The following is a 57,671-nucleotide window of genomic DNA, read 5'->3' on the forward strand; positions in this document are numbered from 1 at the left end:
GGCTTTGATGTCAAATATGGCGTTTATATCCCGCTGGTCAACAGTGCAAGATTTTTGGCTTTGCAGCATGGGATCCAGGAATCATCAACATTAAAACGTATGGAGAGGCTGACTTCGCTTGAGGCCATTCCTTTTCAGTTAACGGACACATGCCAGCGTGCATTTACGTCTGCTTTGAAGCTACGTCGAAACACGCCGGTTGTTATACGTGAGGATTTACAGCAGAGCAGTGGTTTTCTGGATGAGAAACAGATGAAGCAGAAGCAAATTCATTATGAACTGAGGGAGACACTGGGATTGGTCAAGCGAGTGCATCGTGCTTTGCAAAGACAGTTGCGTTTTGCAGAAAGGAGACGTCCATGAGAGAGCCGGCAAGGGGCAGTACAGGGTTTTGGAATTCGCTGCGTCAGGGAGGGGTTCCTTCCGCCATCGCTTCCATTATGGGAGCCCCTACGGCGCAACATATGGCGTTTATCCGTTCTATGATGAGGGAGCAACGTAGACCTGAAGTGTTGCATACGCCTCTGGGCGAACTGGATGCTGTTGTATTTGATCTGGAAACAACAGGTTTTTCCCCCCAGCATGGAGATGAAATTTTGTCCTTTGGTGCAGTGCGTCTTCGAGGTGGCGTTGTGTTGGAAGAGGAACAGTTCTATACGCTGGTCCAGTCAAAAACGGCAGTGCCGAAGCATATTACCGAACTCACCGGGATTACGCAACAGATGACAGAGAAGGCGCCTACACTGCTTCAAGGATTGCATGATTTCATGTCCTTTGTGGGTGGGAACGTACTGGTAGCTCACGCGAGTGCGCATGACCGGGCTTTTCTCAATGCAGCGTTGTGGCGAACCTCCAAAGTTAGGTTGACTCATCGTTTAATTGATACGATGATGCTCGCCCGCTGGCTTGAACCTTCTAGACCCGGATATGGGCTTGATGAACTGCTTGAATCTAGAGGCATTCCAATCTATGGACGGCACCATGCGCTTGAAGATGCTAAAATGACGGCGCAGTTATGGTCTTGTTATCTTGAGGATATGCAACGCAAAAATATAGAGACCTTGGGTGACCTTTACACCCAATTAAGTCATGCGTAACGTTAATGGTATTAAGCTGTAGGGGTATAGTTGAAACGAAGCCTCACCACGTGGCCGTGCTTCATTCGATATAATTTGATAAGCGTTCAGGAGCATAGATGATCTGGAGTTCTCTGAAGCTGAAACCGAAAGATCGGGTGCACCAATCAGATATGTGTGCATCATTCCCGCGAAGTTCGGGAGGGCTTGCAGGTCCTCTTGCGAAGGAATCGGCAATGAACACGGATGGGTGTGGAAAATGCCAACGATCGTAACATCAGAGAAAAAACATTGAATCCATTCCGATTGATCCAGCGAGAAGTGATGCAGCGGGTCAGGCGCTACGTTACGAATGGGCTGAAACCGACTGATTCGTATGCCGCCCGCTGCGGATTCACCCAGCACAACCCCGCAGGCTTCTTGCGGCAGCGAAAGATGCATGTGCCTGGACATTTCTCGTTCCACCGAGCGAGGAAGGGTTAAGGTATTTTGCCGCCCGTGAAGTGCTGCCATTTGTATTCACCCCTCTCTCTTTTGGCTCCTGCTTAATGCAGGAGTCCTTTTTTATTTTATTTTGTTCGGTGCCGATTGTAAAATTTTAAGGGAAAAGGGTACAATATGAGAAAGGATTGATGTAATTCCATTGGATACACATTGAATGAACAAGAGGGTGGCGAGTGATGAAACGTAACATATACATACTGCTCGGAGCTGTCCTGCTTATTGGTATAGCTCTTGCTCAGAATACGGATAGTGGTATTGCCGCAGTTTTTAAACAGGAACAGCCTATGCCAACGGAGACGGGGCCGAAGGCAGGGTTGCTGGCACCGCCATTTTCGCTGACTGGACTCGATGGCAAGACGTATAGCGTAGGCGGAGCGAAAGAGAAAGCAACCTTTGTCAGTTTCTGGGCGTCATGGTGTGACCCTTGTAAACAAGAAGCACCTGAACTGAACCATCTGGCTGAAAAATACCAAGATAAGCTGGATCTTTACGGTGTAAATGTTACTTCATACGATAAATTGAAGGATGCCAAAGCGTTTGTGGACGAGTACAAGTTGACATTCCCGATTCCGCTTGATGAAAAGGGAACCGTCTATGCTCAGTATAATGGCGTTGCATTTCCAACGAACGTTCTTATTGACTCCCGGGGAGTAATCCAAGAGATCGTTCTTGGCATCCTGCCGGAAAAAGAACTGGAGAAAAAAATTAAAAAGCTGATCGCAAACTAAAAGAAAAGATTTTTTGCTTATCGTTTTGCATTGAAAAAGCTTCCGCCACCATCGTTAATGGTGACAGAAGCTTTGTTTATTTTCCGGGAAATAAGAAGCAGGATCATGTGTAGTGTTTGATTTAGACTTCTAGTGATTGATCAGACCTGGGGTTGGCATCGAAAAGGATTCCGGCTCATCCAAGATATTTTCCTGGAGTAGAGCATACCGGAAGCTGTGTACGAGCGCTTCCCAGCTGGCTTCAATGACGTTCTCGGATACACCGACCGTGTTCCAAGTATTCTCGGTATTTTTGGATTCGATCAATACACGAACCTTTGCGGCGGTAGCATCCTTTTCATCCAGTACACGAACTTTGTAGTCCGACAGGTGCATATGAGCAAGAGAAGGGAAGTACTGCACAAGAGCTTTCCGAAGTGCATTATCCAGTGCATTGACCGGGCCATTTCCTTCTGCTGCGGTATACAAACTTGTTCCGGCAACATTCAGTTTGACAAAAGCTTCGGATACCACGGATTTGCCTGCCGTTTTCTCCACAAGCATTTTGAATGATTCAAAGGTGAAAAGTTCTTTCATATCTCCGTTCGCTTCACGAATCAACAATTCCAGCGATGCATCGGCGCCTTCGAATTGATAACCTTGATGCTCCAGATCTTTGATTTTTTCAATGATTTGACGGGAGTTCGGGCTGCTTGGATCAAATTCCAATCCCATTTCTTGTGCTTTGGACACAATGTTGCTCTGTCCAGCCAGTTCGGAGACAAGCACACGTTGCTTGTTGCCGACAAGTTCAGGCACGATATGCTCATAAGTCCGGGAATCCCGCAAGATGGCAGATACATGGATCCCACCTTTATGAGCAAATGCGGCATTACCCACATAAGGCTGGTTGATTGGCATATTCACATTCGCAATCTCACTGATATAACGAGCAACATTCGTGAGTTGTTTCATGGAATCGTCAGAGACACATTCGTAACCCAGTTTGAGCTGCAAGTTCGGGATAATGGAAGCGAGGTTAGCGTTACCGCAGCGCTCTCCATAACCGTTCATTGTGCCTTGAACCTGTCGGGCTCCTGCTTGTACAGCACTAAGCGTGTTTGCAACCGCTAGCTCACAATCATTATGGGTGTGGATACCAAGATGTGCTTGCGGCAACATCCGATGCAGGGTGGATACGATCTCGTGAACTTCGTGAGGCATCGTTCCTCCATTAGTATCACACATGACGAGCCAGTCCGCCCCGGCTTCGTGGGCTTTGGTCATGACAGCTTGTGCATATTCTGGATTGTTTTTAAATCCATCAAAGAAATGCTCGGCATCAAAGATCACTTCCATGCCATTTTGTTTCAAATACGCGATGGAATCATAGATCATGGACAGATTTTCTTCAAGCGTAGTCTGCAAGGCGGTATGCACATGGAAGTCCCATGATTTTCCGACCAGGGTTGCGGCCTGTGCCCCGGATTCAATCATACGTTTCAGATTTGCGTCTTCGCTGGCGATGCTACCTTTGCGGCGAGTGCTTCCAAATGCAACAACTTTGGCGTTCAGCTTCAATTCCTTGACTCTTTTGAAAAACTCAATGTCTTTGGTATTGCTACCGGGAATTCCGCCTTCAATATAGTGAGCACCCAGGTCATCCAGCTTTTTGGCAATTTTGAGTTTGTCATCTGCTGATAAGCTGACACCCTCTCCTTGTGTGCCGTCGCGTAATGTTGTATCGAAGATGGAAATGGCCTTTGACATGAAGATCCTCCTTAAGGTAAAGCGCTTTTTTATAAGTTTTGATGGTATGGTTGAAAAAAGGTAAGAACGTTAATGGATAAATCCTTCGATGTAGCAACGCTACACTGTGTTAAACTGGTTAGATGGATTTGTCCCAAACTCGTGAATTTGTATAATTAATTATTATAGCATCATTATAGCCAAATGCTACATAGAATTCGCAGGTTGACGTAAACAATTTTGATTTAATTGTGAAAAAGGGTCCGGGGTATCAAAAGGCGACCTATGTTATAATTTTAACAACGAAAGGTAGGGAGTAATAGTGACCATACTATGGGAGAATGTAGTTGTTACAGTAGTACTTTTGATTGTGATTGGTCTGGTTGTGAGGGCCGTGTTCAAGAAACAAAAATAGACCTGGATGAAAATAAAGCGAACTCCCGGCCGGGAGGAGAGAAAGGGTGGGGGGCGTGAAGTCTTCAGACAACAATCCTCCAATGAATGTAAGCGAGTATTATCCAGCGGCTGGCAGAGTGATTCTGCATGTCGACATGAACGCCTTTTATTGCTCAGTACATGAAGCAGAAGAGCCGGAGTTATATAGAGGAAAAGCGACTGCTGTTGCGGGTAGCAGCGAGTTGCGTAAGGGTGTTATTGTCACTTGTTCTTATACAGCCCGAAGCAGAGGGATTTCAACCGGCATGGTTGTGCAACAGGCGATGAAAAAATGTCCTGATCTGATTGTCATTCGACCGGATTTCCACCTGTATCGTCAATACTCCAGAGCGTTTATGCAGATTGCGTATAGTTATACGCCTTTGCTGGAAGCAACCTCAATTGATGAGTGTTATCTGGATATTACGGGTTCGAAACAATTCGGTACACCTATTGAAATCGCTGAACAGATTCAGCAGAGAATCATGGAGGAACTTGGCCTGCCCTGTTCCATTGGGATTGCGCCGAACAAGCTGCTTGCCAAAATGGCTTCGGATCTGAAAAAACCGAACGGCATATCGATTTTGCGAATGAGGGACGTGCCGCGCATTTTATGGCATAGACCATGTAACGAGATGTTTGGTATCGGGAAAAAGACGGCCGAGAAACTTAAAAAGCTGGGCATTGATACGATTGGCCAACTGGCTAAGTCGGACGAAAAAATGCTGATAGACCTGTTTGGTGTAAATGGAACTTGGCTCAAAAATTCGGCTAATGGCATTCATCACTCGCCTGTCGTTGCGGAGCGGGAAGCGAATAAATCGATTGGGCATACAACAACACTGCCAGCCGATGTCTCTGAAATGGGGGATATCCACCGCGTCTTTCTCAACATCAGTGATCAGGTAGCCCGAAGATTACGCAAACACGAAATGCTCAGTCAAGGCATACAGATCACGATTCGTACACCTGATATGAAAACGATCACGAGGTCCCGCATGATGGATATACCTACAGAGGACGCGGCAGTCATCTATCGTGAGGCCTGTAAGCTTTTTGCAAAACACTGGGGAAATGGAAAACCTGTACGAATGCTTGGCATCACGTTGCAGACATTGATTCCGCGAGAAGAGTCAGCTGTGCAGATGGATTTGTTTGAATATGAACAAAAGCCGAAAAAGGAAAGTTTAATTCGAATTATGGATCAGCTCCGGGATAAATTCGGTGAGAATGCGGTAGTGACTGCAGGTATGCTGGGGGATGACCCTTCCGTATTGCTTCGTAACCACAAAGTAAGGGGGACGTCACTGCAAAAAGATAACTTGCAAAGTTTCGACTAAACAGGGATAATATAAAGTTGTGGTTGTTGCAATTTCATTTGTAATTATTCAAACTTTGGTTTAATATGTTTTTAGATAAAAACACGGTTCGTGGTGAACTCTAGGAGGAGAGATTGTACAATGAGTAAATATACTTGGGTTGAAAAAGACACATGTATTGCATGTGGTGCTTGCGGAGCAACAGCTCCAGATATCTATGATTATGATGATGAAGGTTTGGCAGAAGTGATCTTTGATGGCGATGCTAACAAAGGAATCAAGGCCATCCCTGATGATTTGTTCGATGATATGCAGGATGCATGCGATGGTTGCCCTACAGACTCCATTAAAGTAGCGGACGAGCCTTTTAATAAAGAAGGTTAAGTTTTTTCATTTCATGTACATCAAAGCACATTTTTTGTCGCAGAGACAGGAGGTGTGCTTTTTTATATGTTAAATTCAAATGGTTAGTACCAAGTACTGAAGTCCTATGCATATTTTGACGCTGGATGCCGATATATAACTCTATAAGCTTAAGCCGGAATAGTGGAGGATTAGATGCAAAATACGGATCTAAGGTCATATGTCAAGAAACATCCAGATAATAAAATGGCATGGTATTTGTTAGGCAAAGAGTACCTTGGCGAAGGACAGGAAGGAAAGGCCAATTATTGTTTTCAGCAAGCGGGCGAAGTGTATGAAGCTTTCGAGCGGAGTAAAGCCCCTGCTGACATATGGATGGACTATCAGGATAAGTTAGTAGAGATGTCTGAGCTTAAGGAGAAAAAGAAACGCAGACGCAAAATGTGGCTGACTCTGTTAATGGTACTACTTTTAGCGGGTTTACCGCCTGCAGATGCCCCTGGTGCCCATAAAGGGGCGACGGATGCCCTGTCTGAAGCCCTGGAGTCAGAGGACGACACACCTCCTGCAGAGCTTGCTAAAGAGCAACAAGGAGTGAGTCCAACGTCCACAGAGCAGAGCAATGTGTTCACAGCGGCCGGATTTGGCAATGGAAACGATGGGGGAGATGCTCTTGCTGCTGCCTGGTCTGGATCAGGTGCCGGAATGAATACGACGGCTGTTCTCGGAATGCAGACATCAGAGAAATGGTCTGTCTGGAAGCGGGATATGCCAGTCAAATACATTATGCAGACCAATGAAAAAGGCAAGCTCACGGCCCAGAGTTATGATGCAGAACAATGTAACTGTGAACCGCCTAAAGTATCCTCTAAGATCAAACGTATGGCCTCCGCGTGGACAGCTAAACAGGAGACAGCCGCAGCGTTGTCAAGTGCAATCCTTTCATATCATAAACAACACAAATCCTGGCCAAAGACTGTCACAGCACTGGCCCAGCCGTTTCCTAACAATATTTTGGGAGAAACTTCAGCTGAAATGAGTGAGATGTTTCCACAGCTGTTAGCCACTCATCAATCCAAGGCTCAAGAGGCAAGTTCTAACGGTAACGGGAAACAACAGGCTACCGGGTCATCCAAGACGAAAAAGGCACCGTTTGCTGATACGTTAGGGGGACAGCCTTTTTTTGAAGAGCCGCTTGAGATTGTAATCGACAAGAGTAACCACAGGTTGGCACTCATCAGCGGGGATACGATCATTCGGATGTATGAAGTGGGTCTGGGCGGAGAGCGGACGCCTGAGGGCTCTTATGTCATTACGGATAAAGTGGTTAATCCGAATGGCCACTCTAATGGAGAGTTCGGAACTCGAGGCATGCAGCTCTCGAATACGAATTATGCCATCCACGGGACTAATGAGCCTGATAGCATCGGCCTTGATGAGTCCCTTGGATGTGTGAGGATGAGCAAAGCGGATGTGGAAGAGTTGTTCGCTCTTGCTCCGCAAGGAACTCCGGTGCGCATTGGTAAAGATCTGCTCCCAGAGCTAACATCTGTGCCAAAAGCCGAACAGCGGTATAAGTACAAACTTGTTCCTCAGCAGAACAATCCAAACAAAACATATCACTGGCTAAATTGACCCTGCAGTTCTCTGATATAATTGTAAAGTTCCCTTTAAGCTCAGAGATTACTATATGTAAGTTCGGTTAGTGGATGCTGATTCAACTACATATTGGCAATAATAAGCAAAGCACCAATGATAACGATCAAACCGCCAACGCTGGCTGCTGTCCATATGATGGCTTTGCGATTGACCTCTTCTTTTTTTTGTTGCAATGCAGGTGGTTTACGTTTCTGAGCCATGGCTTTTTTCCTCCTTCATAGGTATCGAAATGGTCTAGAGTAACCATGCTTTCATTGTAAAGAATTCAGCCTGCTATTTCCAGTGGGTAGGTCGATTTCTTATGCTTAGATCATCTGATTTGAAATTTGTTTGTCTATGCGTAAATGACTTTCTTTTTGAAGGAGAAACGGCTAGACTTGTGTGTAGAGTTTTTTTACATATAAGAGACGGAGAGCGGCCATATGGCGTACCGAACCAGAACGGAGTGAGTGATTTGTTATACAAAAGTCTTGCTAAACCTTTATTGTTTAAAATGGACCCTGAACAGGCCCATCATCTGATTATTGGTGGCCTAAGCGGTGTGGGTAGTGTCCGTCCAGTTCCATCCGGACTACGTGTCATGTACGGCGTGCGTGAAACCCCGGATCTGGCGGTGGACATGTTCGGTTGTCATTTTCCTACACCGGTTGGTCTAGCCGCAGGTCTGGATAAAAACGGACAGGCTGTTACCGGCTTCTCTTCGATTGGGTTCGGATTTATGGAGGTTGGAACGGTGACACCGCTCGCACAGTCTGGCAACGATCAACCCCGCCTATTCCGTTTACCGCCAGATGAAGCGCTGGTGAACCGGATGGGCTTCAACAATCTCGGTGCAGAAGCGATGGCAGGAGAACTGGCGCGTCTGCAAGAACGTCGTATCCCTGTAGCGGTCAATATTGGGAAAAATAAAGTCACTCCAAATGAGGAAGCTCATCTGGATTATGCGAAATGTATACAAGCGTTATATACTTATGCCGATTTGTTTGTGGTCAATATCAGTTCACCAAATACACCGGATTTGCGTAATCTGCAACATGGGAATGAATTGAAAGAACTGCTGGCCGCAGTGATGGAAGAGATGAATCGCCAACAGGCTAAGGTTGGTGGAGCAGCCAAATCCGTGCTTGTCAAAATAGCTCCTGACGTGAATGAGCAAGAACTCGAATATATGGTTGGGACGATTGCGGCGAGTGGGGTGTCGGGTATCATTGCGACGAATACAACGATTAGTCGTGAAGGTCTCTCGCATCAGCACGCGAAGGAAACGGGCGGGCTCAGTGGAAAGCCGCTACGTGAACGTTCAACAGAAATCATTCGTCAGGTATACAGACAGACTGAAGGCAAGCTCCCCATCATCGGCTCCGGTGGCATTTTTACCAGTGAGGATGCTTATGAGAAAATTAAAGCCGGAGCAAGCCTGGTAGAAATCTATACTGCGTTAATCTATGAAGGACCAGAAGTAAACCGTAAAATCCATGCTGGATTGCGCGAATTACTGCGTAAGGACGGATATCATCATATTTCAGAGGCGGTTGGTGCAGACCACCGTTAAAGAGCGATATACCCCCAGAACACGGAATAATAGAAGCGTGGGAGAGTGTAGAATGGATCAGGACTCTTCCCCCCGGCAAACATCATGTATAATGGATAAGAACAGGGGATGCTATAGAGACAGGAGGCTTAACGATGGACGGTAGAGACTGGGGTACATTTTTACTTCCTTATGAACAAGCGGTAGAGGAATTGAAGGTCAAATTCAAAACGATGCGGGCCGAATTGAAGAAACGGGAAGAATATGCCCCGATAGAATTCGTTACAGGCCGTGTCAAAAAAATCTCCAGTATTCTGGAAAAATCAAGACGTCTGAATGTGGCACTGGATGATGTGGAGACGGGGATAGAGGATGTTGCGGGTATTCGGATTATGTGTCAATTCGTGGATGATATTAGGCGTGTTGCCGAGTACATCAGAGCACGGAAAGATTTAACCGTATTGATCGAAAAAGATTATATAACCAACTTCAAAGAAAGTGGTTATCGCAGTTTTCATATGATCATTGAGTATCCTGTACAGACGGCCTTGGGGCAGAAAAAAGTGCTTGCCGAAATTCAGATTCGGACACTTGCCATGAATTTTTGGGCAACGATTGAACATTCTTTGAGCTATAAATACCGGGAAAGTCTGCCGGAAGACATGCGAGCGAGACTTAAGAAAACAGCTGAGGCCGCTTTCGTCCTCGATAATGAGATGTCAGCGATCCGGCTGCAGATTCTGGAAGCGCAGAAGGCTTTCGAGGATGATTCCAATATTGTGTCAAGAACGCTCAGTATCATTCAACAGCTGTATTTCTATCATCTGGTTCATGAGGCAATTGAAGCACAGAGACGATTCAATGACTGCTGGGAACGGAATGATATGGAGGGGCTCAAAGTGCTGCTGGATGATGTAAAGGGACTTCTGAACAACGCCAGAAAGGGCGAAAATCCAGATGAGCAGTTATGAACCGCTCTACATTGATTATCTGATTTATTTTAATCGGGATCGGGATTATTTCGAGTGTCATGAGGTGCTTGAAGAATTGTGGTTGGAAAGAGATCGAGACCCGCTATACAAAGGCCTGCTGCAAATCGCGGTGGGACTGTATCACTATAGAAATCGTAATTTTCGCGGTGGACGAATGATGCTGCAAAGTTCTCTCGAACTGCTGAAATCGTATCCTGACAGTATTCTCGGTATCCATCTGGGCGATTTGAAAGCTGACGTTCACAGAATTGTAAACGAGTTACAAGACCATGATTCTGAAAAACTGGAGTATCGTGATCTGTCTATCCTTATTGAGGATAAGGCACTTGTACAGCATATACAGAAAAGGTCGCTGGAGCTGAAACCTAATGTTCCGCAGCGGCGAAGTCCAACCCGGGGACGAATTTACGAAGAGAAAATGAAGGCACTACAGCAGACGGAGTTACATGAGCATGACGAGAACGCTAATCATCAAGCAAATAATTAGGGTCCTACATCCTATGTTTGTATAACAAGACACCCCGACGATTCCTTTACAGGAATGATCGGGGTGTTTTTGGTTTATTGAATTTAATTTTACCAAAGTTCATTGAACTAGCTTTTACTTGGAGTTGCACTGCCTTTATACTTATCAAAAAATTGCTTGTAGTCGTCCAGAGTATAACCGTTGTCGCTTCCGTTCTCTTTCAAACCGCCAACCATGCGGTCTTTCTCAACGCCATCTTGGTAATAAACGAGTGTAGGTGTGAATTCAATGTTGTAATCTGTCCAGCCGGATTCGAACTCGCGCAGGTTAAACTGTGGAAGCTTAATTCCTTCACTGTCTACCAGCGGCATCAATTGTGGTGTCGTTGCACGGCAGTGTGAGCAGTCGGAAGCAAAGAAATAAACAAAGAAGCTATCCTTGTTATCGATTCTAGCTTTCAGATCAGCCGGCAGGATGATTTGTTGATAGTTAGGATCTTTGAGCAACTCTCTTGTAGCCGGATTAAGCTTGGAAGCTGCAATGCCATAAGCGTTTTCTACAGTGTCCATCTGTTTCTTGGATTGTTGGTTCACGAGAACCAGCGCAGCAATCATGACGACTAGTATGCCGAGGAAGATAAGGATTGTAGCGCTTTTCTTTTTCTTCTTGGAATTCATTGTTCATCCCCCATTTTTCATATCGAGATAAAATTTGCAACAAAAATGCAGACTGGGATAATATGCATAAACAACCGAATTTTTGCTGATAAAACAATCTATTAGCATTATACTACATTACACGCTGTAGTGGAATACACATGATAGGATAGGCAAGCAAAATCAGGATATGATAACATAGAGCAATATGTCATTTTAACAGGATAGGATGAGTGGAACTATGGCCGTACAGTTGCCTTTGGACTTCGCAGAGCGAATGAAACGTTTGCTTGGCGATGAATTTGAATCTTTTATACAATCGTATGAACAATCCCCGCATGCCGGGCTCCGCATAAATACGCTTAAAATATCAATGGAACAATTTAAAGAGATTGCCCCGTTTGACTTAAGACCTATTCCCTGGTGCGAAACGGGTTTTTACGTGCCTCATGGGGTGAAGCCTGGTTTGCATCCCTATTACCACGCGGGTCTCTATTATATTCAGGAACCGAGTGCAATGGCTCCCGTGGAGCAACTGAACGTCCAGCCTGGAGATCGCGTACTCGACTTGTGTGCTGCTCCTGGGGGGAAATCAACCCAGATTGCTGCCAAGTTGCAAGGTAAGGGCGTGCTTGTCACGAATGACATTCATTCAGAGCGTACCAAAGCACTTGCCAAAAACGTGGAGCTGTACGGCGTAAGAAATGCCGTTGTGCTGAATGAGTCACCTGAGCGCATCGCGGATGCGTTTCCTCATTATTTTGATAAAGTGTTGATCGATGCACCGTGCTCAGGCGAAGGCATGTTCCGTAAGGATGAAGACATGGTGAAATCCTGGGAACATCATTCTGTGGAGAAGTGTGTGTTGATGCAGCGAGATATTCTCGAAACGGCAGCGCGGTTATTGGCTCCAGGAGGAACGATTGTTTATTCGACCTGTACCTTTGCGCCGGAGGAAAACGAAGCGATGATTGCCGAGTTTTTGAAGTTAAATCGTGATTTTGCTGTAGTTAATATTGCTGATACCGCTGGATTTGCCCCAGGACGTCCGGATTGGGTGCGTGAGATGTTGCCAGATCAGGCGACGGAGACAGAAGAAGTGCTGGATCAAACGCGCGGTACAGCCCGATTGTGGCCTCACTTGTTAGAAGGAGAGGGACATTATGTTGCTGTGATCAAACACTCTGATGAATCTAATCTAGAGTTAGGTAAAGAGTTACATGAAGAAAAACGTGGTGCTGGACAACGTGTGCCTGAGTCCGGATTGTTGCATGAACCGAGTGAGGATCGTTCCTTTTTACGATCGGCTTCGCTTCCTATAACCAAAGCCGATCGTAAAAAGGAACGTTTGTTACGGGTTGAATCTAGAGCAAGCAACGACAAAAGTACACGCGGTGGTAAACACACCGCGAAACCAAGCAAAAAAGGGAAAGAGGCTGGTGGTCGCAAGTCTGAGCGAGGGCAAGGACGAGGTGCGGATTCCAGTTCAGCTGATCCATTAGCGGTCTATGCTCAGTTTGTAAATGAGAATCTGGTTATACCGCTTGAAGGTGAGACGGTATGTTACGGGGATCGTGTATACCAGTCAGCGGTAGGTGCTGCCCGTCTGGAAGGGTTGAAAGTGATTCGCCCCGGATGGTTTATGGGCACGGTTAAAAATGGGAGATTCGTTCCGTCCCATCCCCTTGCGTGCGCTTTGCGTGCATCCGAGGCACATCGAAGTGTGCATCTGTCTTCTGAAGATGGAGAAGCAGTGAGGTACTTGAAAGGGGAAACGCTGAATATAGAGCAAGAACGGCTTAACCTTCTGGAAGGAGCAGCGCCTAAGGGGTATGTGCTCGTATGCGTGGATGGATATGCGGCCGGCTGGGGCAAATGGCTGGATGGTGTATTGAAAAATGAATACCCTGCAGGATGGAGGTGGACATCGGTATGAGTGGGAAAGGCAAACAAACACAGCGATTGGATAAAATTTTGAGTCATATGGGTGTAGGTACACGCAGCGAGCTTAAAAAAATGGTGAAGCAGGGACGTATTCATGTGGATGGCAAAGCGGTAAAGGACAGCGGCATTCAGGTTGATCCGGCAATAAACATCATTGAAGCGGATGGTGAGCGGATTGTTTACCGTGAAATGATCTATCTGATGCTTCACAAACCGCCCGGTGTTGTATCTGCGACGGAAGATGCTCGGGATAAAACGGTGCTGGATCTGTTGCGCAAAGAAGATCGGATCTTTCAACCATTCCCGGTAGGGAGGCTGGACAAAGATACGGAGGGACTTCTTATTTTGACAAATGATGGCCCTCTTGCCCATGATCTGTTATCCCCTCGAAAACATGTACCCAAAACATACGAAGCACGGGTGCTCGGGAAAGTGGATGTGGATGACGTGCAGCGTTTCGCAGCTGGCGTTAGACTCGATGACGGGTATGAGGCCATGCCGGCGGAGCTGACTGTGCTGGGATATGAAGAAACAGATGAAGGCATCGTATCGCTTATTTCGCTTATTATCCATGAGGGGAAGTTTCATCAGGTTAAACGCATGTTCCAGGCTGTGGACAAACGTGTTATCTATTTGAAACGTGTAGCCATGGGAGAACTTAAGCTGGATTCCGATCTAGCAATCGGGAGTTACCGCGAGTTAACTGCAGAAGAGCTGGCTTGTTTGCGAAATAACAATGCAACCAACTAAACACAGATGGGATGAGAAGCATATGACGTACAAATTGATTGCACTGGATGTTGACGGAACTTTATTGAATGATGATCATGAATTGACTGAATGGACACAAGAAACACTGATTCAGGCCTCACGCCAAGGGGCGGAGATTGTGCTTTGTTCAGGCCGAGGCCCGGCCAACACGATTCCTTTTATGAAACAGATGGGTCTGGATGGTTATGTTATCACGCATAATGGTGCGGTTACTGCGCATGTGGAGACACGTGAAGTTATTCATCAGTTTGCTCTGGATACCCAGGGACTTGAACCTATTATGACGTACTGTCGTGAAAATGATGTGCATTTTGACATCAATACCGCCTTTGGTCTATATGTGGATCAACCCGAAGGTTTGGAATTACAGGTAAGGCAGATGTATTATAATTTCCTGGCTGAGCCGCTTAAGCTACCCCGTTGGGCAGATATGACTGAACCTCTGGCGAAGTTTACAGCTTTTGGCCCCATCGAGCAGATGGATATGGTCCAGCGCGAGTGGACGTCCTGGAATCTGCCGTATTACATAACACGTAGCGGTGACTTTTTCATTGATCTGATGCATCCCGAAGCTTCCAAAGGTACGGCGCTTAAAAGGCTGGCAGATTCCAAAGGCATTGTGCCATCCGAGATCATGGCCATTGGTAACTATTTCAATGATATTACGATGCTTACTTTTGCCGGTAAAGGGATTGCGATGGATAACTCTCCAGAAGAGGTGAAGGCCGCATCCGATGAAGTGACCTTGTCTAACAATGATGAAGGGGTTGCGCACGCGATCCACAAGTATATTTTGTCCGTATAAATCTTCCGCTGCTTCCTTACTTGATCTACGAAAAAGTCTCCATCATCGTTCGAAAATGTACAGTGCCTCATAAACTACTGTCTCTAGGGGCATCCTAAGAGAATACGTTAGGAATGAGGAGGACTGTCAATGGTACAGATTGATTTAACGGCGGATCTGCGCACAGCAAGTGGTGAAGTGCAGGATATTATGGTAGATGGCAGATATACAGGCTCGCTTTTACTGATCTACAGAGAAGGGGAGCGTCTGTCAGGCAGCCTTCAACTGGAACAGGAGTCTATAGAAGAGGAAGTAGAGCAGCTAATTATTGATAAGGTACATGCTTATGTTCGTGCGCTTGCAGATGCGGTGGCGGCATCCTACTATGAAGTTTTGGTGAGCTGTGGCACGTTGCATTCCGTCCTGCAACCAGCGGAACGAAGTGAGGAGACGTTATGGTCTTCTCGCGGAACAGTGACTACGGAAGACGACGAACCGAATGACGAAGAGAGCCGTTATGGTGATGATTTTCCAGGCGAGCTGAATATCATTCCCGCATCTCGGGATGAATCGTTTACATATGAAGACCAGGAACATCTGCTGGAAATGGAGATGATCAGCGCCGGTCGTAACTTATCTAGCTATGTATTCAATGATGTTGAAGGGGAAGAGGTAGCAGAGGCTACGCTCAAACAGTATGGAGCCGATGCACAGGGGGAGATTCACTGGTACGAAGAACCTGACGACATGGTACAGGAAGCTGCGGCAGAATTGCTTGTACGGGAACTGGATGAGGAGATCATTGATACGATTACCATTCGGATATGGCATCAGGGGAACGAGTTGCAGACGCTAGAATGGGTGCATCGTGATTTTTCCGAAGAGCTGGAGGAAGATGAAGAGCAAGATAACTCCATTGATGCGACCGGAGATATGATTGAGCCAGAAGAGGCGGAAGAAGCATGTTATGTAATGCTCAGGAACAAGGATCGGGAGTTCAGAATATATGATCTTTTCGTTCAGGAGCGCGGAGGTCTGCCCGTGGGCACAGCGACCATAGATACGTCACATTCCGATTTGACAGGTTATATGGATTACGATGTGCCAGGCACGAGTGTGCAGCGTAAAACGTTGGTAGAAGTGCTAATGAGGGAGCTAAATAAAGAGATTGAATTCGACTCACTACATCTCACGATGCTCTACCGTAATCAGATTATTGACGAAGCCAGAATGGAAGGGTAAGAGGCGGACGCCTTTTATCCTTTTTTTTGAGTATTTTAATTTGATTTTTTGACGAAAAAAACTTTTCTCGGTATATTACGACTAGTTCTTTAATTAATGCAGTTGCGATGGTATCGAATGGGAGCGACTTTTGGATTTGGACGTAGTCCAAACCAAGGGAAGCGAGCAGTCGAAACCGGAGCATATAGGAGGGACATGATGACACACACATTCACCATTCACAGCCAGTACATTAATGATGGCTTTCAAGCTGTTCAAGCACAGCCGGAGGACACGGAAGAGGTGCTCTCATTGCTTGCAGAGACGGCATCCTGGTTGAAAAGTAAAGGCTCTTCCCAATGGAATGCATTGTTACAAGGGGAAGATTCTCATGATACACCTTCGGCCATTCGCCGAGGGGACGTCTTTGTTTTCAAAAAAGAAGCGCAGATTGCTGGAATGGTCATTCTCATGCAGAAGCCAAGTCCATGGGATCTCAAGCTGTGGGGAGATCAGGCCCACGCGGAAGATGGGGCGCTCTATCTACATCGACTTGCCATACGAAGAAAATATGCTCGAACAGGTCTGGGGAAGTCCATATTGGAATGGTCGAGTCGTGGCATACAATTCGCAAATAAGTCTCTCGTACGATTGGATTGCGGGGCTGACAATGTCACGTTAAACACATTTTATGCAGGAAATGGATTCGGCTATGCAGGTAAGCATGATGGGTTCAGCATTTACGAGAAACCGGTTGAATTGTAGCAAGAATTCGTGACGAATTGTTGAGAACATCATGAGGAAGAACCTGGAAGCAGCTAAGCTTGTGCGTCTAGTTTTCTATACTCAGCTTAGTCCTTTGATGAAGAGACAAATGTAAAACATAAGCTTCTGCATGTGGAATTGACTGAATATGTTGTATATAAGACTCAATAATTAAGTTGTCAAAGCGGTGGATGTTCTTGCTTTTCTATGTCATAATAAACATTAATGGTATTCAATAAAATGCATGAAAATACATTTTCGTGTAAAGAACGGAGTTGGAGGCTCAAGAGCCGCTTTACTGAACATATGTTCTAATATATCATAAATGAATGTGGAAAAAGAGAAATGAAGTTGGAAAGGGGGATAATGACGTTGAAATTGCTACAGGCTCTATTCTTTCCTCCGGAGCAGCCCGGAGGTGTATCCTCTATGATTCCTTATATGCAGGAGAGGTTTGCAAGCCCAAGATGGGAGATGGACCTGTTTTCCTTGCCCAAACGTATTCGTAACAAAGGGAGAGAGGAAGTACAGTTTGATACGTTTGACTGGACCCTCTATCAGGATAGTCCTGTGGTACAAAAGTATATTCAGACATATCGTGACTATCTATGGTGGACCAAGCTTCGCATTCAGAAGCCCTATGATCTGATTCATGCGCATCATCCTATTGCAGGGCTTGCCATGAAGTCGGTGTTTCCTGAGGTTCCCCTCATTCAAACCATTCACTCCAGTTATGAGAGAGAGCTTATTTTGAATGGCCGTATAGAGCCTGACGGGCTGGAACATCAATTCCTGCAAGCCATCTATGGAGAGCTTGAGTATCGTGCCGAGCGTCTGCTAACGGTATCTGATTCATTCCGTCGATATTTGAGCCCGTATGTGAAACATCCAGAACGCATCGGCATTATTCCGAATGGTTTTGATGAGAAGCGGTTCAAACCGATTCCCCATGATAATGCGGTCCCGCAACTGGTAACGGTCTGCCGGCTTGTTCCCGCCAAGGGATTAGATATTTTGTTTAAAGCTTGTGCGGAGTTAAAGGATAGGGGACATGATTATGTACTTCATATTATTGGAGATGGACCAATTCGTCCCGATCTGGAAGAGCTCGCACAGCGTCTGGGAATTTATAATGAAACGATTTTTTATGGATATACGCTACATCCTGAAGAGTTTATGCCATTCTTTGATGTGTTTGTACTGCCATCGCGTGCAGAAGCCTTCGGTTCAGTGTTCGCCGAAGCGGCGCTTAGCTGTCTGGCGCTTGTAGGCACCGATGTGGGGGGAATCCCTGAACAGATTGAGGATGGTGTAAATGGACTGCTCGTACCACCTGAAGATCCAACTGCGCTGGCTGATGCCTTGGAAAAGGTCATGCTGGACCCGGCATATCGCTATGAACTGGCTCGTTCCGCTTGTGAAAAAGCCAAAACATTTTACTCGCTGGGAAGATCGGTGAATGATTTGAAAAAAATGTACTTGCAATTTCAGGCGTAAAACTGGGAGAGCAAATATATGAAACAAGCCGCTGTAGTGTGATACAGCGGCCTTTTTGTATATAACGGATTTTACAACAGCCAATCCTCTGGATTGTTTGCTAATTCCTGAACAGCATTCATGAACAATCCGGCATGGTAACCATCACAAACTGAGTGATGAACCTGTAGTGATAATGGTAAAAATATCGAATTACCTTTGTGGATGAATCCCCCTGCCGTAATTATGGGAAGAAGGTAACGGTTATTATTGTTGATATTTAAGTTAAATCCAGTAAAAGATGTCCAAGGAATCATCGAAAGGGAAAACACATTTTCAGGTATAGGTGTCTTGGGAAACAGCTTGCCTGAACGTTTATATTTTTCTACATCGATAATGTAGGCATCTTGAAACGTGTTGAAATCATCGGTAACACGAGTCCAAATGGCAGAGAACGACTCAGATGAGTGATCAAAGATGGTATAGAGCGGTTCTAGCATATCCCAATATCCCAGATCTCCATCCTTGTTGTAACCCGTTCTAAAAGCACGATTTGAGTTAACCACACTTGAAATTAAAAAGATAAATGCAGGATAGAATCGATATTCTTTTTGTTTGATGAGTTGATATACAGCAGTTACATCCATTTCATTGGTTAGGCTGAATGAAGTATTTTGATTCATATAGTGATGGAATGTGTCTGTTCTATTCCAAGTGTTAAAATCAATTTTGTTAAAATTCATTAGATGAGCCTCCTAAATTTTATCTAGAACGAATTTAGGAGGCCAAGTTGTCTGCTTTTTTCATCAGAACCCATCCTTAACTAAGATTTACTTTAAATTGTACCATAACTTTATCCATTTAAACGGCTTCAACCTCATATCTCCATCTTCAATTCATATTATTCCGACCACGAAATGTACCCCAACGATCCCTAATGAGCTTACCCGCCCAAAAGAGTGCCATGCATCCGAAAATGGGATAAAGAACGGATAAAAGGGAGCTGAATCCAAATTGGCTAAACGAGTAACATAGCATCATGATGACTAGTGTAATCAACCGGGGATGAACATCGATATGTTGTCTAAGTTGCAAAGTCATGCCGTAGATGTCGGCAACAAACGTTGTAAATATTTCCATAAAAATCAATGAGACATATACAGATTGCACTATCCATCCCAGTTGAAAAGCGATACTTCCCATAGGGATTTCAAACTGTACGATGCCTGGCATCTGGGCCGACATTGCAAAATGGGCTGCCATCAGCATAAAACCTACGCCAATCCCGCCTAGAATTCCGCCCCATTTTAATGTATTGCGATGACGAATCTGATTGCCTACAGGTACAAGTACCGCTTGAGCGAGCGCAAGGTTAAATGCGGTGTAAAGTAATGGGGAAATCCATACCTGAAACGGATTGCTATCTGTTGTCAGTGTGACAAAACGAAAGACACCCGGATGATGTAGCGTACTGAAAATCATAAGCAGGGACAACAGAAGCATCATGGGCACCACAATACTGTTCATTTGCAGAATAGCTTGCATTCCGCGTCCCAGAAGAAGATATGTACCGATCAAAGTGATGATCAAACCAGTTTGGTAGTGCAAACCCAGATGTTCCATAAAGACAGAACCCGCCCCGGCGAGCATGACGCTGTTTACACCGATCAGAACAATAAGAGTAATCCATGTGATCCATTTGCCAGCTTTGTGACCAAACAGATGTTTGTTAAGATCCTCATAGGAACGCGAACGGGTATCATGAGCAATAAGCATCATTTTGGTTCCGAGCCAGACAAAGAGCATGGTGGACAAAGTGATGGTGATTGTGGCCCACTTGCCATATTGGGTAAAAAACTGCAATATTTCCTGTCCTGTGGCAAAGCCGGCCCCGACAACAGTTCCGATGTATGTGAATGCAATCTGTAGCACCCGGAATACCTGTTTCATGTGTTTCCCCTTTCAGGTCCCGGGATTGTTGGACATGCGGGTACCATAGTACAAGTTATGCTTGACCAATGAAAGTCATGACTGCAGGATCGGATAACGGCTCTGAATGTTCAGGTTCTGTGGACTTAGGGTTGATTTCGCTTGAACTTGTAGCCGGATATATGATACTTTATACCTCATAGGATAGGCTTGGGAGGTCAAATCATGGACGTATTAAAACAACGAATTTTACAAGAGGGTGTCGTCATCTCGGATCAGGTATTGAAACTGGATGGTCTTCTGAACCATCAGATTGATCCTGCATTAACGATGGAGATGGGACGGGAGTTTGCTGCTCGTTTTCGCGAGAGTGGAGTTACTCGGGTGATTACGGTGGAATCATCAGGGATTCCGGTTGCTTTTGCCGCAGCACATGAACTGGGGGTACCTTTGGTATTTGCCCGCCGCAAAAAAACGCTTCTGGCCGATCCTGATGCCTACTGCGAACGTGTACCATCCTTTACGAAAGGAATCGTAACGGATATTATGGTGTCTCGCGAATACATTCACGAAAATGACCGCATTTTGTTCATTGATGACATTATTGCAAACGGAGATGCCGCCCGCGGCGTAATTAAAATTATTGAGCGTTCCGGCGCAGAACTTGTGGGATTTGGTGTTGTGGTGGAGAAGTGCTTCCAGGCTGGTGCTCGCACCATCCGTGAACAAGGGATTCCAGTAGAAGCTCTTGTACGCATTCGTTCACTGAATAATGGCACCGTGCAATTCGACGATAATGAAATGTGACTTTTTGAAGGAAATTGGGCCTAATTTTTGAAGTATGACTTTGCATGGCCTTAGATTTCCTTTATAATGGGGTTATGTTAGGGAGAGGAGGCAACACCATGGGGAACCAACCGGCAACAGAACAATTCTTTATTGATAAGCTGGCGGAATCGAAAGTTCATTTTGAACGTGCCCTGGATTGTAAACATACGGAATTCGATGACCTTTATCCCTATATGATTGAACATCCTCAATTTTTCTGGTACAAACGCTATGTTGCCTGGTCAGAATTACTGACGATTGTAGGCTTGTGTGAAGAGTTGTCCTTCTCTTGGAAAGAACAATTTACACCGCACCAAGTAGAGTACCTTGAAGAACGTGTGATGTCCGCCAAAGTGCTTGATTTTTGGTTCGAGAAGAACGACAGCAAAGAGCACGCGCAGCGGTAACTCTCAGTCGGGACATTTTTTTCGAATGACATGACAGTCCAATACAGTCACGTGAGACCTAAATGACTTTTCATTTAGGTCTCTTTTTGTAAAGAAATTTGAGTATAGGAGTTATGACATGATTAGTGATACAGAATTGGATGCCCTGCGTTTGTCAGGGGAGAAGGTAAGAGTAGTGCGGGATGAACTGGAGTCTAATGATGTAACGGGCATCGTGGTAGCCTGGGATGATGAGCAAGTACTTATTCGCAGGCAAAATCGCCGTGTTGTGAAGCTGGATCGGTCTTACCGTTATCAGCTGTTCAGTGAGCCTCGTCAAAGTGTTTTAAGTGAATAAATGACATGAGTGCTTAGCTTAACGGATTCACGTTACCGGAGCTCCTTCTAAGAGAATGTCTGCTACACTAAATGTTTGGAATTACCATCAGGATCAGGCATATTTGCGACGCACGCGAGAGAAGATAGGTACAGTGGAACAATTCGCTGTATTTACAGCCGAAAGGGTGTGTTGCAAGTCATGACATTGATGAATGATAAAGTTCATGCGTATAAGGATCAGATTGGCGCATTAAGCGACGTTCTCCCGGATGTGGTGAAATCATATCATGAGTTTACGGGAGAGTGCTTCCAGCCGGGTGTGCTTGACGCCAAAACCAAGCAGTTAATTGCGCTAGGTATCGGTTTGTTTGCTAATAACGAAGTGTGCACGTTCTATCATGTGGAGGAAGCCCGGTCCAAGGGAGCGACCGATCAGGAGATCATGGAGACGGTAGCTGTTGCTGGTGCAGTGGGCGGCGGACATGCTCTGTCACAGGGAGCAATGAGGGTGCAGAAGGCGCTCCATTAGTGGATGAAGCAAAAGGTCATACCGCTCTTTTATAGAGCGGTATGACCTTTTTTTAAAGTTCATCATTACTTTCTTTACTGTTTGATTTCTTGTTGTACTTGTCTACATCTGCAAATTGCTCCATGATGGAGTATTTTGCACTATACATTATTCTGGATCTTCCTGTGTCATATTCGATGTTTGAGCGATCATTTTCCCAAAGATAAATAAGGGAGTTAGCAAAGGTTTCGATCTTCGGCTCACCATATTTCTGAGTAAGCTCTGCGAGGATTTCATCGGATTCTTGGCTGCTTAACGTGTCAAAATGATAAAATGCCTGTCGCAGTAAGAAGTCATCCAATGGATATGAACTTGCTGCAGTTTTCATTTCTTCTATTCTCTGATCCATAAGCTTGTAAATTTCTTCTTTCCTTGATTCTGTCGTTTCTGGATTTTCCAATTCCTTAAGCAATGTATTACTTTCGTTCATTAGATCCTGGCGGCTTGTATTATCTAAAAGATCAATAAAAACGTATGTAGCGTCAGCTTTTTTACCAAGAACAATTAGATTAGAGTATGTAATGCTTTTTTCATGTTCATAAAAGTTGTCCTCTTCATAAGTAGCGTTCCCATTCTTTTTTTCAGTTGAAATGACCTTGTCGATCTTGGTGCCCCAAGAAAAATCTCGAAAATCGTTTGCATTCCCGTTACTGCAACCTAGGATTGTGAATACTAAAGCAGCAAAACTTAAAACGAACATCATCTTCTTCATTTTTTGTCTGTTCTCCTTTCATGTCCTTAAATATTTTACAGGATTTGAGGGAAGCAATTGAAGACAAAAAATGGATATAAAAAAGAAGCACCTTTGTGGCTGCTTCTTTCTTTAACATGTAGCATTAAAGTTTACCCAACATTTTGTTGTACATAAATTGACCTGTCACCCGTCTTGCGGTTACATAACGATCATTGAAATACGGATTGGACAACTTGGTGATGCTGACACCTTTGCTGCTGGAGGCATGTGCGAATTGACCTCCACCGATGTATACTCCTGTATGTGAGATGCCTCTACCTGTTGTGTTGAAGAAGACCAGATCTCCTGTACGAATGCTTGCTTTGGAGACAGGTGTTCCGGCTTTCGCTTGTTGTTGCGACGTGCGAGGGAGCTCAATGCTATATTTGTTGAAAAGATATCTCATAAACCCGGAACAATCGAAGCCGGCCATGGTTGTGCCGCCCCATTTGTACGGGATGCCTGTCATATTGTTAACCATCGTATTAATTGTGCTTGCCTCTGTGCTTGTTGCCCCGGATGTAAATAGTACAGCAGCCCCAAAAATGGAAATAATCAGTTTTTTCAAAATCAATGTTCTCCCTTCGATGCCTACGGAGTTAGCTAAGGGTTCGGTAGAAGGTTCCCTATATTTCCTATGTATAAGAATAATTCACCCAAAATGGTTCCCCCGTTTTCAATCCTGAAACTCGGCAAATGAATAATTAAGTTTTTGTAACTATTTGAAACTATATTGCATAAATGCGTAATTGTCAAACCTGTTTAAAGGTGTTCATTTAGCCTCAATGTTAGCGGAATTATCGATTTTAGTTATCATTTTGTTGAAATTAGGGAGTTAAAGATTACAAAAAAGTCATTTGTGTTTCATATGAGAGAACTTGGATAATAAACAAGATTGTTATGAGCTAAAAAGGAAACCATTCTGTTTAACAAATTTTTTTGGTTTGTTGCATATATTGACAAAAATATATTTATTGCATATTATAACCATATTAAATACATAATTTGTATTTAAATTGTTTTCATTGGAATATATGTGATATAAGTAATCAAATTTGTAAATGGGGAGAGTGTTGTCGAGTGAAAGCAAAAAAATTAGTAACATTTGTACTGGCGTGTTCTATGGTATTCTCCGTAGCGGGAATGGCTATCCTTCCTGTACCGACCGTATCGGCTGCTGATGCTTCCGGTACAACGGCGAGTATGTCTGATATCTTAAAGAATCAGCGCCCCGATGGAGGCTGGAGAAAAGATTACAGTCAGACGTCAGGTGAATGGGCCAAATCAACGATCGATAACAAAGCTACATACTCAGAAATCAGAAGGCTAGCAAGTGAATTCAAAAAAACAAATGATCCGCGATACTCTGCTGCAGCGGTCAAGGGCATCAACTTTTTGCTTAATATGCAGTACTCCAATGGGGGTTGGCCTCAAGTCTATCAAAGTTCCGGCTATCATAAACATATTACCTATAATGATGATGCGATGATTAATGTGCTGTACATGCTTGATGAAGTCGCAGGACGTAAGGGGAACTTCTCCTTTATCGACAGTTCTCTTGCAAATCGTAGTAAAAATGCAGTTTCCAAAGGAGTCGATGCTATCCTGAATACCCAGGTGGTATCGGGTGGGAAGTTAACGGCTTGGGGACAACAGCATGATTCCAGTTCACTTAGACCTGCGGGAGCCAGAATCTATGAAGTGCCTTCATTAACTGCAGGTGAAAGCGTAAACATTGTGAAGTTTCTGAAAACGAGACCGGCTAATTCAAGAATTACTGCATCTATCAAAGGTGCCGAAGCCTGGTTTAATAAAGTGAAAATTACAGGATATCGGTATGAGAGAGCGAATGGGGATAGCCGAATTATTGCTGATTCCAGTGCATCACCGATTTGGGCACGTTTCTATGAACTCGGTACGGACAAACCGATCTTTGTGGGACGTGATGGCGTTGTGAAATATAAGCTGAGCGATATAGAAAAGGAAAGAAGAGGCGGTTATGCATGGTACGGCAACTGGCCGTCCAAGCTGTAGAAAATGGTTTATTTAACCGAATTTTCTAATAAGTCCACTACTTACGGATATATAAGTTTAATTTGAAGCAGGCCTGATAAGTGCGAATCGGATACATATCTGTTTCGCACTTATTTGGTGATGAATAGATGTGTTGACATGTTAAACTACGCGTGGTATATTATTTCTTGTCGCCGATAATGATTGGAAAGACACAATATATGCGGTCGTGGCGGAATTGGCAGACGCGCACGGTTCAGGTCCGTGTGGGCTAACCCCCCGTGGAGGTTCGAGTCCTCTCGACCGCATTAGATAGAAAAAGACCTCTTAGCAATAGCCTAAGGGGTCTTTTTCTATCTAATGATATAAAGAACAATCAACAGTCTTTAATTACAGTATTGTCTCAAAATAGACGAGTAGAGCAACTTAGGTCTATTCCATATGGGAGCTTGGCTACTTTTTGCCCAGCTAAAAAAGAAAAAGGTTTAGAATCAGATAACTTATGATGCTGCTGTCACCGTAATGTTATCAATGTTCGGTCCCTCTGTACCTGTTGTTACGATTCGGAGTGTATTCGTACCTGAATTCATAGGTACTTGAATTGTTTTTTCGCCCCAAGTAGACCAGCTTCCTGTTTGAGTAAAGGGCTCATTACTGAGTACTTTTGTGCCATTAACATAAATATCTAGAGTCCGCGTACCACTTTCCAAAGCGTAACGAAACTTTACATTTTTGGTGCCTGTGATTGTGTTATTGATATCATTCCATTGGATTGCGGAGCCTGTATAAGCGTTGAAGTTAACATATCCAGAACCGGTGAAGCCCGGATAAGCTGTTTCAATGACTGCATCCGTAAGTGTTGTTCCTGTTTCGGCCTCATATGTGGTGCCCGTGCCTACATTGCCGCCACCGTTGCCGCCAGTAATATTAGCAACAAATGTTGTTACACTCTGTGCTGGGAGTTGAGCTGTGAATGCGCCATTGGAAACGTTAATTGGTGCAAGACTTGCCAGATTACGACTGCTGTCTGTTACATATGAAGATACAGTGGACGCATTGCCATTTTGCAACACAAAGCGTTGACTTTTTGCCGAAGTGCTGCGGTTAATGGCTACGATGACGACCTTGTTATCACCTTTGTAAGCGGACACGTAAGTATTTGTATCCGGATTTTTGGAAGCATCTACTCTGACATAGCCTGGGCGAACAAATTTGGAGAAATGGGCCATATTGTATCCGCGCTTACTGATTGTACCGTCTTCCTTCATTGGTCCATATTGCCTGCGGATATACCACCATACATAGGCTTGGAAGTCGCCTTCAACCATGGCATTATGCATGTGGTAGGAGACGTCTAAGGCTTCCGGCCAGCGGTCAGCGGAATTGTTGTCACTGTTTGGATAGTACACTTCGGTCATCCAAAGCTCTTTGCCAGCTCCCTTTTGTTTGAAAAGAGGATAGGCAAAATTGTTGACCTGTGTTCCATACAAATGTGCTCCCAAAATGTCCATGTTAGCAAGTGCTTGTGGATCATTCAGGATTGGGTCGGATATGTTTTTCAGGTATTGGAAGGATTCTGGAGCCATGACTTTGGTACCTTGGATGCTACCTGCATTTTCTTTCATGAAACGCAGGATTTCCTGTGGAGTCCACCAGGTCCAGTCATGGGCATAATCCGGTTCATTTTGAACGGATATGGCATACAGATTCACGCCGTTATTTTTCATAAATGTTACAAAGTCATTCAGATGTTGTGCGTAAGCAGCGTATTTGTCATAACGTAACCGCTTAGCATTGGTATCACCATTTCGATTAAACGTCTCAACCATGCTGCTTGGAGGGTTCCAAGGCGAGGCAAAAACGATAGCTCCCTTTTCAATCGCACGTTTGGCTGTAGCAACTTCAAGAGCCCAATTATTGGGGTTCGGGTCTACCCAGATTCGGAGTACAGAGAATCCTAGCTGATTCTGATCATTTCCGAAAGCGGTTTCACGTTGTGCTGCAGTTAAGTCACCAACCCAGACCGGATGGTTGATACCACCAAAGCCACGGATTACTTGTTTTTCCGAGGATAAGTTGATGTTGGCGTCACTTGCTGCAGATACGTTGGTTGGAGTTAACATTAGGGGGAGGGCAGTTAAGCAGGCTAACAACAGGTTGACTGATTTTTTAAATTTAAACTTCATCTTCAATGTGTTCACTCTCCTCAATATAAGTGACTTGCGAAAGCCTGGACAAGAAAAATAAATTTCTCGGCATAACTTCGAAAAGGGAGGCATCACATCCTCTCAGAAATGATTGGGATAGATCTTTTGACAAAAAAAGGATTTGTTTTGTAAATTCTACTATATTATTCCTGTGAAAAATACCCGATATATTGCAGTTGTTTGTAATTTTTTATGTTTTTTTGACTCGAATGCTATTTTCATAGGATAACAGCGCTGTTTAAAATTTATGTCAACCGGTTGACATGTTGAATCATCAGCGTTTATGATAAAGCTGTATTCAAAATGTAAACGCATTCATAACAAACATCAGGGGGGAAGTTAAGAAATGAAAAAGACATGGGTACCGTTTGTTGGCGTATTGATACTGATGTTGGTCATTACCGCCTGTTCCTCGGGTAAAACAACGGATTCTTCAGCAAAGGATTCTGACAAACAGGCTGGAGGGGCTACAAAAGAGGTGAAATTGACCTTTTTTAATACCTCCGCAGAAGTCAACGGTGTTTTTGAGAAATTGTTCAAGACGTATCATGAGCTGCATCCTGAGGTAACCATTGAGCTTATTCCTACCCCGATTGGTGGAGCACAGCTGGAAAAGTTCCAATCCTTGCTTGCTTCAGGCAATCCGGCAACAATTGCCAATCTGGATGCAGGCACAATTTTGCAATATAAAGACAAATTCCTCAATCTGGATTCGGAAAAGTCAACGTATGAAGGGTTAACGAAGCCTGGTGCGGTAGATGGAGCGCTACTGGATGGTCAGTTTTTGGGTATCCCTTGGACAGCACAAGGGTATGGCCTTTTATACAATAAACGGGTTGTAGAAGAGGCGATGGGTGGCTCTTTTGATCCAAACAGCATTAAAACTCGTGACGATCTGGAAGCTGTTTTCAAAAAAGTAGAGGCGGCTGGCAAAGCACCTGTCATGCTTCATGGCGCAGATTGGTCACTTGGAGCGCATTATCTGGGACTGACCTATTCTCTTCAATCTAAGAACGTGGAAGACAATCGTAAGTTCGTAAAAGACTTGGAAAATGGAACTGCGAAGCTCACGGACAATGCTGCATTTAACGGATTGATCGATACCTTCGATCTGCTGAAAAAATACAACGCACGTAGTAAAGATCCACTCGTGGCAGATTACACCAAGGATAGTACGGATTTCGCCAAAGGAGATGCGGCTTTTTATTTCATGGGTGACTGGACATGGGCTGTTATAGGTAATCTGGAAGGCCGCGACAAAGAGTTTGGCATTATCCCTGTTCCGATTAGCAACAACCCTGAAGATTACGGAAATACTCAAGTAGCTTACAGTGAACCGAAACTCTTTGCTATTGATAATTCAGGTTCTACGGAAGAACAACAGACTGCAGCCAAAGCATTCATTCAGTGGATGGTGACGAGTGATGAGGGGCAGGATGCGATTGTAGCACAAATGGGGCTGGCACTGCCATACAAAGACGTCAAAGTGAAAAGCAGTAACATTTTATCTGAAGCAGTGGGTAGTTACGTAGACCAAGGTAAAGTGTTGAATATCAGTGTGATTAATTATTTACCACAGGATTATTGGGCGAAGACGGGTGCATCTATGCAAAAATATTTGGCAGGTGTAATTGATCGAAATGGACTGGCAGAGGAAGTGCAAGCTTACTGGGCTAGTCAGGCAGGAAAATAGAATTATAAACGTTCGAAAGGGGATGTGCATCCATACAGGGGGCGCATCCTCCATTGTTCCAATCGTTCATCAAATCTTTCGTCAAGCCGTTACCAAGGGAACCACAGGAGGTCAACATGGATAGAAAAATACGGATGAGAAACGCGGGAACTTTCTTACTGTTTGGAGCTCCTTCCGTTGTCGCTTTTCTCGCAGTGGTTGTGATCCCGTTTATCGTTGGATTGTACCTTACATTCACCAATTGGGATGTTCGTACCGGGGATAACACATTTATTGGTATATCCAATTATATCGCGGTTTGGCAGGATACCGTGTTCTGGACTCAATTATGGTTTACCCTTAAATATGTTTTTTTCACTGTCATTATCGCAAACGCTGCTGCTTTTTTTATTGCTCTTGTGCTGACGGGTGGTGGGAGAGGCGAGCAATGGCTTCGCACTGGTTTTTTTACACCCAATCTGATTGGGGGCATCATTCTCGGATATCTTTGGCAGACTTTGTTCTCACAAGTACTTCCTTACTTAGGGCAAAAGTATGGCTGGTCCTGGTTTGAAACATCCTGGTTAACCAATACAGACACAGCTTTCTGGGCGCTCGTCATCACAACGTCATGGCAGTTGATTGGTTATCTCATGATCATCTATATTGCCGGCTTTGCCGGGGTTCCGAATGATGTGCTCGAGGCTGCCAGCATCGATGGGGCAAGCCGCATGGCAACGATACGCCGGATCATGTTACCGCTCACTATTCCAGCCATTGTGATCTGTGTATTTATTTCGATTTCTCGATCGTTTCTGACCTATGATATCAACCTTGCGTTGACCAAAGGGGGGCCGTTTAACTCTACGGAGCTCGCGACTTATCATATCGTGCAAAAGGCATTTCTGTCTAACCAGTACGGGGTCGGCCAAGCGGAGGCTGTGGTGCTCTTCGCCGTAGTCGCCATTATTGCGTTGACGCAATCGTATCTGCTGAAGAGATTGGAGGTCGAGTCCTGATGTCGATCCGCCAATTCCTTCCTTCGTTGAAAAAAATACTGCTATATGTGTTGCTGTTTCTTTTTCTCACGCCGTTTTTGTTGATTATTATGAACTCATTCAAATCGACCCAGCAGTTCGTAGAAAATCCGTTATCGTTGCCAACGGGAATTCAACTGGACAACTATGTCAGTGCATTTGACAATATGAATTTTCTGGATGGATTTCTGAACTCGTTGCTGATTACCGTCGGCTCCGTGTTGCTGATTCTTTTTTTCTCATCGATGACCGGGTATCTGTTTGTTCGTTTCAAATGGCGTGTGAATGGCATTCTTTTCTATGCGATGCTGGCTTCACTTGCTCTACCGTTTCAAGTTTTAATGATCCCACTGGTGATGTTATACGGCAATATGAGTCTGCTCGACTCCAAAATAACCTTGCTGTTTATGTACCTGGGTTTCGGTGTACCTTTTGGCGTATTTACCTTCCATGGATTTATCAAGGGTATCCCTTATGAACTCGAGGAATCTGCTTTTATCGAAGGGAGTTCGCGAATGCGGACGTTCTTCCAGATTGTGCTTCCCTTGTTAAGGCCGGTATTTGTGACATTAATTGTGCTGGATGTGTTATGGATCTGGAATGACTACTTGCTACCAAGCCTGGTGCTGTTATCGCCGGAGCACAAAACATTACCACTATCTACGTACAATTTCTTCTCGTCCTATTCAGTGGATTATGCGCCGCTCATGGCTGGGTTGATTATGACGATTATTCCGGTACTGATCATGTATTTGCTTCTGCAAAAACAGATTATCAAGGGGATTACAGAGGGGGCGCTGAAATAGCACTGAAGTAACACTGAAGTACCAACAAGTGAACTGGAGTGAAATGGAAAACGATTAAGCTTATAATGGATTAAAAAGAGCAAGGTGGTTAACGGTTATGCCCAAGATTGATGATGTTGCCAAAAAAGCAGGAGTATCGGTTACAACCGTGTCCCGCGTATTAAATAATAGAGGATACATTAGCGAAGAAACGCGCGAAAAGGTCTATCGGGTAATGAAAGAGCTTGATTATCAACCCAACGAGATGGCCAGAGCTTTGTTTCGTAAAAAATCGAATATGATTGGTCTGATCATTCCAGATGTATCCCACCCTTTTTTCAGTGAGATGACTTATCATCTGGAGTATTATGCGGACAAGTCTGGATATAAGCTTTTATTGTGCAACTCCAATCGAGATGTCAGTAAAGAGAGCAAATATATTGATATGTTGAAAAAAAACAAGGTGGATGCCATCATTACAGGCAGTTCTGTTCTTGATGTACAGCATTACCTGAATCTGAATCTTCCGATTGTTTCATTGGATCGTGAAGTGGCCGACAACATTCCGGTCGTTTCTTCGGATAACGAGATGGGGGGCAGGCTGGCTACGCAGCTACTCCTTGATAAAAATTGCAGCCAGCCAGCCTTTCTCTATCGAGGGATTGGAGGGCCACACCATGTCGCTTTGCTGGCAAATGGCCGAGCACAAGGATATGAAGCCGTGATGCAGCAAGCAGGACTTGAACCGATTCATCTGCAACTGGATGCTTCAGCCGGGGATGAGCTGGAGATTCAAGAGGAGATCATAGGCTTCCTGGAGCAGCATCCAGCCGTTGATGGTATATTTGCGAGCAGTGATGTCATCGCTGCTGAAGCTGTGCAGGCTTCTCGCCAGGCGGGAAAACGTATCCCTGAGGATATGCGAATTATCGGTTATGATGATGTGAAAATCGCTTCTCTGCTGAGTCCACGTCTGAGTAGTATACGGCAGCCAATACAGGAGATGGCTGAACGAATCATCGGCTTGGTTCTACAACAGATTCAGGGAGAAGAAATTGCTTCGGGTACAAACCTGTTCCCAGTCCAGCTGATTGAGCGGGAAACGACATAGAAGGGGTGCTTTCAAGAAAGCACTCTTCTTGTTTGCTATATATGTCAACCGGTTGATATATAAGGTGTAAGCATATCTTTGTTCATTATATTTTTTGTAATAATGTTTTTGTATATATCGATTGTTCAACTTATATCGTTCATGACTATAGCTTCATTAATTAAACATTGGATCGAGACAGGGGGATACAGAATGGATTTTATTAATAGAGTTGCACCGGAGCTAAGGGCGGGTCTGTTAGGACTTGAAGTTATACAGCTGCCTGAAGACCTGATGAGAGCACGTACAAATGCAGATCCGAATGTATCACAAGTTGATCAAACTTCAGACGCAGTTCAAATCGTAAATGAGTATATTCAAGGATCGGATGGAAACGAACTGCAGCTGCGCATTTATTCACCTGTACATGAGAATACACAAGAGAGGCCGGCACTGCTATGGATTCATGGGGGAGGAATGATTCTGGGAAGTCCAGAAGGGGATGACCAGCTCTGTACGGATTTTGCGATTCGAGCTGATTGCATCGTTGTCTCTCCGAATTATCGATTGGCACCCGAACATCCTTATCCTGCAGGACTTGAGGACTGTTATAACACACTTCAATGGATGTCAGAAGAAGCCGAGGCACGAGGCATAGATCTGAAGCGTATAGCCGTTGGGGGAGCCAGTGCAGGAGGCGGGCTGGCGGTAGCCCTCACCCTTTTGACAAGAGATCGCAAAGGGCCTGAACTGTGCTTTCAGCTACCGCTATATCCGATGCTGGATCATCGGAATGGCACATCGTCCAGCTATGAGATGACACATCCTTCGATATGGAATCGGGCGCATAATGTAGCGGCCTGGAAGATGTATCTCGGACACCAATTTAACATTGAAGTTCCTGTATATGCTTCTCCCAGCCTAGCTACCGATCTTACAGGCCTGCCGCCTGCGTATATTTGCGTGGGTGAGCTGGATCTGTTCCGGGATGAGATCTTAGAGTATGTGTCTCGTCTGTCCAGAGCAGGAGTTAAGGTTGAATTTCACTTGTATCCCGGGTGTTATCATGCTTCAGAGCATGTTGCTCCCGAGGCAGAGAGTAGTCAGCTGATTCGAACGGAGTATATTGAGCGTTTAGCTCAGGCGTTAAAACGTGAACCGGAGAGGACAACCTCTGATTTTTGAAAAAAGTGATCGTCTTAATGAAAGTATTGTACAGCAGATAGCCCTACAATAAAGGAGTCATGTCAGTCAGGTGACAGCTTTTTGAATGAATACCGTGATTGGTTCAGGGAGGAATCAGGATGATTGAGCTGGATGAACGGATGAAACTGGAGGATCGCTTCAATGATCTCTTGGCCATAGGGGAACTGCTAGTAGACATGATATCGAATGAATATGGTGATCATCTGGGTTCTGACGGGTATACGCGTTTTGTTGGAGGCTCCCCCTCCAACATTGCCATTAATGTCAATCGGCTGGGTATCCGTTCGCATATCGTCTCAGCTGTAGGGGAGGACGGATTCGGCACTTTTCTGCTGAATCGTCTGGGTGAAGCGGGCATGGATACTGGCGGGGTTCGGCGCGTTAATGAAGCGACAAGCATGGTTGTTGTTAGCAAAAGCAAGGGTACACCTGTCCCGATTTTCTATCGGGCGGCTGATTTTCAACTATCATTTGAGGCAACTCTCGTGGAATGGCTTCGCAATTCCAAAATCGTTCATTTCTCTTGCTGGCCGTTATCTCGCCAACCTGCCAGAGAAACCATTGAAAAGGTTATTGTTGAAGCAAGGAAGCATGGTGTATTGATCGGTTTTGATCCCAACTTCCATAAGATGATCTGGCAACCGGGAGAAGATGGTGCGGCTTATGTGCAATCGATTATTCCGCAGGTGGATTTCATTAAACCTTCCAAGGATGATGCAGATCGTCTTTTTGGTGAAGCATCTGCCGAGGAACATCTGAAACATTTTCTAGCGTTAGGGGCACGATTGGTCATTCTGACGTTAGGTGAAGAGGGAGCACTGGTTTCGAATGGTCAAGAAACAGTGGAATTTGCGACCTGTGCAACGAAGGTTGTAGATACTACAGGAGCGGGTGACGCGTTCTGGTCAGGGTTCTATACAGGTCTGGTAAAAGGTTACACAGTTCAGGAAGCATTAAAATCGGGTTTTGCTGTAAGCGCGTACAAATTGAAGTATCACGGTGCAATTGTAGAACTGCCAGCTCTGGGGGCAATCAGAGAACAGTATGGACTGGAAGAGGGGGAGCATTTTGCTTAAAAATCAGGTTCAGTTAATTACCTATCCGGATTCGCTTGGTGGCAATCTGAGTACACTGAATCATTTGCTTCAGAACGAACTGGCTGGTCTGTTTACAGGAGGCGTGCACATTCTGCCGCCTTTTCCTTCATCAGGAGACCGTGGATTCGCTCCATTAACTTATCTGGAGATTGATCCTGCCTTCGGTACATGGGATGACATTCGATCAATAGGCGAACATACGGATATACTGGTTGATCTGATGGTTAACCATATTTCACAGCAGTCGCCTTATTTTCAGGATTTTCTGCTGAAAGGCCGATCATCCGAATATGCCGATCTCTTCTTGACTCTGGATAAGGTTTGGACGGATGGAGTGCCTGTGCAGAAGGATATTGACCAGATGTTTTTGCGTCGTGAGGTACCCTACTCTACGTTTAAAATCCATGAGAGCGGTGAAGAGGAGAAGGTATGGACAACGTTTGGCAAAACAGACCCCTCAGAGCAGATTGATCTGGATATACGTGCGGCGATCACACAGCAACTGCTGCGTTCATTTTTTGAGAACTTCAAAAGTAACAATGTCAAAATTGTGAGACTGGATGCCGTTGGTTATGTTATAAAGAAGCTGGGGACCAGTTGTTTCTTTGTTGAACCGGATATTTACGTTTTCCTTGACTGGGTGAAGTCACTAGCGGACGAACTGGAGATCGAGTTGTTGCCGGAGGTTCACGCCCATTACAGTGTACAGTACAAACTGGCCGATTTTGGCTGCTGGATTTATGATTTTATATTGCCATACCGGGTGCTGGAGACGTTAGTCAACCGCTCAAGCCGGGAATTACGTCATTATCTGGCGGACAGACCTGCCAATCAGTTCACCATGCTGGACTGTCATGACGGCATTCCGGTCAAGCCCGATCTTGATGGACTGATACGCACAGATGAAGCGCAGCGGCTGGTGGATATCTGTCTGGAGCGGGGAGCCAACCTTAGCTTGATTCTGTCAGATAAACATAAGTCAGAGGATGGTTTCAACGTGCATCAGATCAGGTGCACATATTACAGTGCTTTGAACGAGGATGATGATGCTTATCTGGCTGCGCGTGCCATTCAGTTTTTTGTACCAGGCATTCCCCAGGTCTATTATGTCGGACTGTTCGCCGGGAAGAATGATCTGGCACGGGTAGCCGAAACGGGTGAAGGTCGAGAGATTAATCGTCAGAATTACACAATGGATGATATCGAGCAGCAGTTGGACAAAAAAGTGGTGCAGCGTCTTATGGAGTTGATCCGTTTCCGCAACAGCCATCAGGCTTTTCAGGGCGAATTCAGCGTTCTGGATTCTCCGGATAATCAGCTCTGTCTGAACTGGAAGCTGGAAGGGCAACAGTGCAGTCTGACGGTTGACCTCCAAACGTATCAATCCATGATACACTACACGGACCCGTCAGGGCATATCGAAGCTTATCGGATCTAAACCATAATCAGGAAGGAAATTGCTAAAATGGCTACAGTACAGGTGAACTTTTTCTCAAAAAGCATGCGCAGAGAGGTATCGTTTAATGCTCTGCTACCTTTAGACTTGCCTGTCATTCCGGGTCAGTCCGAAGTAGCGAACGAACAGGAGCCGCTGAAGTCTATATACCTGCTGAATGGATACTCTGGCAGCCAGTGGGACTGGATCACCTTCTCGCGTATTCGCGAGCTTGCTGACCGGCACCGGTTCGCTGTGTTTATGCCGGCAGGTGAAAATCATTTTTATCTGGATGATGAAGATAAGGGGGATCTTTACGGACAATATGTAGGCAAGGAATTGGTAGAATTCACACGCGGGTTATTTCCTCTCTCTATGCGCCGTGAGGACACATATATCGGCGGATTGTCGATGGGAGGGTATGGTGCGATCCGGAATGGTCTGAAATATGCGGAGCATTTCGGTGGCATCATTGCACTCTCCTCGGCGATTCTACCTTACAAAATAGCGAATGCGCAGCCGGGTTACTCTGACGGAGTAGCGGATTATAAATACTTCAGCCGGGTTTTCGGGGATCTGAGCCAGCTGCAAGGTAGTGATAGAGATCCGGAAGCTTTGGTGATGCAGTTAAAGGAAAAGGGCGCGTCGATCCCTGACATTTATATGGCTTGCGGCACCGAGGACTTTTTATTGGATGTGAATCAACGTTTTCGGGATTTCCTGCAACGTGAGCATGTTCCTGTGACCTACACGGAGAGTCCGGGAGTGCATGACTGGGATTTTTGGAATGTCTATATCGCTCTTGCACTGGAATGGGCAGGACAGGGCAGACGGCCTAACGAATAAGCATTTATCATAGATCTGTACCAAGCCTCTGGGGGGTCGTGTGTCATCAGCGACTGTTCAGGGGCTGGTTGATTATCCGGTCAAGCACGGAAGACAAGAGAAGAGGGAACGCATGAAGAGAAAACACTTATTCCGTAACAGAAGCATCGTATTCAGACTGTACACCCAGATCACGGTTATTTTGGTTATTCTCTTCGCAGCTCTTCTTTTGAGCAACATTTATTCGCTCCAAGTGGTTCAGAATCACATCGTTAGCAATTCGGAACACACACTGGCGATCTACACGGAATCTATTCATAATAACCTGGATATCTACGCCAAAGACCTGATGGAGGTGTTCGAGAATCAAGCCGATTTCGCCAAGGACTATGGGGAGCAATATATACGTTCTGGTCACGAAGGGGACTACTTTAAAGAAATGCGGCTGATCAACGCGCTCAAGTCCAAAATGACGAATAATTATGCCAGCGATGGCATGTTTGTTCAAATTGCACGTGATGAAAGACTGCTGACCTTGTTTGGCAATCGGATCAATTCCTCGAATAAACTGGCTTTATCCGACTTTTTGAAGCACCAGAACTGGCGGGACATTCAGATACAGGATCATAAGGAAGGTCAGTGGAGTATTGTACAAGTGAACGACGTATTTTATTTGTTCAAATGTATCACGTACGGGGAAGTGAGCTTTGGGACGTTTGTTCAGGCTGATCATTTACTTTCACGCACAAGTCGGGAAGCAGATTCAGCCAGCCAATTTATGTTAAGTGGTCAAGATGGTCGTATTCTGACAACGGTCAGTGGAAATGTCATGACAATAACAAAGGATTTGGCAGCGACCGAGCAGGAGCTGGGTAGTCGTTACCTTTTTGTGAGCAAACCGATTGCCGAATTCGGTCATATGACCAATATCGTTGCGAAACAAAGTGTATTTTCCGGACTGAAATTAATTCAATGGCTGATCATCGTGCTAGGTGTCGCCTCCATGGTCGTCGTGCCGATTGTCATGAGATTTATCACCAAGGAGATGCTTCGTCCGATCCTGGAATTGGTCCGAGCTGCCAAAGAAGTTGAAAAAGGACAGACGTTATTCCCTCCTCCTTCCAGAGAGTATTCGCTTGAATTTATGAAACTGTTCCATGCATTCCAATCGATGGTTCATGAGATTACACATCTGAAGATTCAATCCTATGAAGAGAAAATTGAGAAGAGCCGCGCAGAGTTGAAAGTGTTACAGATGCAGATCAGACCTCATTTTTATCTGAATGCCATATCTACCATCTCCAGTCTCACCTATCAAAACCGGAATGAAGAAATTCGGCGTATGATCCAGATGTTATCCCAGCATCTCCGTTATATGTTCAAGGCGGAACAGATGCTTGTCAGCATTGATGAAGAGATGGGGCATGTTGAAAATTACATTCGTATGCAGGAAATTCGCTACCCGGATCAGATCTTTTATATGACGGACCTGGAAGCGGCAGCGGGTGATATTCGTATTCCGCAACTGTTGATTCAGACATTTGTGGAAAATTGCTTCAAACATGCCCTTACGTATGGAGAAATGTTATCTATTTTTATCCGGGTACACATGGAGCGGACAGCAGATGATGGGGCTTATGTTCAGATCGTGATTGAGGACAACGGTGAAGGGTTCCCGCAAGCGTGGCTTCAACAATTCCAAACATCCATAAGGGCAGGGGATGAAGGTGAGCACGTAGGCATCGCAAATATTCATAAAACGTTGCAGTTGTTATACAAACAGGATAATTTGCTGGTGCTGTCGAGCGGAGGGGAATCTTCAGGAGCCAAAATCGAAATACGGATACCTGTCTCCAACGAAACGAATCCGGTGTCCATTCCTGAATCTAGCATGAGAGTGGGGGGAGCTTAATGAGGTGCATGTTGATTGACGACGATATCCCTACGGTTCAGGTGTTAACAGAACTTATCCCTTGGACAGCATATGGTTTTAACGAAGTATCACAGGCTCACTGTGTTCAGGATGCACAGACGTTGTTTGCCGCAGGTATTCCCGATTTGGTCATTTGTGACATTGAGATGCCGAGAGGTTCCGGAATTGAGATGATTCAGTGGATCAGGGAACAAGGATATGACTGTGCATTTATATTTTTTACGTGTCACGAGAGTTTTGACTTTGCTTCCACTGCGATTTCATTTAATGCGGACTCTTATCTGCTCAAACCCTTGAATCAGGAGAAGCTCGAAGCGGCTGTCATGAAGGCGGTGGGTGGATTGAAGTGGAGAAGGCAGATGGGAGAGTATCAGAAATTCGGCATGGCGTGGCTGAAAAATAAAGGACTGGTCGAGGCCAGCTTCTGGACCGATATTCTGATGGCTACCATCTCGCCTCGGCTCGATCTGATTCAGGGGGAGATTCTTAAACGGGAGCTGACGATCAAGACAGAGCAGTCGTATGTGCTGGTGCTTGCAAGTGTATTTTTATCCGAGATCGATGAAAAATGGAATGAAAGTACGTTTCGATATGCATTTGCCAATCTCAGTTCCGAAATTATGCTGTTGCGACTTGAGTATGACCGGATTGTTTCTTATCAGAAAAATAGCATGTTGTATGTTGCTGTTATTTTGGACGAAGATGATACTAGCCAGTTTCAACTAGAAGAACGAGCTACATTGCTGATTCAATTGATGAATGAATACTTGAAATGTATGGGAACCTGTTATATTAGCGAGGCGAAACCGATTAACGAGCTGTCTGGTGTGAAGACAGATCTGGAACGCATGGATCATTCAAATGTGATGTTTCGAGGCAAAGTTCATGGACAGCATACCGTATTTCAACGAGAACAACCGGAACGATATGATCTGGATACAGAGATGTATACCAGCTTGTTTATCGAGCGGGAGAAAGCCCAGATTGTGAACCGGTTGAAAAAAGATTTGGAACAACTCGTTGCCAAAAACCAGCTGCATGCTGAAACGTTGCAAGTGATACGTGAGGATTTCCTTCAAGTGGTTTATGCGATTTTGGCTAAGAAAAACGTACAGGCACATCAGCTGTTTACGGATCAGCTTGCGCAGCAGTTGTATGTTAAATCGGAGCACAGCCTTTTTGATTTTATGAAATGGGCTCACCTTGTCACAGAACGTACAGTCGAAACGATTAAGGAAAGCCAACGTTCGGAAGGCATTGTCGATAAAGCGATGCGTTATATACACGACAACTACACCAAGGACCTAAATCGTGATGAAGTGGCTGCTAGTGTATTTATAACGCCGGACTATCTTGCGAAGGTATTCAAACAAGAAACGGGACTAACGATGAAGGAATATCTGAATGACTATCGAATTAAAGCGGCAAAACTTATGTTAATTGAAAGCCGCCTGAGTATCGGACAGATTGCGATGGAAACCGGATACGAAACGATTTCATACTTTTCTACCGTTTTCAAAAAGCTTACAGGAGAAACGCCCAACGCCTACAGATCCAGACAAAGTTATGACCGGGAGAAGAATGAAGTTTAACGTTTGGAATTTAGGGACATTTGCCCATAATGTACGACTCTGCTTCATTTTGAAGCAGGGTTTTTGTTTTAACTGAACTGATGCAAAATTTAAACCGTTTTTACGAAAAAACAGACCGTTTTTGTTAAAGCTGTAATCACTCCAATTTTATAAAATGAAAACGAATACAGGCACGACATAAGGAGGTCATGAAGCAAGATGAAAACAAAGAGATTATGGGGTTCACTGCTATCACTGGTACTTTGCGGTTCTCTTCTGGCGGGATGCGGAACGGAATCTTCATCTTCAAGTGCGCAAGAGGGGAACGGTTCACAGAAGGTGGACAAAGTGGTGTTCGCCATGCCTTCTTTTAACCGTATTCCCGATGATATCAGTAAAGTTACAGCCGCAATCAATGCCATTACCGTTCCGAAAATCGGGGTTGAAGTGGATTTCAGACTATATGGTCCGGCTGATTATGCTCAAAAAGTAAATCTTGCACTACAAAGTGGTGAGCAAATGGATGTGTTCACAACGTTGGGGCAATTCACGAACTATGCATCCAAAAACCAGTTATACCCACTGGAGGAACTATTGCCGCAATATGGTAAAGAGTTGACGCAGATTTTGGAGAAGGACTTTGGTCCGAATCTGCTTGAAGCAACCACGATGGACGGACATATTTACGGTGTTCCGGTAAATAAAGGCATGTCGCTGCCAACCAACATTGTATACAATGCCGACATGCTGAAGGAATCCGGTCTTACAGCGGATCAAATGACGTCACTGGATGATCTGCCGGCTGTATTTGAGGCAGTCAAACAAAAACATCCAGACGTGATTCCCTTCGGTCCAGTCAATGTGAATCCAAGTGATACCAATCTCGTTCTGGCGCTTAAAGGGATGCACAAGATCGATTTCCTGTCAGATACAACCGGTATTGGTGTGGTTGTAGGTAATGACGGAAAAGTTCAAAATTTCTATGACACAGATGCATTCAAACAGGGCACCAAGATGATGAGAAATTGGTTTGAACAAGGGTTTCTAGAGAAAGATGCCGCGACGACATCCATTTCTTTCTCCGATACGATTGCTTCAGGGCGCGGTTTTTCCTTCCTGGGCGGATACAGCGGGATGGAAGCAGCTAAAGCGCTGAGTGCACAAACAGGTAAAAATCTGGAAATGAAACGTCTGGTGCCATACTACTTTGATACCGGTGCAGTCAATCTGGTGAGCTGGATGGTATCCAGTACTACCAAGGTTCCCGAAGGCTCCGTCAAGTTTCTGAACATGTTGTATACCGATCAACAGTTGATTAATACGATTCTGTACGGTATTGAAGGAGAGGACTATGTCAAAGTAGATGAGCATCATGTGAAGTTTCCGGATGGCATGGATGCATCTACCGTTCCGTATACAGCGATGCTGAGCACGGGGATTGTAGGCTCGGAATCATTGCAATACCAGCTGGAGGGCGTTAATTGGTCGGATGTGGAGTTGAAACTGAAGGAGAACAAGGAGACAGAGCGCTCACCGTACTTCGGATTTATCTTTGATCCGAGTGAAGTGAAGACACAAATGAGTGCTGTTACCAATGTGGTCAATCAATTTTTACCTGCGCTTGTAACGGGTGTTCTTGATCCTGATGTGACGATTCCTCAATTCGTAAAAGCATTAAATGATGCGGGAGCTTCGGATATTATTGCGAGCAAACAGAAACAGCTGGATGAGTGGATCGCGCAGCAGAAGAAATAAAACGTGGATGAACGTTTAATGTGGGGCGCTGTATAGCTAAGAAGCATTGCAGCGCTTTGCATTAAGGATGAGAATGGAGCGATGACTGTGAAAACCAAATCCGGAGGGCTCAGAAAAACATTGCCGCTACTGCTGCTCGCTGCTCCTGGTCTGTTATATTTTCTAATCAACAATTATTTGCCAATGGCCGGTATCTTTATCGCGTTCAAGGATGTGAACTATGCCAAGGGCATATTCGGAAGTGATTGGGTAGGCTTTGATAATTTCAAATTTTTATTTCAGACGAGTGATGCCTGGATTATGACTCGCAACACCTTGTTATACAATTTGGCGTTTATCGTACTGGGGACGATGCTGTCGATCTTGATTGCAATTCTAATGTCGGAATTGTTAAAAAGCTTATGGTCTAAGCTGTTCCAGTCGGGACTTGTTTTACCTAACCTGATTTCGATGGTGGTTCTGTCCTATATCGTGTTTGCCTTCCTGAATGCAGACAGCGGTTTTATTAACAATTCAATATTGAAACCCCTTGGTATTCCAGAGATTAACTGGTATTCCGAGGCCAAGTATTGGCCCTATCTGCTCGTGTTTATACAATTATGGAAAACAGCCGGCTACGGTTCCATTGTGTATATCGCCTTTATCTCCGGGATTGACAAAAGTATCTATGAAGCGGCCAAGATCGACGGGGCAGGCAAACTCAAGCAGATTCGCATGATTACGCTACCTTTATTGAAGCCAACCATTATTATACTGACCCTGATGTCCATTGGGCGCATATTCAACTCCGACTTCGGCTTGTTCTATCAGGTGCCTATGAATGCCGGAGCGCTGTACAGCACAACGCAGACCATTGATACGTATGTGTACCGGGCGCTAATGCAGGTCAATGATATTGGGATGTCAGCGGCTGCTGGCTTGTATCAATCGGTTGTGGGATTCATTTTGGTCATGGCTGCGAATGCAATTGTCAAAAAGGTAAATCCTGAAAATGCATTATTTTAGGGGGAAACACGAGTGATACAAACTAAAGGTGAACGCGCTTTTCATGTGTTTTCCATCGTCGCTATGGTTATGTTTACGTTACTGGCATTTCTACCATTTATGCTGATCATCATGGCATCCTTTACGGAAGAGTCCTCGTTAATTCGTAACGGTTACAGTTTCTTTCCTGAAAAAATGAGCGTGGATGCTTATGTATACATGTGGTCTTCTGCTTCTACATTTGTGCGGGCGTACGGTGTATCTTTTCTTGTTACTACATTGGGAACGGCACTTGGGTTGTTAATTACCAGCATGCTGGCTTACCCGATGTCGCGCCAGGATTTCAAATATCGCAATGTGCTGGCGTTTATTGTATTTTTCACGATGCTGTTCAGCGGAGGAATTGTACCTTCCTACATTCTGTGGACGAAATACTTTCAGATCAAAGATACACTGGCCGCCCTGATTATCCCGAATCTATTAACGAATGGATTTTATGTACTGCTTATTCGAAATTTTTATAAAAATAATGTACCTGTTGAATTGATCGAATCGGCTCAGATTGATGGAGCTTCAGAGCTCCGTATTTTCTACCGTATGATGTTACCTCTGTCTGTGCCCGTACTGGCAACAGTCGGACTGTTTATGGGACTGGCGTATTGGAATGACTGGATTAACGCCCTTTATTTTATTACGAAGCCCCAGTACTATGGAATACAAAACATGCTGATTCGTCTGATGAATAACATTCAGTTTCTCAAGTCAGGTCAGGCCAGCAGTATGCTTGGGGCCAATGCTGCTGATCTGCCAAGTACGGCAGTCCGCATGGCGATGGCGATTATCGGTATATTGCCTATTCTGGTCGTATTTCCTTTCCTTCAGAAGTACCTGACCAAAGGTATCATTGTGGGTGCAGTTAAAGGTTGATAACCATTTTAAAATGTAGGGGGAATCCACGTGAATGTACAGCAAGTGATGGAGACGGTTATGCAGGATTCCTGTGGAGATCAGCGTCTATCACCAACGGGCGATGTTCTTGTTACAGGAGAAGCGGACACTGTAGTGACAGGCATTGTGACGACGTATATGGCAACGGTCGAGGTTATTCGGCAGGCTCATGCAGCAGGAGCTAATCTGATTATTACACATGAGCCTACCTTTTATACCGGGGCAGATCAGCTCGACTGGATACAGCAAGATCCGGTATATGAAGCCAAGCGCAAGCTTATTGAGGATTACGGCATGGCGATCTGGAGATATCACGATTATATGCACATGGCGAAGCCAGATCGAATCTACACAGGTCTAATTCGGGAGCTGGGCTGGGAGTCAAACCAGGTCGATTTTGATTATCCGTGGATCTACGAAGTTGAACCCGTGCGGCTTGTTGATCTGGCTCATGAGTTAAAGCAAAAGCTAAAGATGGATGTACTGCAAATAGTGGGAAGCCCGGATATGACATGTTCCCGCATTGGAATCCTTGTGGGAGGCGGAAGCCTCGGATTAGGCAAAGAATCGATGCCGATGGAACTCATGAAAGAGCAACAACTGGACGTCATGATCTGCGGCGAGATTACGGAATGGACGTTGTGTGCGTATGTTAATGATGCATCGATGCTTGGGCTAAATAAGTCTATGTTAGTCATTGGTCATGAACGAAGCGAAGAATGGGGAATGAAACATATGGCGGAATGGTTACAGCCGCTCGTTGGGGATATTCCGGTTCATTTTATCGATGCAAAAGAACCGTTCCTATATTTGTAACACAATCAACAACATTCAGATGTTCCTAGAATGAATTGGGAAAGGGAGCTTACATAGAACTGCGGCTGAAATCAAACAATGAGAACACCACGTTTGAAGGAGGCTGCAGGATATGATACGAAATCAAGCGAAACAAGGATATTCGGTTAAAATAAGGTTTCAAATGCGGATCTTCCTGTGTTTCATCATAGCTGTTATTGGAGCAGGAGGAACTGGGGTTTCTGCCAGGCCAGCCATGTTACTGGAGCCGGCTTCATCATCATCTCAGTTCAATCGAATGGCAATCATCATCGATGATGTGGGCAACGATATGAAGGGCACAGCAGAAATTCTCGATATGCCTGTGAAGCTGACTGTGGCTGTGATGCCTTTTTTGAAAACGACGAAGAAGGATGCGATCGCTGCACATGAGAAAGGCATGGATGTAATTGTGCATATGCCGATGGAACCCAAGAAAGGCAAGCCGGAGTGGCTTGGCCCAGGGGCAATTACATCCAATCTGACAGATGAGCAGGTTCGCCAGCGGGTTGAGAAGGCAATTGATGATGTGCCTTATGCCATCGGCATGAACAACCATATGGGTTCTAAAATCACATCGGATAAACGCATTATGTCCATTGTACTGGATGTATGCCTGGAACGCGGCCTCTTCTTTGTGGATAGCCGTACGAATTTTCGTTCCGTGGTTGGCGATCTTGCCATAGCCAAAAACATGCCGCCTGTGGGCAATGACATTTTTTTGGATGATCAAAATTCAAAGGCACATATTCGCAAGCAACTTGATTTGGCTGCTCAGCGAGCAGTTGAGAAGAAAAGCTGTGTTGTCATTGGTCATGTCGGTCATACAGGCATGAATACTTCGGCAGTGATACGGGAGTCGGTCTCCCGCCTGCAGAATCAAGTTCAGTTTGTAGGAATCGGTGATATGGTAAGGGATGTATGGCACTGGCAGGCCGCACCTACACTACCGACAGATAATAAATAATACCATCCGTAATCGACTGTGCAATTCGCTTTTGCTCTGTCGGGTCACTGATTCTGGCCCGGTCGGCTGGATTGCTTAAAAACCCGGTCTCCACAATGACTGCCGGATGTTTCACATAATTTAGCATGTAAAACGGTTTGCCCCAGACCACTTCACGGTGTGTACCGCACAATTGGTTCATGGCATCCTGGATCGATTGTGCCAGCAGATAACTGCGTCCCTCTTTCTGATGAAGCACTACCGGACCGTGCGTAGCTGAACGAGGGCTCCAGTTCGCATGAATGCTAACGACGATATCGGTGCTGACTTCCTCACTAAGGCTTTTGCGCTGTGCGAGATCCCTGATGTGACGTGAGCGACTGTTTAACCAACGGTTCTCATCACTAAGTGCGTAATCACCTAGACGGTTAATGATGACGGTGTAACCTTTGCCGCGAAGCAGTAAGTATATCTTTTGACTGATCGCTAAATTAATGTCTTTTTCCAGAACACCTGCTTCGGATGTTCCTCCGTCAATACCTCCGTGGCCAACATCCAGCAGGATAACGGGTGCCGCAAAAGCATGATGACTTGAATGATAGGAATCGCTATCGGTAATTGGCATGATCGACGGCCGATAGGCAGATGGATCGTGACGAGTCAGTGTAGAAGCAGAGGAGAAACCGGTCATAGAATAAACACTAATCAGCAGGGCTATAGAAGTTGTCAGAAGTAGCTTAAACATCGAATTATACACTCCTTCAAAATATAAGTGTTGAAGCGAAAAAGGCAGGATGGATACCTTTGGCATTAGACTGTGCATTTTAGATCATTTCATACGCTATTTGCACAAAAAAATGTTTAGTTCAATCACGTCTTGCGCACAATAGGGATAACGTTAGATCACGGATGTGCGGAAGAAGAGGAGGCTGCTTTATGGCTAAAAGTGATGAACTGGTTAAATATATTACGCAACGTGTTGTACATTACATCGACACGCCGAAGGATGAGCGAAAGGAACGGAGAGCACAAAGCAGAAGGAGAGAGCCCTGGTCCATGAAATGGTTTGGCATGATTCCATTTGCGGTATCCTTATGGGTAGACAAGAAGAAACGAAGATCAAAGAAGAGTTGAACCGCTTCCTTAAAAAAGATGAACACGAGTGCCAATTCAAGAAGACGCAATCCTGTATTAGGATGCGTCTTTTTATGAGTCATTTTGAGTTATAAAAAAGATTATGAGTGCATGTGCTAAGAATTAAACTTGTAGAAATGTCCATCATGCAAAAGCTTGTTCAAGGGAATGAAGCGTTGTGTGGAGTTGTAACCACCAAGACCAACGTAAAGATCAAACGTTGAACCTGCAATACTCCATATCTGGTATCCGCTTACTGGCAAAGGACCACCGTAGAACAGATTCCATTCTTCTGCTGAGAAGACAAGGGCTTCACTATGGTTCTGCTGAAGCTGTTGCTTCACTTGAGAGGGTTGCAGAGGTTCAGATATCAGCCAGGTTAGTTGAGATGAAGGGTCAAAAGCAGGCTGTAGAATAACAGGACTCGTATGAAATCTTGTTGGTTCAGGTATGGCTATCTGTTGTTGCAACTCCTTCAAGTTGAAAAATTTCGTTCCAGAGCCAGTCTCTACACGTTCTAACCGATTAGCCGGCAACAAGTCTCCATTGGATGCATCAATGTACATCGCGGGATGATTTACACGTTCCACTTTCCAATAAGCCAAAAGAGGAGCAGCATATCGACGTGTAATCTTATCACCAGCAGTTTGTAATATTTTCATATTCAAACCCTGTCGTTCCAGAGCCTGTCCTAGTAGCTCGTTATTATATAGTGCTTGTTCTCCCTGACCATACTCACTGAGAAGGAGCTCCCCTTGCGGAGTTGTGGAAATAATCATATATCCAACGGGCTTGTCCTGAATGCTGGCATGCACAAACCAGCCATGGTTACCTGGCCCTAATGGATAATATTCAAGCTTCGCTGCAAGCCAATCTGGATTGGAGGTACCAAGTGCGCTCACTTGCAGTTGCGCGAATTGCTCTACAGAAGCGGGTGCAAACCTGTTAGTTGTTGCCGCTGCATGAGCCGTCGGCCAGATGGAGAGAAGAGCAAAGCAGATGATCATGCTCAAGAAGATCGATAGGCAATGCCCGATATTTCGTCGTTTTGACCGGGGCCGTTTTTTCATCGTAAACACCTTCTTCCTGACTTCATTGTAGAGGATAGGGGGTGCAAAGGGTGCTGCAACCTGTCGGTTCAACGGTTATGAATAAACACTACTTTTGCCAGCATTTGCAGGAAAAGTAGTGTCTTCGTCTTATCTTAAGTGAAACATGCCGCTGCTTATGGCAGTGACCTTCACCTTCGGCTCATATTGCCAGATCATCTCGGTTCGTCTGTTCTCATACTGCAGTTTCATCGCTTCACGATCTATGACCGCCTGTTTTGCTTTTTCTTGCTCAGGGTCTACATCATCTTGCGTCTGTTGTATGGTAGATTCGGCGGCCATTTCCACGTCAGCTGGGACCGGTTCTAATATGCCACGAACCCGATTAATAACAGGACGAACCGTTTCATCTTCAGTAACCTCAGGCATGTCTTCTCGCAGTACGGCTTCATAGTAGGCGTCCACCACATCGAGTTCGAGTTGCAGGCGTTCTTTCGCTTTTTCCGCCCAGCTATAATCGAGCCTGCTTAAGTGAGCGGTGAGATGTGATTCGAGAGCAGCCCCTGCATCAGCGAGCGAAATTTTCGGTGACTGGGCATGCATATTTTCAGCCAGTCTTGGACTGAGATCACGCCGGCTCAGCTTGCTTCCGAACTTTTCGATGATTTCACCCGATCTTAGTGAAATGCCAAGGAAGTGTAATTCCTCCCGTTTCAGGTCACAAGCAAACTCGACTTTAAAACAAACCCCTAGCCAAGGTTCATACACAGCCGGAGATGTGGCCCTGATCTGGCGTTTGGCGGCTTGTTCAAACAGGTTTACGAAGGCGCCACCTTCGCGGGCTGCGGCAAATATCTGCTGTAATCTGCGGCTACCATACACAACATCTTCTCGCAGAATGCGTCCGGGACCAAGCTGCGGCATGGAAGGCGTGATGCCAAAATAACGTCCGAGTATCGTTTCTTTCGGAGCATCAGGCTTCGCTTCAGGTGGCGTTTGAACAGGCTGAGACGCTTTGGCCTTGGCTTCCGCCGCCTCAGTGATCTGTTGATAAGCTTCCGGGTCAAAAACAAAAGTAAATGACATGGTCTCAGGCTCCACCCCTACACGCTCCACAAATCCCCAGTAATACGGACGGTTCGTTAATGCCTTGTCTGCTTCAGGTGATAATTTAACCGTCACATGAGCAGGTGACCGCTCCATGATCTGGCAATCCAAAGCTTCCAGATAGGTTAGGACGTAAGCTTGGATCTCGTGCGGTGACATTGTCATGGATATCAGTTGCCCCCTTTGTGAAGATCAAGTTTGGTGATTAAAGGCACCTCGTCAGCAACTTCGCGCTGAATTGTGTTCAGCGACTGTCCGAGCGAGTTCATTTTACGGCGAATATCCTCTTCGTTCTGCGATTCCAGCATAATTTTGTACAGACTCTTTTCGATCGATTCCTTTTTTTCCAGCCGTTCGAGAATGACATCCAGTCCACCGATGACCATCTCGAACATATTAATTTTTTCATGCAACAGATGCAGGATATGTTCCTCAATCGTACCTTTCGTAGACAGGTTGAAAATGTTAACGTCATTCTGCTGACCGAGCCGATGAACCCGGCCAATCCGCTGTTCTACCCGCATCGGGTTCCACGGTAGATCAAAGTTAATCATATGGTGACAGAATTGCAGGTTGATGCCTTCACCACCAGCTTCCGTTGCAATCATCGCCTGAACACGGCCACGGAAAAGATCCATCATCCAGTCCTTTTTGCCTCGATTCATCCCGCCCCGATAGGGAACAGCCGTTAGTCCGTTGTTACGAAAATAATTCAGCAGGTATTCCTGCGTCGCTCGGTATTCCGTGAAAATAATGACTTTTTCATTCATATCTCGAATCAGTTCCATCGTTTTTTCGGCTTTTGTATTTTCTTTAATCGCCTTGATATGAGCCACCAGTTCCCAGATTTTATCCCGCAGTGGAGAATCCAGCGGTAGCTTTTTGGACAGATTGACGAGTGTTACAAACACAGCGTCCCGACTGCTACAGACTTCCCGTTGCAACGTAACGAGCGAAAGCATGCTGCTAAGGTTGCCGCCTGCTTCCTGGTATTGATCTTTGACAAACGAGGTTACCCCGTCATAGAGTGCTTGCTCTTCAGGCGAAAGTTGCAGATCCACGTTAGAGACGTTGCGTTTTGTAAATTGCACGGGGCCTTCGCCACGCCTGTTACGGATCATGACTTTGGACAGCTCATCTTTGAGCTGCTCCTGATTTTTGGGCACACGTTTATCGACGACAAAGTTGGCGGCAAAATCGCCTTGACGACCAAGCTGACCGGGCTTCAGCAGGTTAATGAGATTGAAAAGCTCGCTCATGTCGTTCTGCACAGGCGTAGCAGTGAGTAGCAGGCAGTATTTTTTGCGTAATTGCAGCATGAATTGATAATTGGTTGTTTTTTTATTTTTGAGTTTATGTGCTTCATCAATGATGATCATGTCATAGTCCATACTTAGTAACATATCTTTGTGCGGGTCTCTCTTGGCAGTGTCCATAGAAGCAACAACGACTTCATTTTGCCAGGAATAAGCCTTTTTCTGTGCAACTGCCGGGATGCCAAATTTGGAATTGAGTTCACGTACCCATTGCAATACCAGAGAAGCGGGGACAAGAATTAACACTTTAGATACAAGACCACGAACCATATATTCTTTCAAAATCAGGCCTGCTTCAATCGTTTTGCCCAGACCTACTTCGTCAGCGAGAATGGCTCGGCCTGACATTTCGAATAATACTTTGCGTGCCGTATCCATTTGGTGAGGAAGTGGGGTCAGATCTTGCAAATGTTTCAGACATTGAATTTCGTCAAAGTTCGGAATGAGATTCGTTTCTTCAGCCTGAATACCGAGTTGAAAGAGTCGGTAATCCCCCCAAGGACCGCCCTTGTCCAAACGAGATTCAAGCTGTTCCAGCCAGCTTCGATCAAACTCAAGAGGAACAGGTAAGTCAGCTACAGGTTGATTCATATGATGCGGATGTTTCCGGTTCATGATGCTTCCTCTCCGTTCTTGTGTTATTCGTAGGTAATAGTATGGACGAAGGAAGGCAAGTTCATAACCCGTTTCAGAGGATCTATGAACTAAATCACATAGAAAATCAACATATAGTGTAATATAATGGTTATAAATCACTATATGTAGTATCTAGGCATAAATTATTCTCAAAGACAGCACTTGATTTAAAATGAACGGTTTATTCGGGGAGGTTGATTGCAGAGATGGCATCCAACAATACAGGAACGAACCAACAAGTGAAGCATCATGAGAACAAACATAAGCTGGAAGGGCTCAGCGAGAAAATATTTCTGGATCGGTACGCATGGAAGGACGCCGATTCAAATCATGCAAAAGTCGGAGATATTGTACTTGTATTAACGAAAGATGATCCCAAGTTTCCGGTGAAGGAAGTTGGTGAGATTGTTGAACGGCAGGCACAACTAGTTAAAGTGCGGACACGTAGCGATACGATCATCGAGACCGATGTGGAAAAGTTGACACTTACGATAGAGAAAACACCTGAAGAGATGTGGGATCGTCTTGCCCGAGCGATGGCAGCTGTTGAATCGACACCTGAACAACAGGCTGTTTGGGAGAAGAAGTTTCGCTTGGTGCTGGATGACTGGAAACTGGTTCCTGGTGGACGTATTGCTGCTGGTGCAGGGGCCAGTGATGAGTTGACGCTATTTAACTGTTATGTCATTCCTTCTCCGCAAGACAGCCGGGGCGGCATCATGAAGACGTTGACCGAAATGACTGAAATTATGGCTCGCGGCGGTGGCGTGGGTATCAATCTGTCATCCCTTCGTCCGCGGCGGGCTGTGGTGAAAGGTGTGAACGGCTCGTCCAGCGGATCGGTATCCTGGGGCGGTTTGTTCAGTTATACGACGGGGCTTATCGAACAAGGCGGTAGCCGCAGGGGTGCGCTGATGCTGATGATGAACGATTGGCACCCGGACGTGCTGGATTTTATTACGGTTAAACAAACGATGGGGCAAGTGACCAATGCCAATCTGTCGGTCTGTGTAAGCAATGCGTTCATGGAGGCTGTGAAGCAGGAAGGTGATTGGGAGCTTGTTTTTCCCGATACGAGTGACCCGGACTATGATTCGGAGTGGGATGGGGATCTGACCAAATGGAAAGAGGCAGGCCATAACGTTATTCCATACCGGACAGTGAAGGCACGTGAAATATGGCATACGATTATTGAATCCGCCTGGAAATCAGCCGAACCCGGTGTTGTATTTATGGAGTATTACAATCAGATGTCGAACAGCTGGTATTTTAATCCGATCATCTGTACTAATCCTTGCTTCCATCCTAAAACAAGAATAGCTACCCAATATGGACTTATAACAATTGAAGATCTGTATAGAAGAAAAACAGGAGAGTTTTTTATGGTAGGTACGGATAATCGACTTATCGAAAAGGCCAAAGTTGTTGGCGGTCGTTCATACGAAATACCTGGATTACAGATGAGATCAGCAACAGTGTTTCCAACTGGAAAGAAAGAGACCATTAAAATACATCTACAAAATGGAATTGAAATTAGTGTGACTCCTGAGCATCAGTTGTACACTAATTTTGGGTGGAAACAAGCCAAGAACCTAGACTCTGAAGACTATGTTTATATTCAGTCAGCTGAAGGTGGATTTGCAGAAGAAGATCAACTTGGAGAGGAATGGGGATTATTTTTAGGGTGGTTAATTGGTGATGGATGGGTTTCTGTCCGTGGGGAAGTAGGCATGGTTTTTGGAGCTGATGATGAAGAGGTGATACCGCATCTTATAGATGTCGGTGAGAAAATATCAGGAATAAGGGCAAAGATCTATCAAAGAACAAATGGAACAAAACAAGTTTACTGGTGGAGGAAAAACTTAGTTTCACAACTAGGGAGTATTGGAGTAACTTCAGCAAAAGGACCGGAGAAAGTGGTTCCCGAGTTGATATTTACATCCTCGAAAAAAACAGTGACAGCTTTTTTACAAGCTTTGTTTAGCGCTGATGGTACTGTATATGAAAGAGATGAAATGCATCGAACAGCAAGATTAACTTCTAGCTCTAAAAAGTTGTTACAAGGTGTTCAGTTGCTGTTATTGAATTATGGAATCAATAGTTCAATTTATGCTCGACCTAAATCTTCACAATCTTTATTCAATTACACAACAAAAGGTGGAGAATTTAGGACTTACCAGAGTAAGGGTTTCTACGAGTTGATAATATCAGGTAACAATCTACTTTGCTTCAAAGAAAAAATAGGTTTTAAATATGTTACGAGGAAACAACAGGCTCTAGAGCGAATTGCAAGACCGTCAAGAAAGTCAGAAAAGTTTATGTCGAGAGTGAAGAAGTTGGAAAAAGGAGAATACGTCACTGTATATGATATAACAGAGCCAGTTACACATTCCTTGATTGCTGGTGGAGTTGTGGCTCATAATTGTGGGGAACAGGGCCTTCCAGGCTGGGGCGTATGTAACTTGTCAGCAATCAATCTGTCCAAATTCTATGATGAAACAAACCACGATGTGGCATGGGAAGAGCTGGCGGAAACGACGCGCATTTCGGCAAGATTTCTGGACAATGTGATTGACGCGACGCCGTATCATTTTGAAGAAAATCGATTAAATCAGCAGCGTGAACGCCGGGTGGGGCTAGGCACCATGGGACTTGCTGAGCTGATGATCAAACTGCGTATCCGTTATGGCAGTCTTGAATCGCTAGATTTTCTCAATAAACTGTATGGATTTATGGCAAAGGAAGCCTATCTCGCTTCAGCGGAGATTGCCGCGGAGAAGGGGGCGTTCCCGGCGTTTGAGGCAGAACCTTACTTACAAAGTGGATTTATGAAACAGATGATCGCGACGTACCCAGAGGTTGGAGAAGCGATCCGTGAAAAGGGAATTCGTAACGTGACGCTGATTACTCAGGCGCCTACAGGAAGTACTGGAACGATGGTGGGCACATCGACTGGCATTGAGCCGTATTTTGCTTTTAAGTATTTTCGCCAGAGCCGTCTTGGGTATGATGAACAGTTTGTGCCGATTGCTGAGGAGTGGCTGGAGCAACATCCTGGTGAGTCCCTACCGGATTATTATGTGACGGCGATGGATCTTTCGGCTGAAAATCATATTCGCGTGCAAGCTGCCATTCAGAAGTGGGTGGACAGTTCGATCTCAAAAACGGCAAACTGTCCGGCTGATTTTACGGTGCAGGATACGGCAGAGCTGTATCAGCTAGCTTTTGATCTAGGTTGTAAAGGGGTAACGATCTATCGGGACGGCAGTAGAGATGTTCAAGTACTTTCTACTTCGAAGAAAGAAGACACCTCAGCTATTGAAGAGCAGAATGCGGATAAAGAGGAATTCAACAGCCAGGTAGCTGAGTCCGTTTCGGTAGCAAATCAGGTGTATGCAGGGCGAGAGTCCAGCTTGCCAGACTTGGGAGAACAGACTACGGGTGTGGTGGATAAACAATATAAACGCCGTCCACAAGTATTGCGCGGAGCAACGTATAAGATGCATACGCCGTTTGGCATGGCTTACATTACGATTAATGATCTGGACGGAACACCGGGTGAGATTTTCCTCAACGTAGGCAAGGCAGGCTCGGACGTGTTTGCGATGGCGGAGGCACTGGGCCGGGTGTGCTCTCTATTCCTGCGATATGGCGATCATGGTCATAAGGTGGAGTTGCTTATCAAACATCTGAAAGGCATCGGAGGTTCAGGGGCTATTGGTTTTGGAGCTAACCGTGTGGAATCCATTGCGGATGCCGTCGCGAAAGCGTTGGAAAGCCATGTTCAGATGAATGAGGATATTGGAGTGAAGAATCCGAACAGTGCTAAGCGTATGAACAGCAGCAACAATACAAAGGAAGTTCTGCTGAACACGCAGACACCGACCTCACAACTGGACGATGCTGGAGGTGAGGGGCAAAAGACTTCTATGCAATCTATCGACTTATGTCCTTCATGCGGCTCGGCGTCCTTGATCAATGTGGAGGGCTGCAAAACATGCAGTAACTGCGGATACAGCAAGTGTAATTAAGCTATTCCAGAACAAATCTGGAGTAAATTGTTGCTCTAATGAGCCTGAACAGGGATGTTCAACCTAAAAAGTGTACAGACGAAGTGCTGACATACCAGCACTTCGTTTTTTTGTTGTTGCTAGACTTCAATTGAACTGCCTAGACGTCGATAGGTCTCTTTAGTCAACGGTGTACATTGAATCTAGTTTCATCTGAATTATTTATTCATTAGACATCCCTTTAATCTTAAATATGTTAAAATAAGGACGGCGTTCTTACAAATCCAGTTAAAAGAGGCACATATTCCGTTTAAATGAATGTTCATGTCAGGTTCTGGATGAAGGAAGGAGGTAGCATCTATCATGAATAAACATTGGAAAAAGTACTTGTTTTTGTTTGCTCTGATCGTGCCGATCTCAGTAGGTACCATTTTTACGCTCCCATATCACCATCGATATATTGCAGTAGCTCTATTTCCACCTCTATTTTGGATGCTCTACTATTCATGGATCACATTAGAAAGAAAACGGGATCGTTAGTAAAGGGTGGTGGAAAGGTGAGAATGAAGGCGTTATTAACATTAAAAGAAGCTTCTAAGAAATACGGCGGCCGAGAAATTTTAACAGATGTATCGCTTGTGATTAGCCAAGGAGATTGCATTATTATAAGAGGAAACAACGGTTCCGGGAAAAGTACGATGCTCCGAATGGTGAGTGGATTAATTCCATTAACGTCGGGTCAAAGGTTACTTGAGCATACGAATCTGGTGATTGGATATACCCCGGATCGATTATCGAAACTAAGGATGACTTCGACGGAGTATCTGACACACATGGGCAGAATATCAGGTATGACTAAGAAAGAATTGAAAGAACGTATCAAGGAGTTGCATGATTTGTTTCGTCTTGAACAGAGTGATCAGTTGAAGATGAGTCATTTCTCAAAAGGAATGTTGCAGAAAACAAATGTAATGCAAGCTATGATTAAGCCGCCAGACCTTCTGGTATTAGATGAGCCTTTCTCAGGATTGGATGAAGAGTCAACGGGGCATTTGCTTCATTCTCTGAACAAAATTAAGGAAGAAGGGACATCGATTTTGGCAGCCGTGCACGATCCGTTATTAGCAAGTCAATTGGAAAGTAACACATACTGGATTCATCAAGGAAGACTGAGTAAGGAGAGTATACATCCGTCTTCTGAGCAGAAGGTTGTATATTTTCAGCTGGAAGGCAGCATAGATTTAAGCGTTGTTGATCATCTTCTTGAATTTTTCCCCGATATTACATATAAAAGAAGTGAAAATGGTTATATGGTCATGACTTTTATGTATAAAGATTATCGTAGTTTTTTACCCGAATTTATAAATAAAGGTGGAGAGATTGTTAGTCTAACAAGAAAGGAGCTAGGCTAATGATTTCATTACTGTCATATTTACATACTTGTTTCATGCGTTCTTATCGCTATGGTCCGGCTACTTTTGTATTTTTTATGGGGATTATTTTCGTATACAGTGTCGTTCCGAATCCAGTAATGGCTAGTTATGCATTTTCAACAACATTTATTTTTATTATTTCTGTTGTCATTTGTTATACGTTGATTGATATGGAAACGACAAATCAGGAATCGGTTACGGTATTGCATAGTGGCGGTTTGGTAAAACTTTATGTTGCGAAATTGTTATATTGCTGGCTTTTTACGATTCCACTCGCTCTTTATGCCGTTTCGTTCCCAGCCATTTTTCAAAAGTTTGATCGAAATCCGAGTGTTGAAGAGCTAGGCATGGCCCTGATTTATCATTTGGTTTCATCTTGGCTTGGAATTGCTTTAGCCTGCTGGTTTAGTTCTAAGTTTGTTCGTTCCCGCGTCATGTCTTTTTTAATGCTGAGTGTGCTCATTGTTATTACACTTTCTGTGCAAGGTATAGAACAGGTGTTGCCAGACGGATTTGCACCAATGATTTATCTGTTGCCTCCTCTAAGTAGTACTATAGATGTGTTAATTAATTATGATGCACAAAGTCTATTTAAGAAGCTAATGGTAATAATTATACCGCTCGTATATGGTGCGATTACAGCAGGATTATTTGTTTTAATGATTTACAGACGCAAGTTGGATGCAATGCATTGATATTCTCGTTCCACCTCTAGAGTCCTAGGAAGGAAGAAGCAATTATAAGCAAAACTTTCAATCCGCTCTGAGTTAGGTTTATAATGGATAGTGGCTGCTGAGCAAGTCGGCGGCCTTTTTCTATTGAATAAGTTCAGGTAATTATGTCCAGTCGATGAAAAGCACTATATTAAACATTAAATATAGAGTATGATTTTACAGCTGATTATGCTGGCAGAAAAGGTTACATCGGTTAAACGGGTTTGTAACTATTCTTGTCAATTATGAAGTTGTTTTCAGGCGTATAATGCTAAACGTAATCGTGAAATCACGAGAAAATATAAGTTAGATTCACAATCAATACAACTAAATCTATAGGCAGTTCGTCTTCTTTATGTTGTAAATGAAAGATGGAAGGTGCAATACGTATGTTAATAACAACTAGAATGAGCCAGTGTAACAGGATGCCCCGATCTCGATGGATGTGGACTCGCAGTAACAAGGAGGGGCGCGCATGTCACAATCAGTGAAAAAAAAGAGGCATATGAACGGACTGGATGGCTTACGAGCCATCGCGGTACTTGGCGTGATTGCTTATCATTTAAATTTGGATTTCATTCCGGGCGGGCTGCTCGGTGTAGGTATATTTTTTGTTCTGTCAGGCTATTTGATTACCGATATTTTGTTATCCCAGTGGCGGGAACATGGGCGCATTGCGCTTGGAGATTTCTGGTTAAGGCGGTTTAGGCGCTTGTTGCCTGGTATGCTAACCA

The 57,671-nt window shown here is 44.8% G+C and carries 54 protein-coding genes, 1 tRNA gene and 1 riboswitch (2 of these 56 running past the window's edge); of the genes, 42 read left to right on the plus strand and 13 right to left on the minus strand.

The annotated features are described in order from the left end of the window. Together MKY23_RS10010 and MKY23_RS10015 are read left to right on the plus strand one after the other, a co-directional pair. Positions 1-363: the 3' portion of a DUF294 nucleotidyltransferase-like domain-containing protein gene (locus MKY23_RS10010; protein WP_339837629.1), read on the plus strand. It extends 726 nt beyond the left edge of the window; 363 of the gene's 1,089 nt are visible here — the last part of the coding sequence; the start codon falls outside the window, past its left edge; the stop codon is at positions 361-363. Continuing rightward, positions 360-1,097 carry an exonuclease domain-containing protein gene (locus MKY23_RS10015; protein ID WP_154960065.1) on the plus strand — a complete coding sequence of 246 codons (738 nt, stop codon included), beginning with the start codon at positions 360-362 and terminating at the stop codon, positions 1,095-1,097. Before MKY23_RS10010 ends, MKY23_RS10015 begins: the two co-directional genes overlap by 4 nt. Here MKY23_RS10015 and MKY23_RS10020 read toward each other — a convergent pair. After that, complete coding sequence (locus tag MKY23_RS10020; protein ID WP_339837632.1) at positions 1,083-1,589, minus strand: Mov34/MPN/PAD-1 family protein; 507 nt, start codon at positions 1,587-1,589, stop codon at positions 1,083-1,085. The genes MKY23_RS10015 and MKY23_RS10020 overlap by 15 nt on opposite strands. A 167-nt stretch (positions 1,590-1,756) precedes the next feature. On the opposite strand from MKY23_RS10020, the gene MKY23_RS10025 reads away from it, so the two are divergent. After that, a complete protein-coding gene (locus tag MKY23_RS10025; protein WP_090924739.1) occupies positions 1,757-2,308 on the plus strand; it encodes a TlpA disulfide reductase family protein in 552 nt (183 codons plus the stop codon). Between the two features lie 129 nt (positions 2,309-2,437). Here MKY23_RS10025 and cimA read toward each other — a convergent pair whose 3' ends face one another. Continuing rightward, positions 2,438-4,057, minus strand: a complete 1,620-nt coding sequence (cimA, locus tag MKY23_RS10030; protein WP_339837636.1) for a citramalate synthase — start codon at positions 4,055-4,057, stop codon at positions 2,438-2,440. 476 nt (positions 4,058-4,533) lie between these two features. Here cimA and MKY23_RS10035 point away from each other — a divergent pair, with 476 nt between their 5' ends. The 3 genes from MKY23_RS10035 to MKY23_RS10045 all read left to right on the plus strand — a co-directional run bounded on the left by MKY23_RS10035 (position 4,534) and on the right by MKY23_RS10045 (position 7,788). Continuing rightward, positions 4,534-5,811, plus strand: a complete 1,278-nt coding sequence (locus MKY23_RS10035; protein ID WP_090924760.1) for a DNA polymerase IV — start codon at positions 4,534-4,536, stop codon at positions 5,809-5,811. A 120-nt stretch (positions 5,812-5,931) separates the two neighbouring features. After that, complete coding sequence (locus MKY23_RS10040) at positions 5,932-6,174, plus strand: ferredoxin (protein WP_090924741.1); 243 nt, start codon at positions 5,932-5,934, stop codon at positions 6,172-6,174. Positions 6,175-6,399: 225 nt separating this feature from the next. Then, positions 6,400-7,788 (plus strand): L,D-transpeptidase, encoded by a 1,389-nt coding sequence (locus tag MKY23_RS10045; protein WP_339837639.1) that lies wholly within the window; start codon positions 6,400-6,402, stop codon positions 7,786-7,788. 86 nt (positions 7,789-7,874) lie between these two features. Here MKY23_RS10045 and MKY23_RS10050 read toward each other — a convergent pair whose 3' ends face one another. Beyond that, entirely contained in the window at positions 7,875-8,012 is a 138-nt protein-coding gene (locus tag MKY23_RS10050; RefSeq protein ID WP_167375854.1) for a hypothetical protein, read from the minus strand. 254 nt (positions 8,013-8,266) lie between these two features. On the opposite strand from MKY23_RS10050, the gene MKY23_RS10055 reads away from it, so the two are divergent. The 3 genes from MKY23_RS10055 (at position 8,267) to MKY23_RS10065 (ending at position 10,822) form a co-directional block, all read left to right on the plus strand. Continuing rightward, the gene (locus tag MKY23_RS10055) at positions 8,267-9,364 is read left to right on the plus strand and encodes a quinone-dependent dihydroorotate dehydrogenase (protein WP_154886558.1); all 1,098 of its coding nucleotides are present in this window, start codon (positions 8,267-8,269) and stop codon (positions 9,362-9,364) included. Positions 9,365-9,498: 134 nt separating this feature from the next. After that, entirely contained in the window at positions 9,499-10,314 is an 816-nt protein-coding gene (locus MKY23_RS10060; RefSeq protein ID WP_339837642.1) for a GTP pyrophosphokinase family protein, read from the plus strand. Next, complete coding sequence (locus tag MKY23_RS10065) at positions 10,301-10,822, plus strand: DUF309 domain-containing protein (protein WP_154983998.1); 522 nt, start codon at positions 10,301-10,303, stop codon at positions 10,820-10,822. The genes MKY23_RS10060 and MKY23_RS10065 overlap by 14 nt, the downstream gene beginning before the upstream one ends. A 107-nt stretch (positions 10,823-10,929) precedes the next feature. On the opposite strand, the gene MKY23_RS10070 is transcribed toward MKY23_RS10065, so the two are convergent. Beyond that, positions 10,930-11,478: a thioredoxin family protein gene (locus tag MKY23_RS10070; RefSeq protein WP_145412612.1), complete on the minus strand. Its 549-nt coding sequence runs from the start codon at positions 11,476-11,478 to the stop codon at positions 10,930-10,932. Between the two features lie 220 nt (positions 11,479-11,698). On the opposite strand from MKY23_RS10070, the gene MKY23_RS10075 reads away from it, so the two are divergent. The 6 genes from MKY23_RS10075 (at position 11,699) to MKY23_RS10100 (ending at position 18,439) form a co-directional block, all read left to right on the plus strand. Next, the gene (locus MKY23_RS10075) at positions 11,699-13,393 is read left to right on the plus strand and encodes an RsmB/NOP family class I SAM-dependent RNA methyltransferase (RefSeq protein ID WP_339837649.1); all 1,695 of its coding nucleotides are present in this window, start codon (positions 11,699-11,701) and stop codon (positions 13,391-13,393) included. Beyond that, positions 13,390-14,151 carry a pseudouridine synthase gene (locus MKY23_RS10080; protein WP_339837651.1) on the plus strand — a complete coding sequence of 254 codons (762 nt, stop codon included), beginning with the start codon at positions 13,390-13,392 and terminating at the stop codon, positions 14,149-14,151. Before MKY23_RS10075 ends, MKY23_RS10080 begins: the two co-directional genes overlap by 4 nt. A gap of 22 nt (positions 14,152-14,173) precedes the next feature. Then, the gene (locus tag MKY23_RS10085; RefSeq protein ID WP_339837654.1) at positions 14,174-14,977 is read left to right on the plus strand and encodes a Cof-type HAD-IIB family hydrolase; all 804 of its coding nucleotides are present in this window, start codon (positions 14,174-14,176) and stop codon (positions 14,975-14,977) included. A 129-nt stretch (positions 14,978-15,106) separates the two neighbouring features. Continuing rightward, complete coding sequence (locus MKY23_RS10090) at positions 15,107-16,198, plus strand: hypothetical protein (RefSeq protein ID WP_339837658.1); 1,092 nt, start codon at positions 15,107-15,109, stop codon at positions 16,196-16,198. A gap of 195 nt (positions 16,199-16,393) precedes the next feature. After that, positions 16,394-16,942: a GNAT family N-acetyltransferase gene (locus MKY23_RS10095; protein ID WP_339837661.1), complete on the plus strand. Its 549-nt coding sequence runs from the start codon at positions 16,394-16,396 to the stop codon at positions 16,940-16,942. A gap of 372 nt (positions 16,943-17,314) precedes the next feature. After that, positions 17,315-18,439, plus strand: coding sequence for a glycosyltransferase family 4 protein (locus tag MKY23_RS10100; RefSeq protein WP_339837664.1), 1,125 nt, complete (start codon positions 17,315-17,317; stop codon positions 18,437-18,439). A gap of 71 nt (positions 18,440-18,510) precedes the next feature. Here MKY23_RS10100 and catA read toward each other — a convergent pair whose 3' ends face one another. Both catA and MKY23_RS10110 read right to left on the minus strand, forming a co-directional pair. After that, a complete protein-coding gene (gene catA / locus MKY23_RS10105) occupies positions 18,511-19,161 on the minus strand; it encodes a type A chloramphenicol O-acetyltransferase (protein ID WP_339837667.1) in 651 nt (216 codons plus the stop codon). Positions 19,162-19,309: 148 nt separating this feature from the next. Next, the gene (locus MKY23_RS10110; RefSeq protein WP_339837670.1) at positions 19,310-20,368 is read right to left on the minus strand and encodes a hypothetical protein; all 1,059 of its coding nucleotides are present in this window, start codon (positions 20,366-20,368) and stop codon (positions 19,310-19,312) included. A 204-nt stretch (positions 20,369-20,572) separates the two neighbouring features. Here MKY23_RS10110 and MKY23_RS10115 point away from each other — a divergent pair, with 204 nt between their 5' ends. From MKY23_RS10115 to MKY23_RS10130, 4 genes are all read left to right on the plus strand, one after another. Beyond that, on the plus strand, positions 20,573-21,154 hold the full coding sequence (locus MKY23_RS10115) for a xanthine phosphoribosyltransferase (RefSeq protein WP_251502829.1): 582 nt from the start codon (positions 20,573-20,575) through the stop codon (positions 21,152-21,154). Between the two features lie 98 nt (positions 21,155-21,252). Then, positions 21,253-21,582, plus strand: coding sequence for a hypothetical protein (locus tag MKY23_RS10120; protein WP_024629266.1), 330 nt, complete (start codon positions 21,253-21,255; stop codon positions 21,580-21,582). Between the two features lie 118 nt (positions 21,583-21,700). Next, entirely contained in the window at positions 21,701-21,919 is a 219-nt protein-coding gene (locus MKY23_RS10125) for a hypothetical protein (RefSeq protein WP_090924754.1), read from the plus strand. Between the two features lie 180 nt (positions 21,920-22,099). After that, positions 22,100-22,429, plus strand: a complete 330-nt coding sequence (locus MKY23_RS10130; RefSeq protein WP_090924755.1) for a carboxymuconolactone decarboxylase family protein — start codon at positions 22,100-22,102, stop codon at positions 22,427-22,429. A 52-nt stretch (positions 22,430-22,481) separates the two neighbouring features. Here MKY23_RS10130 and MKY23_RS10135 read toward each other — a convergent pair whose 3' ends face one another. Further along, entirely contained in the window at positions 22,482-23,180 is a 699-nt protein-coding gene (locus MKY23_RS10135; RefSeq protein ID WP_339837674.1) for a hypothetical protein, read from the minus strand. 124 nt (positions 23,181-23,304) lie between these two features. Next, positions 23,305-23,769 (minus strand): C40 family peptidase, encoded by a 465-nt coding sequence (locus MKY23_RS10140; protein ID WP_090924366.1) that lies wholly within the window; start codon positions 23,767-23,769, stop codon positions 23,305-23,307. Positions 23,770-23,774: 5 nt separating this feature from the next. After that, positions 23,775-23,906, minus strand: a riboswitch (cyclic di-AMP (ydaO/yuaA leader). 375 nt (positions 23,907-24,281) lie between these two features. Here MKY23_RS10140 and pelA point away from each other — a divergent pair. After that, positions 24,282-25,235: a pectate lyase gene (pelA, locus tag MKY23_RS10145; RefSeq protein ID WP_339837677.1), complete on the plus strand. Its 954-nt coding sequence runs from the start codon at positions 24,282-24,284 to the stop codon at positions 25,233-25,235. A 202-nt stretch (positions 25,236-25,437) separates the two neighbouring features. Beyond that, positions 25,438-25,522, plus strand: a tRNA-Leu gene (locus MKY23_RS10150). 192 nt (positions 25,523-25,714) lie between these two features. On the opposite strand, the gene MKY23_RS10155 is transcribed toward MKY23_RS10150, so the two are convergent. Continuing rightward, on the minus strand, positions 25,715-27,400 hold the full coding sequence (locus tag MKY23_RS10155; protein WP_339839355.1) for a carbohydrate-binding protein: 1,686 nt from the start codon (positions 27,398-27,400) through the stop codon (positions 25,715-25,717). A gap of 367 nt (positions 27,401-27,767) precedes the next feature. Between MKY23_RS10155 and MKY23_RS10160 the strand changes: the two genes are divergently transcribed. The 15 genes from MKY23_RS10160 (at position 27,768) to MKY23_RS10230 (ending at position 45,560) form a co-directional block, all read left to right on the plus strand. After that, the gene (locus MKY23_RS10160) at positions 27,768-29,114 is read left to right on the plus strand and encodes an ABC transporter substrate-binding protein (RefSeq protein ID WP_339837680.1); all 1,347 of its coding nucleotides are present in this window, start codon (positions 27,768-27,770) and stop codon (positions 29,112-29,114) included. A 116-nt stretch (positions 29,115-29,230) separates the two neighbouring features. Next, positions 29,231-30,112 (plus strand): sugar ABC transporter permease, encoded by an 882-nt coding sequence (locus MKY23_RS10165; protein ID WP_090924368.1) that lies wholly within the window; start codon positions 29,231-29,233, stop codon positions 30,110-30,112. Next, positions 30,112-30,936, plus strand: coding sequence for a carbohydrate ABC transporter permease (locus MKY23_RS10170; RefSeq protein ID WP_090924369.1), 825 nt, complete (start codon positions 30,112-30,114; stop codon positions 30,934-30,936). Before MKY23_RS10165 ends, MKY23_RS10170 begins: the two co-directional genes overlap by 1 nt. A 97-nt stretch (positions 30,937-31,033) precedes the next feature. Then, positions 31,034-32,026: a LacI family DNA-binding transcriptional regulator gene (locus tag MKY23_RS10175; protein WP_339837686.1), complete on the plus strand. Its 993-nt coding sequence runs from the start codon at positions 31,034-31,036 to the stop codon at positions 32,024-32,026. A gap of 192 nt (positions 32,027-32,218) precedes the next feature. Next, on the plus strand, positions 32,219-33,190 hold the full coding sequence (locus MKY23_RS10180; protein WP_339837688.1) for an alpha/beta hydrolase: 972 nt from the start codon (positions 32,219-32,221) through the stop codon (positions 33,188-33,190). Positions 33,191-33,309: 119 nt separating this feature from the next. Further along, positions 33,310-34,287 carry a sugar kinase gene (locus tag MKY23_RS10185; RefSeq protein ID WP_339837691.1) on the plus strand — a complete coding sequence of 326 codons (978 nt, stop codon included), beginning with the start codon at positions 33,310-33,312 and terminating at the stop codon, positions 34,285-34,287. Further along, positions 34,277-35,746 carry a sucrose phosphorylase gene (gene gtfA / locus MKY23_RS10190; RefSeq protein ID WP_339839358.1) on the plus strand — a complete coding sequence of 490 codons (1,470 nt, stop codon included), beginning with the start codon at positions 34,277-34,279 and terminating at the stop codon, positions 35,744-35,746. Before MKY23_RS10185 ends, gtfA begins: the two co-directional genes overlap by 11 nt. Positions 35,747-35,773: 27 nt before the next feature. Next, a complete protein-coding gene (locus MKY23_RS10195; RefSeq protein WP_253495623.1) occupies positions 35,774-36,589 on the plus strand; it encodes an alpha/beta hydrolase-fold protein in 816 nt (271 codons plus the stop codon). Between the two features lie 112 nt (positions 36,590-36,701). Further along, positions 36,702-38,480, plus strand: coding sequence for a histidine kinase (locus MKY23_RS10200; RefSeq protein ID WP_339837694.1), 1,779 nt, complete (start codon positions 36,702-36,704; stop codon positions 38,478-38,480). Further along, positions 38,480-40,093, plus strand: coding sequence for a helix-turn-helix domain-containing protein (locus MKY23_RS10205; protein WP_339837697.1), 1,614 nt, complete (start codon positions 38,480-38,482; stop codon positions 40,091-40,093). Before MKY23_RS10200 ends, MKY23_RS10205 begins: the two co-directional genes overlap by 1 nt. A 198-nt stretch (positions 40,094-40,291) precedes the next feature. Next, positions 40,292-41,827, plus strand: a complete 1,536-nt coding sequence (locus MKY23_RS10210; protein ID WP_339837700.1) for an ABC transporter substrate-binding protein — start codon at positions 40,292-40,294, stop codon at positions 41,825-41,827. A gap of 81 nt (positions 41,828-41,908) precedes the next feature. Further along, positions 41,909-42,832 carry an ABC transporter permease subunit gene (locus MKY23_RS10215; RefSeq protein WP_339837703.1) on the plus strand — a complete coding sequence of 308 codons (924 nt, stop codon included), beginning with the start codon at positions 41,909-41,911 and terminating at the stop codon, positions 42,830-42,832. A gap of 12 nt (positions 42,833-42,844) precedes the next feature. Further along, positions 42,845-43,738 (plus strand): carbohydrate ABC transporter permease, encoded by an 894-nt coding sequence (locus MKY23_RS10220; RefSeq protein WP_154886526.1) that lies wholly within the window; start codon positions 42,845-42,847, stop codon positions 43,736-43,738. 30 nt (positions 43,739-43,768) lie between these two features. After that, positions 43,769-44,575, plus strand: a complete 807-nt coding sequence (locus MKY23_RS10225; RefSeq protein ID WP_339837706.1) for a Nif3-like dinuclear metal center hexameric protein — start codon at positions 43,769-43,771, stop codon at positions 44,573-44,575. Between the two features lie 112 nt (positions 44,576-44,687). Further along, complete coding sequence (locus MKY23_RS10230) at positions 44,688-45,560, plus strand: divergent polysaccharide deacetylase family protein (RefSeq protein ID WP_339837709.1); 873 nt, start codon at positions 44,688-44,690, stop codon at positions 45,558-45,560. On the opposite strand, the gene MKY23_RS10235 is transcribed toward MKY23_RS10230, so the two are convergent. Then, on the minus strand, positions 45,535-46,284 hold the full coding sequence (locus tag MKY23_RS10235) for an N-acetylmuramoyl-L-alanine amidase (protein ID WP_336122326.1): 750 nt from the start codon (positions 46,282-46,284) through the stop codon (positions 45,535-45,537). The genes MKY23_RS10230 and MKY23_RS10235 overlap by 26 nt on opposite strands. Before the next feature lie 191 nt (positions 46,285-46,475). On the opposite strand from MKY23_RS10235, the gene MKY23_RS10240 reads away from it, so the two are divergent. Beyond that, the gene (locus MKY23_RS10240; protein WP_221786543.1) at positions 46,476-46,673 is read left to right on the plus strand and encodes a YqzE family protein; all 198 of its coding nucleotides are present in this window, start codon (positions 46,476-46,478) and stop codon (positions 46,671-46,673) included. A 116-nt stretch (positions 46,674-46,789) separates the two neighbouring features. Here the strand turns inward: MKY23_RS10240 and MKY23_RS10245 are convergent, their stop codons facing one another. The 3 genes from MKY23_RS10245 to MKY23_RS10255 all read right to left on the minus strand — a co-directional run bounded on the left by MKY23_RS10245 (position 46,790) and on the right by MKY23_RS10255 (position 50,760). Continuing rightward, positions 46,790-47,743 carry a hypothetical protein gene (locus MKY23_RS10245; protein ID WP_336122327.1) on the minus strand — a complete coding sequence of 318 codons (954 nt, stop codon included), beginning with the start codon at positions 47,741-47,743 and terminating at the stop codon, positions 46,790-46,792. Positions 47,744-47,872: 129 nt separating this feature from the next. Beyond that, a complete protein-coding gene (locus tag MKY23_RS10250) occupies positions 47,873-48,994 on the minus strand; it encodes a YqhG family protein (RefSeq protein ID WP_221789923.1) in 1,122 nt (373 codons plus the stop codon). Between the two features lie 5 nt (positions 48,995-48,999). Next, positions 49,000-50,760: an SNF2-related protein gene (locus MKY23_RS10255; RefSeq protein ID WP_154983981.1), complete on the minus strand. Its 1,761-nt coding sequence runs from the start codon at positions 50,758-50,760 to the stop codon at positions 49,000-49,002. 227 nt (positions 50,761-50,987) lie between these two features. Here MKY23_RS10255 and MKY23_RS10260 point away from each other — a divergent pair, with 227 nt between their 5' ends. From MKY23_RS10260 to MKY23_RS10280, 5 genes are all read left to right on the plus strand, one after another. Continuing rightward, on the plus strand, positions 50,988-54,812 hold the full coding sequence (locus tag MKY23_RS10260; protein ID WP_339837715.1) for an LAGLIDADG family homing endonuclease: 3,825 nt from the start codon (positions 50,988-50,990) through the stop codon (positions 54,810-54,812). A 342-nt stretch (positions 54,813-55,154) separates the two neighbouring features. Beyond that, positions 55,155-55,331 (plus strand): hypothetical protein, encoded by a 177-nt coding sequence (locus MKY23_RS10265; RefSeq protein ID WP_167375840.1) that lies wholly within the window; start codon positions 55,155-55,157, stop codon positions 55,329-55,331. Positions 55,332-55,354: 23 nt separating this feature from the next. Continuing rightward, entirely contained in the window at positions 55,355-56,203 is an 849-nt protein-coding gene (locus tag MKY23_RS10270) for an ABC transporter ATP-binding protein (RefSeq protein ID WP_261764551.1), read from the plus strand. After that, complete coding sequence (locus tag MKY23_RS10275; protein ID WP_154983978.1) at positions 56,203-56,919, plus strand: hypothetical protein; 717 nt, start codon at positions 56,203-56,205, stop codon at positions 56,917-56,919. The genes MKY23_RS10270 and MKY23_RS10275 overlap by 1 nt, the downstream gene beginning before the upstream one ends. Positions 56,920-57,412: 493 nt before the next feature. Next, positions 57,413-57,671, plus strand: the 5' portion of a protein-coding gene (locus tag MKY23_RS10280; RefSeq protein WP_339837719.1) for an acyltransferase family protein. It continues 1,838 nt past the right edge of the window; only the first 259 of its 2,097 coding nucleotides appear in the window; it begins with the start codon at positions 57,413-57,415; its stop codon lies off the right edge, out of view.

Origin of the sequence: Paenibacillus sp. FSL R7-0272 (assembly GCF_037969905.1) — a bacterium.
GTDB classification, from domain to species: domain Bacteria; phylum Bacillota; class Bacilli; order Paenibacillales; family Paenibacillaceae; genus Paenibacillus; species Paenibacillus polysaccharolyticus.

What these genes read in the sequence shown, in the direction of transcription:
- MKY23_RS10015 (WP_154960065.1), top strand. Translation starts at nt 360, where the DNA reads ATGAGAGAGCCGGCAAGGGGCAGTACAGGGTTTTGGAATTCGCTGCGT.
- MKY23_RS10020 (WP_339837632.1), bottom strand. Translation starts at nt 1,589, where the DNA reads ATGGCAGCACTTCACGGGCGGCAAAATACCTTAACCCTTCCTCGCTCG.
- MKY23_RS10025 (WP_090924739.1), top strand. Translation starts at nt 1,757, where the DNA reads ATGAAACGTAACATATACATACTGCTCGGAGCTGTCCTGCTTATTGGT.
- cimA (WP_339837636.1), bottom strand. Translation starts at nt 4,057, where the DNA reads ATGTCAAAGGCCATTTCCATCTTCGATACAACATTACGCGACGGCACA.
- MKY23_RS10035 (WP_090924760.1), top strand. Translation starts at nt 4,534, where the DNA reads ATGAATGTAAGCGAGTATTATCCAGCGGCTGGCAGAGTGATTCTGCAT.
- MKY23_RS10040 (WP_090924741.1), top strand. Translation starts at nt 5,932, where the DNA reads ATGAGTAAATATACTTGGGTTGAAAAAGACACATGTATTGCATGTGGT.
- MKY23_RS10045 (WP_339837639.1), top strand. Translation starts at nt 6,400, where the DNA reads ATGGCATGGTATTTGTTAGGCAAAGAGTACCTTGGCGAAGGACAGGAA.
- MKY23_RS10050 (WP_167375854.1), bottom strand. Translation starts at nt 8,012, where the DNA reads ATGGCTCAGAAACGTAAACCACCTGCATTGCAACAAAAAAAAGAAGAG.
- MKY23_RS10060 (WP_339837642.1), top strand. Translation starts at nt 9,499, where the DNA reads ATGGACGGTAGAGACTGGGGTACATTTTTACTTCCTTATGAACAAGCG.
- MKY23_RS10065 (WP_154983998.1), top strand. Translation starts at nt 10,301, where the DNA reads ATGAGCAGTTATGAACCGCTCTACATTGATTATCTGATTTATTTTAAT.
- MKY23_RS10070 (WP_145412612.1), bottom strand. Translation starts at nt 11,478, where the DNA reads ATGAATTCCAAGAAGAAAAAGAAAAGCGCTACAATCCTTATCTTCCTC.
- MKY23_RS10075 (WP_339837649.1), top strand. Translation starts at nt 11,699, where the DNA reads ATGGCCGTACAGTTGCCTTTGGACTTCGCAGAGCGAATGAAACGTTTG.
- MKY23_RS10080 (WP_339837651.1), top strand. Translation starts at nt 13,390, where the DNA reads ATGAGTGGGAAAGGCAAACAAACACAGCGATTGGATAAAATTTTGAGT.
- MKY23_RS10085 (WP_339837654.1), top strand. Translation starts at nt 14,174, where the DNA reads ATGACGTACAAATTGATTGCACTGGATGTTGACGGAACTTTATTGAAT.
- MKY23_RS10090 (WP_339837658.1), top strand. Translation starts at nt 15,107, where the DNA reads ATGGTACAGATTGATTTAACGGCGGATCTGCGCACAGCAAGTGGTGAA.
- MKY23_RS10095 (WP_339837661.1), top strand. Translation starts at nt 16,394, where the DNA reads ATGATGACACACACATTCACCATTCACAGCCAGTACATTAATGATGGC.
- catA (WP_339837667.1), bottom strand. Translation starts at nt 19,161, where the DNA reads ATGAATTTTAACAAAATTGATTTTAACACTTGGAATAGAACAGACACA.
- MKY23_RS10110 (WP_339837670.1), bottom strand. Translation starts at nt 20,368, where the DNA reads ATGAAACAGGTATTCCGGGTGCTACAGATTGCATTCACATACATCGGA.
- MKY23_RS10115 (WP_251502829.1), top strand. Translation starts at nt 20,573, where the DNA reads ATGGACGTATTAAAACAACGAATTTTACAAGAGGGTGTCGTCATCTCG.
- MKY23_RS10120 (WP_024629266.1), top strand. Translation starts at nt 21,253, where the DNA reads ATGGGGAACCAACCGGCAACAGAACAATTCTTTATTGATAAGCTGGCG.
- MKY23_RS10125 (WP_090924754.1), top strand. Translation starts at nt 21,701, where the DNA reads ATGATTAGTGATACAGAATTGGATGCCCTGCGTTTGTCAGGGGAGAAG.
- MKY23_RS10130 (WP_090924755.1), top strand. Translation starts at nt 22,100, where the DNA reads ATGACATTGATGAATGATAAAGTTCATGCGTATAAGGATCAGATTGGC.
- MKY23_RS10135 (WP_339837674.1), bottom strand. Translation starts at nt 23,180, where the DNA reads ATGAAGAAGATGATGTTCGTTTTAAGTTTTGCTGCTTTAGTATTCACA.
- MKY23_RS10155 (WP_339839355.1), bottom strand. Translation starts at nt 27,400, where the DNA reads ATGAAGTTTAAATTTAAAAAATCAGTCAACCTGTTGTTAGCCTGCTTA.
- MKY23_RS10160 (WP_339837680.1), top strand. Translation starts at nt 27,768, where the DNA reads ATGAAAAAGACATGGGTACCGTTTGTTGGCGTATTGATACTGATGTTG.
- MKY23_RS10165 (WP_090924368.1), top strand. Translation starts at nt 29,231, where the DNA reads ATGGATAGAAAAATACGGATGAGAAACGCGGGAACTTTCTTACTGTTT.
- MKY23_RS10170 (WP_090924369.1), top strand. Translation starts at nt 30,112, where the DNA reads ATGTCGATCCGCCAATTCCTTCCTTCGTTGAAAAAAATACTGCTATAT.
- MKY23_RS10175 (WP_339837686.1), top strand. Translation starts at nt 31,034, where the DNA reads ATGCCCAAGATTGATGATGTTGCCAAAAAAGCAGGAGTATCGGTTACA.
- MKY23_RS10180 (WP_339837688.1), top strand. Translation starts at nt 32,219, where the DNA reads ATGGATTTTATTAATAGAGTTGCACCGGAGCTAAGGGCGGGTCTGTTA.
- MKY23_RS10185 (WP_339837691.1), top strand. Translation starts at nt 33,310, where the DNA reads ATGATTGAGCTGGATGAACGGATGAAACTGGAGGATCGCTTCAATGAT.
- MKY23_RS10195 (WP_253495623.1), top strand. Translation starts at nt 35,774, where the DNA reads ATGGCTACAGTACAGGTGAACTTTTTCTCAAAAAGCATGCGCAGAGAG.
- MKY23_RS10200 (WP_339837694.1), top strand. Translation starts at nt 36,702, where the DNA reads ATGAAGAGAAAACACTTATTCCGTAACAGAAGCATCGTATTCAGACTG.
- MKY23_RS10205 (WP_339837697.1), top strand. Translation starts at nt 38,480, where the DNA reads ATGAGGTGCATGTTGATTGACGACGATATCCCTACGGTTCAGGTGTTA.
- MKY23_RS10210 (WP_339837700.1), top strand. Translation starts at nt 40,292, where the DNA reads ATGAAAACAAAGAGATTATGGGGTTCACTGCTATCACTGGTACTTTGC.
- MKY23_RS10215 (WP_339837703.1), top strand. Translation starts at nt 41,909, where the DNA reads ATGACTGTGAAAACCAAATCCGGAGGGCTCAGAAAAACATTGCCGCTA.
- MKY23_RS10230 (WP_339837709.1), top strand. Translation starts at nt 44,688, where the DNA reads ATGATACGAAATCAAGCGAAACAAGGATATTCGGTTAAAATAAGGTTT.
- MKY23_RS10235 (WP_336122326.1), bottom strand. Translation starts at nt 46,284, where the DNA reads ATGTTTAAGCTACTTCTGACAACTTCTATAGCCCTGCTGATTAGTGTT.
- MKY23_RS10240 (WP_221786543.1), top strand. Translation starts at nt 46,476, where the DNA reads ATGGCTAAAAGTGATGAACTGGTTAAATATATTACGCAACGTGTTGTA.
- MKY23_RS10245 (WP_336122327.1), bottom strand. Translation starts at nt 47,743, where the DNA reads ATGAAAAAACGGCCCCGGTCAAAACGACGAAATATCGGGCATTGCCTA.
- MKY23_RS10250 (WP_221789923.1), bottom strand. Translation starts at nt 48,994, where the DNA reads ATGACAATGTCACCGCACGAGATCCAAGCTTACGTCCTAACCTATCTG.
- MKY23_RS10255 (WP_154983981.1), bottom strand. Translation starts at nt 50,760, where the DNA reads ATGAACCGGAAACATCCGCATCATATGAATCAACCTGTAGCTGACTTA.
- MKY23_RS10260 (WP_339837715.1), top strand. Translation starts at nt 50,988, where the DNA reads ATGGCATCCAACAATACAGGAACGAACCAACAAGTGAAGCATCATGAG.
- MKY23_RS10265 (WP_167375840.1), top strand. Translation starts at nt 55,155, where the DNA reads ATGAATAAACATTGGAAAAAGTACTTGTTTTTGTTTGCTCTGATCGTG.
- MKY23_RS10270 (WP_261764551.1), top strand. Translation starts at nt 55,355, where the DNA reads ATGAAGGCGTTATTAACATTAAAAGAAGCTTCTAAGAAATACGGCGGC.
- MKY23_RS10275 (WP_154983978.1), top strand. Translation starts at nt 56,203, where the DNA reads ATGATTTCATTACTGTCATATTTACATACTTGTTTCATGCGTTCTTAT.